Below are 56,984 nucleotides of genomic sequence, written 5' to 3' on the forward strand. Positions count from 1 at the left end.
ATCATCTTCAACGACAAGACCCTGATCGAGATGGCCGAGACAAGGCCCGCGAGCCTCGACGAGATGGCCCGCGTCGGCGGCGTCGGCGCCAAGAAGCTCGAGAGCTACGGCCGCGCCTTTCTCGAGGTGATCTCCGGCGAGGCCGAGACCCTCCATCCCTCGCGGCGCAAGCTGGCCGGGCGGCAGGAGGGCGCGATCTACGACCGGCTGCTCCAGGTGCAGGCCGATCTCGCGCGCGGCGAGGACGGCACCGAGAAGCCGCTCACCTGCTCGGCCGCCGTGCTGGCCCGGGTGGCGCAGGCACATCCGCGCGACGAGGCCGACCTCGCCCGGCTGATGGGCGAGCGCCATGCCGAGCGGTTCGGCCGGGCGTTCCTCGAGGTGCTGAGCGAGCGCGCCTGAGTTGACGCCCGCCGCCCGCGCCGTAGGTAGGGCGCGATCAACGCCCGAGGTCCGCCCATGCTCACCGTCATCTCGCCCGCGAAGTCGCTCGACGAGTCGCCCGTCGCCGTCACCCCGACCGAGCCCGCCTTCGCCGCCGACGCGCTGCGGCTGGCCAAGAGCGCGCGCAACCTCACCCTCGGCGAGCTGAAGCGGCTGATGTCGATCTCCGACGACCTCGCCCGCCTCAACCGCGACCGCTTCCGCGCCTTCAAGGCCGAGCCCGGCGACGGCGACGTGAAGCCCGCCGCGCTGCTGTTCGACGGCGACGTCTACCAGGGGCTGCACTTCGCCTCCCTCGACGCCGCCGCCCGTGACTGGGCACAGGCGCGGCTGCGCATCCTGTCGGGTCTCTACGGCCTGCTGCGCCCGCTCGATGGCATCCAGCCCTACCGCCTCGAGATGGGCACCCGCCTCAAGACCCGGCGCGGCACGTCGCTCTACGCGTACTGGGGCGACCAGGTGGCGAAGGCGCTCAACGCCGAGGCCGAGGCGGCGGGCACCGACGTGCTGCTCAACTGCGCCAGCCAGGAATATTTCGGTGTCGCCGAGCGCAAGGCGCTGAAGCTGCGGGTCGTCACGCCGCGCTTCCTCGAGGCGCGCGACGGGGAGCGCAAGATGATCAGCTTCTACGCCAAGCACGCGCGGGGGGCGCTGGCGCGGTGGGTCATCGAGCACCGCGTGAGCGACCCCGGCGAGCTGGATCGCTTCGACAGCGGCGGGTACGCCTACGACGCCGAGGCGTCCGCGCCCGACGCGCCGGTATTCGTCCGGCAGCAGCCGGGCTGAAGCCCGGCTTACGGGTCCCGGGCGTAGGCCGGGCTTCAGCCCGGCCCCCCTCACCCCCGCCGCCGCACCAACGACACGCCAAGCCCGCCCAGCACCAGCACCGTCGCGAGCGCGAACCGAACGCCGACGCTCTCGCCGACGAGCACGACACCCCCCGCCGTGGCGATCAGCGGCACGGTGAGCTGCGCGATGGCGGCCAGGGCGGCGGGGAGGCGCGGCAGCAGGCTGTACCACAGCGCGTAGCCCAGTCCCGACGCGATCGCCCCCGACAGCACCGCCAGGACCGCCCCCGCCACCGGCACGCCGCCGCCGAGCACCAGCCATGCCAGCAATGCCACCGGCGCGGCGCAGGCGAAGTTGGCGGCCGTCTCGGCCAGCGGATCGGCGGCGCGGCGGCCGGCGAGCGAGTAGAGCCCCCAGCCCAGCCCGGCGGCGGCCATGAGGGCCGCGTGCCACGGGCTCGGCGCCGCCGCGCCCGACGGCCAGAGCAGCAGCACCAGCCCCGCGAAGGCGATGCCCGCCCCCGCCCAGCGGCGCGGCGGGATCGGCTCGCCGCCGAGCCACGCGCCCGCGAACATGGTGATCTGCACACAGCCGAACAGGATCAGCGCCCCGAGCCCGGTATCGAGCGCCGCGTAGGCCGCCGAGAAGCCGAAGATGTAGAGCAACAGCGCCCCCGTCCCCGCCGCGCGCCCCCGGCCGCCGAGCCGCACCCGCCCGCGCCGCGCCGCCAGCGCCAGCAGCAACAGCGCCCCCGAGGCGAGGCGGATCGCGCCGAAGGCGACCGGGTCGGTGCCGCCCGCGACGGCGAGGCGGTTGAGCACCGAGTTGGCCGCGAAGGCGAGCATCGTCAGCGCGATCAGCGCGGCGAGCGTCGGGCCACGCGGCGGGGTCGGGGAGGGCATCGGCGGCTCGCTTGGCAGGGGCACGGGGCGGAGAGCGGCCACTCTTGCACGGGGGAATCGTTGCCAGCAAGCGGGCGGCCGTGGCACCCTCGGCGTATTGTACCAAAAGGAGATTGCCCGATGATCCGCCTGCTGCTGTCGGCCTGCCTCGCCCTGTCCGCCGGTCTCGCCAGCGCGCAGGAGGCAGTGCCCGACCGCCGCGTCGCAATCTCGCGCAACCTCGACTTCCACGGCGGCGACGTCGCCAGCATCTTCGACACCACCCTCGACGCCTGCCAGGCCGCCTGCCTCGCCAACGGCGCCTGCACCGCCTTCACCTACAACCAGCGCAGCAGCGCCTGCTTCCACAAGGACGGCGTCACCACGGTGACCCCCTACGACGGCGCCATCTCCGGCCGCCTGCTCGCCACCGATCCCGCCGTGCTGCAGCAGGCCGACGCCCGGGCGGCCGCGCTCGACTTCCTGCGCGGCAGCGATTTCGACGCGGCGCGCGAGCTCGGCCAGACCATCGGCCGGCTGCACTCGTCCGACGAGAACACCGCCGCCGAACTGCTCGCCACCGCGCGGGCGATGCGGCTCGGAGGCGATCTGTACAACGCGATGCTCTACACCGGCGCGGCGCTGGCCCTGACCGACGCGCCCGACCTCTGGACCGACTACGCCAACCTCGTGCGCACCGTGCCCGTCGCCGACGGCCGCGAACGCGACCGGGTCCGCCGCCGCGCCGTTCCCGCCGCGGTCAACGGCGTGTTGCGCGCCGCGGGCCCGGCGCAGGAGCACAGCGCGCTGGTGGCCCTCGCCGAGGCGCTGGAGGACGACAACCGGGGCCGGCAGACCATCGACGCGCTGCGCCGCGCCCAGCAGGCCGAGCACCGGCGCGACACCGAGCTGCTGCTCGAGGACGCCATCGGCAAGTACGGCTTCCGCGTCACCGGCACCGAGGTCGAGAGCGACAGCGCCAGCCCGCGGCTCTGCGCGATGTTCAACGAGCCGCTCGTCGGGGCCGGGGTCGACTACGCCCCCTTCGTCCAGCTCCCCGAGCCGGGCCTGACCGTCGAGGCGCAAGACCGGCAGCTCTGCGTCGACGGCGTGCGCCACGGCAGCCGCTACCGGCTGGTGCTGCGCGAGGGCCTGCCCGCCGGGAGCGGCGAGCGGCTGGTGCGGCCCGTCGAGCTGTCGCTCTACGTGCGCGACCGCACGCCGAGCGTCCACTTCCCCGGCCGGGGCTACGTGCTGCCGCGCACCGGCGAGGCGGCGCTGCCGCTCGAGAGCGTCAATGTCGAGGAGGTGGCGCTGAGCCTGCACGCGGTCTCCGACCGCAACCTCGTGCGCGCGATGCAGGAGGACCTCTTCGCCCGCCCGCTCTACGCCTACAGCCAGGACTATTTCGACGAGCAGATCGGCAGCGCCGTCTGGGAGGGCAGCGCGCAGGTGGCGATGGAGCTGAACCGCGACATGACCGCCCGCCTGCCGCTCGCCGAGGCGCTGGCCGACCGGCCCGCCGGCATCTACGTGCTGCGCGCCGCCGTGCCGGGCCAGGACCCTTACGACCACGCCGCCGCGACCCAGTGGTTCGTGCTCACCGACCTCGGCCTCGCGACGCTGCAGGGGGTGGACGGGCTGACCGTCGTGGTGCGCTCGCTCACCGACGCCTCCGCCGCCGAGGGCGTGACGGTGACGCTGGTGAGCCGGGCCAACCAGGTGCTCGGCACCGCCGTGACGGGGGCCGACGGCGTCGCCCGCTTCGGCGCCGGGCTGACGCGCGGCACCGGCGCGGCGGCGCCGGCGCTGGTGACGGTGGCGCGCGGCGACGACATGGCGTTCCTGTCGCTGACCGACCCGGCCTTCGACCTCTCCGACCGCGGCGTCGAGGGGCGCGAACCGGCGCCGCCCGTCGACGTCTTCCTCGCCACCGACCGCGGCGCCTACCGCGCCGGCGAGACGATCCACCTCACCGCCCTGGCGCGCGACGCGGCGGGACGCGCCGAGGAGGGCCTGCCGCTGACCGCGATCCTGACCCGCCCCGACGGCGTCGAGTACGCCCGCCGGTTCTCCGGCACCGACGCCGCGGGGGGCCACGTCTTCGCCCTGCCCGTCGCCGCCAACGCGCCGCGCGGGGTGTGGCAGGTCGCGCTCCACGCCGACGTCGACGCGCCGCCGCTGGCGAGCGAGACGGTGCTCGTCGAGGACTTCCTGCCCGAGCGGCTCGACGTGGCGCTGGAGCTGCCCGAGGCGATGCGGCAGGGCGACCGCCCGCCGCTCCGGGTCCAGGCCGACTACCTGTTCGGCGCGCCCGCCGCCGGGCTGACCGTCGAGGGTGAGGCGCTGCTGCGCGCCGCCGACGGGCTGGCGGACTTCCCCGGCTACGTCTTCGGCCGCCACGACGAGCCGCTCGACCCGCGCCTGAGCAGCCTCGGCGACAGCGCCCTGACCGGCGTCGACGGCGCGGCGGTGCTCGACGTGACGCTGCCCGACGTCGCCGCCGGCGGCCGGCCGATGGAGCTGGTCGTCACCGCGCGGGTCAACGAGCTCTCCGGCCGCCCCGTCGAGCGGCAGGCGCAGGCCTCGGTGTTGCCCGACGGCGCGCTGATCGGCATCCGCCCCGCCTTCGACGGCACCCTTCCCGAGAACGGCGAGGCGACGTTCCGCCTGATCGGCCTCGGCCCCGACCTCGCGCCCGCGCCGATGACGGCGCGCTGGACGATCAACCGCGTCACCACCCGCTACCAGTGGTACCAGCTCGACGGCCGCTGGGACTGGGACCCGGCCACCACCCGCGAGCGCGTCGCCACCGGCGAGGTGACGCTCGGCGGTGTGCCCGTCGAGGTGTCTGCGCCGGTGACGTGGGGAGCCTACGAGATCGTCGTCGAGCGCACCGACGGCCCCTACCTCGCCAGCTCGACCGACTTCTCCGCCGGCTGGTACGCCGCCGCCGACGCCACCACGACGCCCGACCTGCTCGAAGCCTCGCTCGACGCCGAGGCCTACCGCCCCGGCGACACCGCCCGGCTGCGCATCGTGCCGCGCTACGCCGGCACCGCGCTGGTCACGGTGATGTCCAACCGGGTCGTGTCGCTGGAGGCGGTGGCGGTGCGCGAGGGCGAGAACGTCATCGAGCTGCCCGTCACCGAGGAATGGGGCGCGGGGGTCTACGTCGGCGCCAGCGTGCTGCGGCCAATGGATGTGGCCGCCGGGCAGAACCCGGCCCGCGCCCTCGGCCTCGCCTACGCGGCGGTCGATCCCGGCGACAAGGCGCTCGCCGTGAGCATCGACGCGCCCGAGACGGCGATGCCGCGCGGCCCGCTCGACGTGGCGGTGACGGTCGAGGGCACGGCCGGCGAGACCGCCTACGTCACCCTCGCCGCGGTCGATGTCGGCATCCTCAACCTCACCGGTCACGACAGCCCCGATCCGCTCGGCCACTATTTCGGCCAGCGCAAGCTCGGCGTGGAGATGCGCGACGTCTACGGCCGCCTGCTCGACGGCATGAACGGCGCGCTCGGGCAGGTCCGCTCGGGCGGCGACGCGGGCGGCATGATGACGCTGCAATCGCCACCGCCGACGGAGGAGCTCGTCGCCTATTTCACCGGCCCCGTCACCGTCGGCGACGACGGCCGCGCCGAGGCGAGCTTCCCGCTGCCGGCCTTCAACGGCACGGTACGGCTCATGGCCGTGGCCTGGAGCGCCACCGGCGTCGGGCAGGCCGAGGCGGAGGTGCTGGTGCGCGACCCGGTCGTGGTCAACGTCACCGTCCCGCGTTTCCTCGCGCCGGGCGACACCAGCCGGATGCTGATCGAGGTGACCCACGCCTACGGCCCCACCGGCATCGTCGGCCTCGCCGTCGACAGCGACGGGCTCGACATCGCCGCCCCCGCCGGCTTCGGCGGCCCGGTGGGTGCGCAGACCGGCTTCGTGCGCAGCCTGCCGCTGTCGGCCGACAGCGCCGGCCTGCACGAGATCACCCTGACCGCGACGACGCCGGACGGGCGCGAGCTCGTCCAGACGGTCGCGGTGCCGGTCGAGGTCAACGATCCCGAGATCGCCGCGACGCACCGCTTCACGCTGGCGGCGGGCCAGACCTTCACCTTCGACGACCAGGTCTTCGCCGGCTTCGTCCCCGGCACCGGCAGCGCGACGCTGTCGGTCGGCCCGCTGGGCCGTTTCGACGCGCCGGGCCTGCTGGCGATGCTCGACCGCTACCCCTACGGCTGCACCGAGCAGATCGCCTCCGCCGCGATGCCGCTGCTCTACTTCGACCAGGTGGCGGCGGCGATGGGGCTGGCCGAGGGCAAGGAGATCGGCGCGCGCATCGAGCAGGCCGTCACCGCGATCCTCGCCAACCAGGCCCGCAACGGCGCCTTCGGCCTCTGGGGCGCCTATTCGGGCGACCTGTGGCTCGACGCCTACGTCACCGACTTCCTCGGCCGCGCCCGGGCACGGGGGCACGACGTGCCGGAGATCGCCTTCACCATGGCGATCGACAACCTGCGCAACCGGGTGAACTACTACCCCGACTTCGACGGCGACGCGGGCGACCTCGCCTACGCGCTGCTCGTTCTGGCTCGCGAGGGCGCGGCGGCGATCGGCGATCTGCGCTACTACGCCGATGAGAAGGCCGCGGCCTTCGACACCCCCCTCGGTGCGGCGCAGCTCGGCGCGGCGCTGGCGCAGTACGGTGAGCAGGTGCGCGCCGACGCGATGTTCGCGCAGGCCGCCGCCCAGCTCGGCGCGCGGCTCGGGCGGGGCGACGAGCCCGCGCTCTGGCGCGCCGACTACGGCACCGACCAGCGCGACGCGGCGGCCCTGCTGACCCTCGCCGTCGAGGCGGGCAGCGACGCCGTCGACCGCGCGCGGCTGTCGGAAGTGGTCGCCCGCCCGGGCCGCGCCTCCACGCAGGAGGCGGCGTGGACCCTGCTCGCGGCGAACGCCCTGATCGACGACCTGCGCGACACCGGCATCCGCGTCGACGGCGCCGCGCCCGAGGGGCCGGTCGTGCACATGCGCGCCGACGCGCTCGACGCCGCGCCGGTGCGCTTCGAGAACACCGGCGGCACGAGCGAGCTGACCCTCACCACCTTCGGCGTCCCCGAGATCTCGCCGCCGGCGGGGGGCAACGGCTACCGGATCGCGCGGGAGTACTTCACCCTCGACGGCGCGCCCGCCGACCCGTCCGCGCAGGCGGTGGGCGACCGGCTCGTCACGGTGCTGACGGTGACGCCGTTCGGCCGGCAGGAGGCGCGGCTGATGGTCGACGACCCGCTGCCGGCGGGCTTCGAGATCGACAACCCGAACCTGCTGCGCAGCGGCGACCTCGCCGCGCTCGACTGGCTCGACCCGGTGCAGGTCGAGCACGCCGAGTTCCGCGCCGAGCGCTTCCTCGCGGCGGTCGACTGGCGCTCCGACGCGCCGTTCCGGCTGGCCTACATCGTCCGCGCGGTGAGCCCGGGGACCTTCCACCACCCGGCGGCGAGCGTGACCGACATGTACCGCCCCGAGATGCGCGCCAAAACCGACACCGGCCGCGTGGCCGTCGTCGAATGAGAGACCGGCGCGGCCTCTGGGTCGTCCTGCTGGTCCTGCTGCTCGGCGGCCTCGCCCACGGCCGCGACCGGGTGGATGCGTGGATCGACGCGACGGTGCTGCCGCCGCTGGTCGCCGGCACCTCCGTCGAGGTGCTCGACCGGCACGGCACGCTGCTGCGCCCGTTCCTCGTCGCCGACGGGCGCTGGCGGCTCGCGGTGGGGCTCGACGGGGTGGACGCGACCTATATCGACATGCTCGTGCGCTACGAGGACAAGCGCTTCTGGCGGCATCCGGGGATCGATCCGGTGGCGATGAGCCGGGCCGTCTGGCAGGCGCTGCGGCACGGGCGGATCATCTCGGGCGGCTCGACCCTGACGATGCAGGTGGCGCGGATCCTCGAGGACGGGCCGACCGGGCAGATGGGCGGCAAGCTGCGGCAGATGCGGGTGGCGCTGGCGCTCGAGCGGCGGCTGAGCAAGGCGCAGATCCTGACGCTCTACCTCAACCGCGCGCCCTTCGGCGGCAACCTCGAGGGCGTGCGCGCGGCCTCCATCGCCTACTTCGCCAAGCCGCCCGCGCGGCTGACCCCGGCGCAGGCGGCGCTGCTCGTGGCGCTGCCGCAATCGCCCGAGGCCCGCCGCCCGGACCGCGACCCGGCGGCGGCGCGCGCGGCGCGCGACCGGGTGCTGGCGCGGATGGCGCGCGACGGCATCCTCGCGCCGGCCGAGGCCGGGGCCGCGCTGACCGAGCCCGCCCCCGCCGGGCGGCACGACTTCCCCGCCCTCGCCGCGCACCTCGCCGAGCGCGCCGCCGCCGAGGATGCCGCCGCCGGCATCCACCAGCTCACCCTCGACGCCGGCCTGCAGGCGGGGCTCGAGGCGCTCGCGGCGGAGGCAGTGCGCGACGCGGGCGCGCGGCTGCAGGTGGCGATCCTCGTCGCCGACCATGCCAGCGGCGAGATCCTCGCCTCCGTCGGCTCCGCCGCCTACGCCGCCGACGCCCGGCAGGGCTTCGTCGACATGACCCGCGCGCCGCGCTCGCCGGGCTCGACCCTCAAGCCGCTGGTCTACGGCCTCGCCTTCGACCGCGGCCTCGCCCACCCCGAGACGCTGATCGCCGACCGTCCCGTCAGCTTCGGCGGCTACGCGCCGCAGAACTTCGACGGCCTGTTCCGCGGCGAGGTCCGGGTGCGGCGCGCGCTGCAGCTGTCGCTCAACGTGCCGGTCGTCGCGCTGCTCGAGGCGATGGGCCCGCAGCACCTGCTCACCGGCCTGCGCCGCGCCGGGGCGCGCCCGGTCCTGCCGGGCAGCGGTGCGCCGGGGCTGGCGGTGGCGCTGGGCGGGGTCGGGCTGAGCCTCGAGGACCTCGTGCGGCTCTACGGCGCGCTCGGCAACGGCGGCACCGCCATCGACCTGCGCGCCCGCCCCGACCCGAGCGACGCCTTCCTGCCGCACCGCCTGATCGACCGCGCCGCCGCGTGGCAGGTGGCCGACATCCTGCGCGACACGCCCCGCCCCGCCGGCATCCGCGGCGCGGGTATCGCCTACAAGACCGGCACCTCCTACGGCTACCGCGACGCCTGGGCGATCGGGTTCGACGGGCGGCACGTGGTCGGGGTCTGGATGGGCCGCGCCGACGGCACGCCGGTGCCGGGCCTCTTCGGCGCCGGCCTCGCCGCGCCGGTGATGTTCCGCGCCTTCGAACGGCTCAAGCCCGCGCCCGACGCCCTGCCGCCGCCGCCGCCGGAGACGCTGATCGTCGGCCATGCCGGCCTGCCCGGCCAGCTGCGCCGCTTCGGCACCTTCGAGACGCAGGCCGCGCCGGGGCCCGAGATCGCCTTCCCGCCCGAGGGCGCGGTGGTCTCGGGCGAGCGCCTCGTCGCCCGCGTGCGCGACGGCGCGGCGCCGTTCACCTGGCTCGCCAACGGCACGCCCGTCGGCGGCGGCCACCGGCGCGAGATCGAGATCGGCGGCCTCGGCCCCGGCTTCTCGGCGCTGACGGTGATCGACGCCGAGGGCCGCGCCGCGCGGGTCGCCTTCGAGATGCGCTGACCCCGCAAGCCCTTGCCCCTGCGGCAGGATTGGCTTCTTCTCGCCGGGCAGGGGACGGGAGCCGGGCATGGACCGCAAGCGCATCTGGGGCTGGATGGCCTTCGACTGGGCCACGCAGCCGTTCTACACGCTCGGCCTGACCTTCATCTTCGGCCCCTACTTCGCCTCCGTCGCCACCGAACATTTCGCCAGCCTCGGCGCCACCCCCGAGGCCGCCGACGCGCGGGCGCAATCCACCTGGGCCTTCGCGCAGACCCTGGCGGGGCTGTTCATCGCCTTCACCGGCCCGGTCCTCGGCGCCTACGCCGACAGCACCGGGCGGCGGATGCCGTGGATCGTGCTGTTCTCCGCCGTCTACGTCGTCGCCACGGCCACGCTCTGGTGGATGACCCCCGACGGCGCGGCGCTGTGGTTCTGCCTCTACGCCTTCGCGCTGGCCTTCGTCGCGGCCGAGTTCGCGCTGATCTTCGTCAATGCCCAGCTCCCCTCGCTCGGCGGGCAGGAGGCCATCGGCAAGATCAGCGGCACCGGCGCGTCGGTGGGCTACTGGGGCGGGGTGCTGTCTCTGGCGATCATGCTGCTGGTGTTCTTCTAGGCCGACGCCGAGACCGGCACCACCCTGCTCGGCACGCCGCCCGCCTTCGGTCTCGATCCGGCAGCGCGCGAGGGGACGCGGATCGTCGGACCGTTCATCGCCGGCTGGTTCGTGCTGTTCATGATCCCCTACTTCGCCTGGGTCCGCGAGCCACGCCCGGCGGTCCGCAAGGGCGGAATGCGGGTCGCGCTGGCCGATCTCGCCACCTCGCTCAGGGGCCTGCGCGGGCGCGACAGCCTCAAGGGCTTCCTGCTCAGCTCGATGTTCTACCGCGACGCGCTCAACGCGCTCTACGGGTTCGGCGGCGTCTACGCGGTGCTGGTGCTCGACTGGTCGCTGACCCAGATCGCCATCTTCGGCATCGTCGGGGCGGTGACGGCCGGCGTGGCGACATGGATCGGCGGGCGGCTCGATGCCCGCTTCGGGCCGCGCCCGGTGATCGTCGGCTGCATCCTGATCCTGACCGGCGTGTGCGTGGTGATCGTCGCGATGACCCGCGAGCAGCTGTTCGGCGTCGCGCTGCCGCCCGGCTCGGGCCTGCCCGACGTGCTGTTCTACATATGCGGCGCGGCCATCGGCGGGGCCGGCGGCGCGATCTACGCCGCCTCCCGCTCGATGATGGTGCGCCACGCCCACCCGGACCGGCCCACCGAGGCATTCGGCCTGTTCGCGCTCTCGGGCAAGGCGACGTCGTTCCTCGCCCCGGCGATGATCGGCGCCTTCACCGCGCTCACCGAAAGCCCCCGGCTCGGCATCGCGCCGGTCATCCTGCTTTTCCTGATGGGCCTCATTCTGCTAGTCTTCGTCAACAAAGACGGAGATCGAGCAGAATGGTCCGTACCCTCGCAATCCTTGGCCTGACGGCGCTTCTGGCGGCCTGCCAGGGCGGCGACGCCGGGGTGACTCGCGCCGCCGCTTCGCTCAACGCGAACCCCGGCGCGCCCCGCGCCTCGACGCAGAACGTCAACCCGGCGGATTCCCGCGTAGCGAAGGAGGTGTTCGGCTACATCGACGCCGCCTCCCGGCAGGCCTCCGAGAGCTTCGGCGGCTACGCCCGCGGCTGCCAGGCCGGCGCGGTGCAACTCCCCGAGACCGGCCCGACGTGGCAGGCCATGCGCCTCAGCCGCAACCGCAACTGGGCCCAGCCCGTCACCATCGACTTCATCGAGGACCTCTCCGCCTTCGCCGCCACCCTGCCCGGGTGGGAAGGCATCTATGTCGGCGATATGAGCCAGCCGCGCGGCGGACCGATGCTGTCGGGCCACCGCAGCCACCAGACCGGCCTCGACGCCGACATCTGGATGCTGCCGCCTCAGAGCCTCGACCTCTCCGTCCAGCGCCGGGAGACGATCTCGTCGATCTCCATGCAGCGCGCCGGCGGCGCCTACGTCAACGATCGCTGGACCCCCGAGCACATGGCGCTGCTGCGCCGTGCCGCCTCCGACCCGCGCGTGGCACGGATCTTCGTCTTCCCCGGCGCCAAGGTCGCCATGTGCGCCGCCGAGACGGGCGACCGGAGCTGGCTGTCCAAGATCCGGCCCTGGTACGGGCACCATTACCACTTCCACGTCCGCCTGAACTGCCCGCCCGGCAGCCCCGGCTGCGAGGCCCAGGACCCGCCGCCCGCCGGCGACGGCTGCGCCGACGCGCAGACATGGGTGGACGACATCCTGCAGCCGCGCGCACCCGACCCGGAGCCGCCCGGCCCCGTCGTGCCGCGCCGCGAGCTGACGATGGCGCAGCTTCCGGGCCGGTGCCAGAGCGTGGCCGCGTCGGACTGAGAGACTCATGAAAATTCTGTTGCTTCTCGCGGCCTCGTTGCTCGCCGCCCCGTTCTCCGCCGACGCCAACGCCACCTTCGCCGGCCGCATCGTCTGGCGCGGGCTCAGCCCCATCGTCGGCGGCGTCTCGGCCATCGAACTCGCCGACGACGGCCGCTCCTTCATCGCCCTCAGCGACCGGGGCAGCTTCTGGACTGGCGAGCTGCAGCGCGAGGGCGGCACGCTGACCGGCATCAGCGCCACCGGCCGCAACCTCTACAAGGAGGACGGCCGGGTGATGAACGGCGACAGCGAGGGCCTCGCGCTCGCGCCCGACGGCAGCATGTATCTCAGCTTCGAGCGGCGTGCGCGGGTGCTGCGCTACGCTTCGCCCGACGCCGTGCCGGAAGGCACCGGCCGCGCGCCGCAATGGCGCGAGCTGCGCTCCAACGGCGCGCTCGAGGCGCTCGCCATCGCCCCCGACGGCGCGCTCTACACCGTCGCCGAGGAGCCCGACGCCGACGGCCTCTTCACCGTCTACCGCCGTGGCGGCGAGGGTGGGCCCTGGCGCGCCGCGCTGCGGCTCGACCGGGTCGGCGACTTCAAGATGACCGGCGCCGATTTCGGCCCCGACGGCGCGCTTTACCTGCTCGAGCGGCAGTTCTCCGGCTTCAGCTTCACCAGCCAGGTGCGCCGGATCGACCTGTCGCGGATGCGCCAGGAGATCGTGCTGCGCACCGGCGCGGGCACCCACGGCAACCTCGAGGGACTCGCCGTCTGGCGCGACCCGCAGGGGAAGATCCGGCTGACGATGGTGGCGGACAACAACTTCCACCCGCTCCAGCAGACCGAGATCGTCGAGTACCGGCTCGACTGACGGGCCTGCGGGCTTGACGGGCGCGGGCGGGCCGCTTAAGGCCCCGCCCGTTCCCCGCGCGGGGAGCCAAGTGCCGCACCCTTGCCAAAACGGACCCTCACATGACCCGCCTCCTGCCCGGCATCCTCGCCATGGCCGCCATCGTCGTGGCCTCCAATATCCTCGTCCAGTTCCTGCTCCTCGACGGCCTGCTCACCTGGGGCGCCTTCACCTACCCGTTCGCGTTCCTCGTCACCGACGTGATGAACCGCGTCTACGGGCCCGGCCCGGCGCGCAGGGTGGTGCTGGCGGGCTTCGTCGTCGGCATCGCCTGCTCGCTCGTCGGCTCGCAGATCATGCTCGAGTTCGGCCCCGCCGTGCCGCTGCGGGTCGCCGTCGCGTCGGCCACGGCGTTCCTCGTCGCGCAGCTCCTCGACGTCGCCATCTTCGCCCGCCTGCGCGGCGGGGCGTGGTGGCGGGCGCCGCTGGTGTCAACGTTTGTTGGCTCGAGCGTGGATACGGCGCTGTTCTTCGCGGTCGCGTTCTCGGCGGCGGTGAGCTTCGGGGCGGTGGCGGACGGCCACGTGGCGTGGGCGCAGGAGGCGGTGCCGTTCCTGCTGTCGGGGCCGATGGCGCCGCTGTGGGTGACGCTGGCGGTGGCGGACTGGGGGGTGAAGCTGGCGGTGGCGCTGGTGGCACTGGTGCCGTTCCGCCTCATCGTCACGCGGATGTTGACCCGTCCCGTCTAGGTCTAGCGGAAATGGAGTTGACTTATACCATTTATGTGCAACCTTCCTCCTTAGGCGAAACAATGAAAGGAGGTGATCCAGTGTCTAGAAAGATGGTGGAGAGAGGTGTCGGGACAGCTCGGAGGGAGATTTCCTGAGGCAGCCCTTGGGATGTCGAACTTTGGGTTGGGGATCCTAACCGACCCCACCTCCTGAACTTTCGAAGGGTCGTCTCGTTCGCCGGGGCGACCCTTTTCGCTGCCCCCGCAAGCCCGGCACGAGGCGTGCACCCGACGTGCACCGGGCGTGCACAGCCCCCAGCGACCACGAGGCCCCCCATGCCCCTGCGTATCGACGACCGGATCGAGATCGCCGACTGGGAGATCACCGAGCAGTTCGTGCGCGCCGGCGGCCCCGGCGGGCAGAACGTCAACAAGGTGTCCTCCGCCGTCGAGCTGCGCTTCGAGGCGGAGCGCTCGCCGGCCCTGCCCGGCCCGGTCAAGGCGCGGCTGCGGCGGCTGGCGGGGCGGCGCTGGACGAAGGACGGGGCGCTGGTGATCCAGGTCTCCGAGGAGCGCAGCCAGGCGCGCAACCGCGACCTCGCCCGCGAGCGCCTCGCCGCGCTGATCCGCAGCGCGCTGACGGCGCCCAAGAAGCGGGTCCGCACCCGGGTCTCGCTCAACCAGAAGCGCAAGCGGGTGGACGCCAAGAAGAAGCGCGGCGAGGTGAAGGCGCTGCGCGGCAAGGTCGACGAATGAGCGGCGGTTGAACCAACCCGCCCCGGCGGCGTTGGCCGGCTGAACCCTTCAGAAAGGACCAGCCATGGCCACCCCGCCCGAGAAATCCCCCAAGCGCCCCCGCCTCTTCGTCCTCATCCCCCTCGGCTTCGTCCTGCTGATCCTCGCGATGTTCGTGCTCGGCGAGTGGCGCCAGGAGACGACGGATTCGGGGCTGAACGACGAGGTGGAGGAGGCGATTGAGTGAGGCCTCATTGCCAGTCTGATCGAAAAAGGTCATAACGAACAGCAAGCGATGCTAGTTGGTGTGTTCTGTGGTAGCAACAGTCGATGTTCGCGCTAGGCGTTTCGCGGAAGACGATTCCGCTTGGAGAATATTTCCCGGCAGCGGCTATAGGCACTATGATACCTTTCGAGAGCACGGGGTGGTGTTCCTCGAGTTTCCAAACCTCCCATTTGTGACGAGTGACAGTCGGCTTGAGAAGAGCCCGAGGACCGCCTCAACCCTTGCCCGGTCAATCCACCTCGCCAGTTTCGTCTATCGCACCGGATCAGACGCAGAACTTCGGCTTGCTGAGGAGGAAGAACGCGACTTCAGCAATGCTCGCTGGTCGAAGAAGCGTTCCCTCGCTCGCGGATGGGTCAACGCTCTATATGCCGAGGCTCGAGTTGGAGACGTCGTTGTCGTACCCGGTCCGGGTCACCGCAAGATGGCGGATGGCTCCTGGAAGCTCTTCCCTACATTGATCGGCGAAATCGTCGGAGAGACGGAACGTTGGGCAGGCGCGCCCTATCCGTACTCTCAAGGTAGGTTGCTGACGAGGCGTGTGCGTTGGATCCCGGATGCGCATGAAGGCCAACTAAGCCCTCGTTTAGCCCTCGCACTCCGCACGCAGAACGCTCTAGTCCGGCTTCCTGCAGGAGAACTTGAGCAGGTGCTCGGTGCAGCATTTAAGAACGTTGTTCTGAAGAATGAAACGCTTGCGCGGTTCTTGACCTCCAATCCCGAATTCCACAGCTACGAAAACTACCACTTCCTCAGCTTCATCCAAGCGACCTGCGCAGCTTTCCGTTCCGCAGAACAGCGCAGCGAACTTGTTGGGAACAGCATATTCGAAATTGCCGGCAGTATGGAGCGAGATTCTGAATATGTTGTGGAGCAAGATGCCAACATCCACTCTCCGGGATACTCGACACTCAAGGTCTTGTTCCCCGATACTGGGTCTCGTCGAGCAAAGAACCTGCCTCTGATAATCGCTTGCCTCTTCGCGTTGGCAGCTAGTCCAGAAGCGAGCCCCTTCGATGCGGACGGTTCACCTAATGTTAATGTTTCTAACTCAGAGTCACCTGAGCTTGACCCGTGCGATCCGGAGTTTGGCCTAGAGAAAGACGTGCGTGACACATTGGACGCTATCGGGTATGATCGGTGGGTTAACGAATGGTGTCCGACAGCTAGGTCGGCACAGGAGAACGACGGTTTCGAAGCTCTTCCGACCGTGGAATGAGAGCTGACATGATGAAAATTGTTCGATCTGTTGGGCGGTTTCTCACCTCGACTCAGACCCCTCTATGGTTGCTCGGGGCAGCCTTTACTACAACTGTTCTTATCAATTACTTCGTTGATAGGCATGTGAGTTACGGTGATGATGTTCAAGATTCTCTGATCGAAATTAGCTCGTTTGCGAACGATATCACTGTTATGTCGGCCGTCTTCGCCAATGCGCTCATGGAACGTGACGATAGCTATGCTGCAGCTCAGCGACAGCTGGTTGTAAGCATCATGGAACTCTACGCTGAGCTGGAGAACCCTTCCGTGCAATTCTCCGATGAGACTGCTCAAGCTGCTGACGAAACTAGATCCTCTCTGGTACGGTTGAAGTCTGTAGTCGATGAGCTCAACGATCCTTCCCAACTCGGGAAATTCTGGGTTGAGCTTGCGAACGTTCTCGAAGCAAGGAACGAGTTCCTCGACCACCTTGAGGCTCAAAAGCGGCTCTTCTAAACCTCCACCGCCCTTTCCACCTGCTCCCCCACCCCGAACACCCGCTTGTAGCGGGCGATCTCGTCGGCCGGGCCCATCGCCTTGCGGGGATTGTCGGAGAGCTTGACCGTCGGGCGGCCCTCGGCGGCGACGGCCTTGCAGACGAGGGAGAACGGCGCCAGCGCGTCGCCCGGGGCCAGGCCGCGGAAGTCGTTGGTGAGCATGGTACCCCAGCCGAAGCCGACGCGGACGCGGCCCGAGAAGCGGGTGTGGAGCTCGACGATCTTCTCGGCGTCGAGGCCGTCGGAGAAGATCACCAGCTTGTCGCGCGGGTCTTCGCCGCGGCTCTGCCACCAGGCGATGGCGGTCTCGGCGCCCTCGACGGGATCGCCGGAATCGATGCGGATGCCGGTCCAGCCGACGAGCCAGTCGGGGGCGCGGGAGAGGAAGCCCCGGGTGCCGTAGGTGTCGGGCAGGATGATGCGCAGGTTGCCCTCGTGCTCCTCGTGCCAGTCGGACAGCACCTCGTAGGGGGCCTGGGCGAGCTCGGCGTCGGTCTCGGCGAGGGCGGCGTAGACCATGGGCAGCTCGTGGGCGTTGGTGCCGATGGCCTCGAGGTCGCGGTTCTTGGCGATCAGGCAGTTGGAGGTGCCGGTGAAGCTCGGGCCGAGGCCCTCGAGCATCGCCTGCACGGCCCAGTCCTGCCAGAGGAAGGAATGCCGCCGGCGGGTGCCGAAATCGGCGACGCGCAGGTCTTCGAGCGGGCGCAGGCGTTCGACCTTCTCCCAGAGCTTCGTCATCGCGCGGGCGTAGAGCACCTGCAGCTCGAAGCGGCCCATGTCGCGCAGCACGGCGCGGCCGCGCAGCTCCATGAGCACGGCGAGCGCGGGGATCTCCCAGAGCATGACCTCGGGCCAGTTGCCCTCGAAGGTGAGCTCGTACTGCCCGTCGCGCTTCTCGAGGTGGTAGGGCGGCAGGCGGACGTTCTCGAACCAGTCCATGAAGGCCGGGGTGAACATCTGGCGCTTGCCGTAGAAGGTGTTGCCGCGCAGCCAGGTCCCCTCGCCGCGGGAGAGGGACAGGGTGCGGATGTGGTCGAGCTGTTCGCGCAGCTCGCCCTCGTCGATCAGGTCGGCGAGGCGGACGTCGCGGGTGCGGTTGATGAGGGAGAAGGTGACCTGCGTCGTGGGGTGCCGGGCGTGGACGGTCTGGCACATCAGCAGCTTGTAGAAGTCGGTGTCGATCAGCGAGCGGACGATCGGGTCGATCTTCCACTTGTGGTTCCAGACCCGTGACGCGATGTCGACCATTCGGCGTTCCCCCTGAGGGGCTTATCGCAAGGCCGGGCGGGGGCGTCCAGCCGGGCGGGCGGTGGCTCTTGTTTCGGTGGCGGCGATCGGGTTCAAGCGGGGGCGGACCTTTCTTGAGCGGAGCCTCGATGACGACCTGGATCACCATCTGCGACACCTGCAAGCGCGAGGACTGGGATTCCGCCAGCGGGCGCACCGACGGCGAGGCGCTGGCGGCGCTGGTCGAGGCGGCGCCGCGGGGCGAGAGCGTGCGGGTGCGGCGGACGTCGTGCCTGATGGGGTGCGACCACGGCTGCAACGTCGCGGTGCAGGCGGCGGGCAAGCTGGCCTACACGCTGGGCCGGTTCGAGCCGACGGAGGACGCGGCGGCGGCGATCGTGGGCTACGCGACGCTGCACGCGGCGACGGAGACGGGGCGGGTGCCCTACCGGGAGTGGCCGGCCGGGGTGAAGGGGCACTTCGTGACGCGCCACCCGCCGTTGCCCGAGTGAGCGGGCCGCGCGATCACGGCGGCGGGCTCGACGCGGCGGTGGCGCGGTACGGGGGCCGGCGCGGGGAGTGGCTCGACCTGTCGACGGGGATCAACCCGGAGCCCTACCCGGTGGGAGCGGTGCCCGGCGCGGCGTGGACGGCGCTGCCCGACGCGGGCGCGGCGGCGGCGCTGGAGGCGGCGGCGCGGGGCTTCTGGGGTGTGCCGGAGGGGGCCGGCGTGCTGGCCGCGCCGGGGGCGTCGGCGCTGATCGCGCGGCTGCCGGAGATCGCGCCGGGGCGGTGGGCCTGCATTCAAGGGCCGACCTACAACGAGCACGCGGCCGCGTTCCGGGCCTTCGGGGGAGCCGTCGGCGCGGACGCGCGGGCGCCGGTGCATGTCCACGTCCATCCCAACAATCCCGACGGGCGGCTGCTGGAGCGGCTGCCGGAGGGGGTGGCGCTGGTGGTGGTCGACGAGAGCTTCTGCGACGTCTGCCCCGAGCGCAGCCACGTGGCGGCGACGGCGCGGCCGGGGGTGATCGTGCTGAAGAGCTTCGGCAAGTTCTGGGGCCTGGCGGGGCTGCGGCTGGGCTTCGCGATCGGGCATCCGCAGACGCTGGGGCGGCTGGCGGAGCTGCTGGGGCCGTGGCCCGTCTCCGGGCCGGCGCTGGCGGTGGGCGCGCGGGCGCTGGCCGACCGGGAGTGGGCGGCGGCGACGCGGGCGCGGCTGAGGGCCGACGCGGCGCGGCTGGACGGGATGATGGCGGCGGCGCGGCTGGTGGGCGGGACGGACCTGTTCCGGCTCTACGAGGTGGACGACGCTGCGCGCTGGCAGGCGCGGCTGGCGGAGGGCCGGGTCTGGAGCCGGATCTTCCCGTGGTCGGCGCGGCTGATCCGGCTCGGGCTGCCGCCGCGGACGGGCTGGGCGCAGCTGGCGCGGGCGCTGGAGCGATGAGCCTCGCGCTGCTGCTGGCGCTGCTGCTCGACGCGCTGCTCGGGGAGCCGCGCTGGCTGTGGTCGCGGCTGCCGCATCCGGCGGTGCTGATGGGGCGCGCGGTCGCCCTGCTGGACCGGCGGCTGAACCGGGGGCGGCGCTGGCAGGGGATCGTCGCGGTGACACTGCTGGTGGCGGGCGCGGCGGTGCTGGGGCTGGCGCTGGCGGCGCTGCCGGGGCGGGTGGCGGAAGTGGTCGTGGGCGCGGTCCTGCTCGCCCAGCGCTCGCTGGCCGAGCACGTGGCCGCCGTCGGCGCGGCGCTGCGGCGGGGGCTGGCGGAGGGGCGGCGCAGCGTGGCGCTGATCGTGGGGCGCGATACCGCCGGGATGGGCGAAGCGGACGTGGCGCGCGGGGCCATCGAGAGCGCGGCGGAGAACCTCTCGGACGGGGTGATCGCGCCGGCGCTGTGGTTCCTGGTGGCGGGACTGCCGGGGATACTGGTCTACAAGGCGGTGAACACCGCCGACAGCATGATCGGCTACCGCACGCCGCGCCACGCGGCCTTCGGCTGGGCGGCGGCGCGGCTCGACGACCTGCTCAACCTCGTGCCCGCGCGGCTGACCTTCGCGCTGCTGTGGCTCGCCGCCGGCGCGCCCGGCGGCTGGCGGGGCGCGGCGCAGGACGCGCGGCGGCACCGCTCGCCCAACGCCGGCTGGCCGGAGGCGGCGATGGCGCGGGCGCTCGGCGTGGCGCTGTCGGGGCCGCGCAGCTACGGCGGGACACGCACCGAAACGCCGTTCGTCAACGCGGCGGGCCGCCGCCATCCCGGCCCGCCGGAGATCGACACGGCGGTGCGGCTGCTGTGGCGGGCGTGGGGCTGGCTGCTGGCGGGCGTCGGCATCACCTTGCTGCTTTTCTAGGCGGCGCTGGACTCGCCGCCGCCGCCCGCTAGGGTCGCGCACCAAATCGACCTCATCACGCATCACGGGAGCTCCCATGCGCGCCGCCCTCACCGCCCTCTTCACCCTCGCCGCCGGCACGGCCGCCGCCCAACCCTGCGGCGGCGACTTCAACGCCTTCGTCGACGCGCTCAAGACGGAAGCCGTCGCCCGGGGCCACGACGCCTCGGCCACCGAGCGCTTCTTCGCCAGCGTGCGCCAGGATCCGGACGTCATCGCCGCCGACCGCCGCCAGGGCGTCTTCCAGCGCGACTTCATCGACTTCTCGCGCCGGCTGATCTCGCAGAACCGGATCGACAACGGCCAGATCATGAGCGAGCGCTACGACGCGACCTTCGACCGGATCGAGGCGGAGTACGGCGTGCCGCGCGGGGTGCTGCTGGCGTTCTGGGCGTTCGAGACCGATTACGGGCAGGTGCAGGGCGACTTCAACACCGCCAACGCGCTCGTCACCCTCGCCCACGATTGCCGCCGGCCCGAGCTGTTCCTGCCGCAGGTCTACGCGGCGCTCGAGCTCTACGAGCGCGGCGACCTCGACCCGGCGACCACCACCGGCGCCTGGGCCGGGGAGATCGGGCAGGTGCAGATGCTGCCCGAGGACATCCTCACCAACGGCCGCGACGGCGACGGCGACGGGCGGGTCGACCTGAAGGGGTCGGCCGAGGACGCGCTGATGTCGGGCGGCGCGATGCTGGCCGATCTCGGCTGGCGCGCGGGCGAGCCGTGGCTGCAGGAGATCGTCGTCCCCGAGGGGATCGACCTGACGCTGACCGGGCTCGACCACGAGATGACCGTGGCCGAGTGGGAGGCGCTCGGGGTGCGGGCGCGCGAGGGGCAGCTCGGCGACGGCAGCCTCGTCGCCTCGGTGCTGCTGCCGATGGGCGAAGGCGGCCCGGCGTTCCTCGCCTACCCGAACTTCGACGTCTACTTCGAGTGGAACCAGAGCCTGGTCTACGTCACCACCGCCGCCTACTTCGCCACCCGCCTCGAGGGCGCGCCGGTCTACGACGCCGGCAACCCGCGGCCGGGCCTGTCGGGCGAGCAGATGGTGGAGCTGCAGGAGAAGCTGGTCGCGCGCGGGCATGACGTGGGCGACGTCGACGGCATCCTCGGCGAGAAGACCCGCGCGGCGGTGCAGGCCGAGCAGATCCGGCTCGGGATGCCGCCGGATGCCTGGCCGACGGCGGAGCTGCTGGCGCGGTTGTAACGCCTATGTAGGCCGGGCTGAAGCCCGGCCTACGGCCTTACGCGACCATCGCCTCGGCGCGCTTGAGGTCGACGGAGACGAGCTGGCTCACGCCCTGCTCGCCCATCGTGACGCCGAACAGGCGGTCCATCCGGCTCATCGTCATCGCGTGGTGCGTGATGATGAGGAAGCGGGTGTCGGTGCGGCGGGTCATCTCGTCGAGCAGGTCGCAGAATCGGGTGACGTTGGCGTCGTCGAGCGGCGCGTCGACCTCGTCGAGCACGCAGATCGGCGCGGGGTTGGCGAGGAACACCGCGAAGATCAGCGCCAGCGCGGTCAGGGTCTGCTCGCCGCCCGAGAGCAGCGACAGGGTGGAGAGCTTCTTGCCGGGCGGCTGGCACAGGATCTCGAGGCCGGCCTCGAGCGGGTCGTCGCTCTCGACCAGCTCCAGCGTCGCCTCGCCGCCGCCGAACAGGTGGGTGAAGAGGGTGGTGAAGCTGCGGTTCACCTCCTCGAAGGCGGTGAGCAGCCGCTCGCGGCCCTCGCGGTTGAGGCTGGCGATGCCGGCGCGCAGGGTGCGGATCGCCTCCTCGAGGTCGAGCTTGTCGGCGGCGAGCTTGTCGTGCTCGGCGCGGACCTCCTCGGCATCCTCCTCGGCGCGCAGGTTGACGGCGCCGAGGGCATCGCGCTGGCGCTTGAGGCGATTGACGTCGGCCTCGGCGGCCTCGGCGGTGGCGAGGCGGTCGGGATCGAGGTCGAGGGCGTCGACGAGGCGCTGCGGGGGCATCTCGAGGGCTTCCTCGGTGCGGGCCGCGGCGGCGGCGACGGCCTCGCGGGCGGCCTCGACGCGGGCCTCGGCGCGGGCGCGGGCCTCGCGGGCCTCGGAGGCGGTGCGCTCCGCCTCGCGCTCGGCGAGGGTGGCGTCGCGCAGGGCGGTTTCGGCGGTGGCGAGGGCCGCGTCGGCGGCGGTGCGGCGGGCCTCGGCGGCGTCGTGGGCGGCGGTGAGCTCGGCGCGGCGGGCGGCGAGCTTGGCGGGCCTGCCGGACGCGTGGGCGAGCTCGGCCTCGGCGGTGGCGCGGCGTTCGGCGAGCTCTGCGGCGCGGCCGGCGGCGGTCTCGAGGCGGGCGCGCCAGGTCGCGGATTCGCGCTCGACCTCCTGGGCGCGCCGGGCGCGGGCCTCGCCCTCGCGGCGCAGCTCGTCGTGGGCGGAGCGGCGCGACATCATGGAGATGCGGGCGGCCTCGACGGTGGTCTTGACCGCCTCGACGCCGGCGCGGGCGGCGTCGAGGTCGCCGAGATCGGCGGCGGCCGCCTCGGCCTCGGCGAGGGCGGCGCGGGCGGCGGCGGCTTCGTCCTCGTGGCGGCGGCGGGCGAGGCCGAGGGTCTCGAGACGGCCCTGGGCGAGGTTGCGGTCGGCCTCGGCGCGGCTCTGGGCGCGGGCGGCGTCGGCGACGAGGCGGTCGGCCTCGCGGCGGGCGTCGCGGGCGCGCTTGTCGGCTTCGGTCAGCTCGGCGAGGCGGGCGGTGAGCGCCTCGTGGGCCTGCGCCGCGCCCTGGGCGCGGGCGGTGATCTCGGCGAGGTCGCGCTTCAGCTCGCTCAGGCGATTGAGCTGCTGCAGGCGCAGGGCGGCGGCCGAGGGGGCGTCGGCGGCGCCGGCGCGGAAGCCGTCCCAGCGCCAGAGATCGCCCTCGCGCGAGACGAGCCGCTGGCCGGGCCGCAGGAGCGGCTGGAGGCGGGCGCCGTCGGACTGGGCGACGAGGCCGATCTGGCCGATGCGCCGGGCGAGCACGTCGGGCACGGCGACCACGTCGGAGAGCGGCACCGCGCCGTCGGGCAGGGCGGCGGGCGTGTCGTAGGCCGGCAGGGCGACCCAGCCGGAGACCGCGTCGGCGGCGACGACGGGGGCGCGCAGGTCGTCGGCGAGGGCGGCGCCGAGGGCCTGCTCGTAGCCGGGGCGGACCTCGACGCGGTCGGCGAGCTGGCTGCCTTCGGGGGCGTCGCGGTCGAGCAGCCTGGTCAGGCCGGCGACCTCGGCGCGCAGGGCGTTGGCCTCGCCCTCGGCCTGGGAGCGCTGGACGCGGGCCTCGGCCTCGCGCGCCTGGGTCTCGCCGCGCGCCCGGTCGGCCTCGGCGAGGGTGGCCTCGGCGTTGGTGGCGGTGCGCTGGGCCTCGGCCTCGCGCGCGCCGGCCTCGCCCATCGCGGCCTCGGCCGCGGCCAGCGCGGAGGCCGCGCCGTCCATGGCGGCCTGCGCCCGGGCGGCCTCGGCCTCGGAGCGGGTGAGGGTCTTGCGGCTGTCCTCGACGAGCCGGTGCGCCGCCTGGTGGCGGGCGGCGAGGCGGGCCATGTCCTCGGTGAGGCGGGTCAGATCGCCCTCGCGGGCCTGGAGCATCGACGCGGCCTCGGCGGCCTCGGCGGCGGCCACTGCGACGCGCTCGTCGTGCCCCGCGCCCGCCTCGGCCAGCGCCTCGGCCTCCGCCTCGAGCCGCTCGATGGTCTCGCCGGCGTCGCGGTTGAGGCCGGACTCGCGCTCCATGTCGCGGCCGAGCTGGGCGATGCGGCCCTCGAGCATCTCGATGGCGCGGGCGGCGCGGCGCTCCTCGTCGGCGAGGCCGTCGCGCTCGACCACGAGGCGCTGGAGCACGGCCGCGGCGATGGTCGCCTCCTCGCGCAGCGGCGGCAGCGCCTCCTCGGCCGCCTCGCGGACCCGCGCCGCCTCGCGCGCGGCGGTCTCGGCGCGGGCGGCGCCGGCGGTGGCGTCCTTCAGGGCCGACTGCGCCACGGCGAGCGCGGCGTCGGCGTCCTTCCAGCGGCGGTAGAACAGCGCCCCCTCGGCCTTGCGCAGCGCCTCGCCGATCTCGCGGTAGCGCGCCGCCTGCCTGGCCTGCCGGGCAAGCTGGCCGAGCTGCTGGGCGAGCTGGTCGAGCACGTCGTCGACCCGCTCGAGGTTGCTCTCGGCGCTCTTCAGGCGCAGCTCGGCCTCGTGGCGGCGCTGGTAGAGCCCGGCGATCCCGGCGGCGTCCTCGAGGATGCGGCGGCGGGCCTTGGGCTTGGCGTTGATCAGCTCGCTGATCTGGCCCTGCCGGACGAGGGCGGGCGAATGGGCGCCGGTGGCGGCGTCGGCGAACAGCATCTGTACGTCGCGGGCGCGCACGTCCTTGGAGCCGACCTTGTAGGCCGAGCCGACGTCGCGGGTGATCCGGCGGGTGATCTCGAGCTGGTCGGCGTCGTTGAAGCCGGCGGGCGCGGTGCGCTCGGCGTTGTCGATGACGAGACTGACCTCCGCGTGGTTGCGCGCGGGCCGCGTCGCCGCGCCGGCGAAGATGACGTCTTCCATGCCGCCGCCGCGCATCGCGGTGGGGCGGTTCTCGCCCATCACCCAGCGCAGCGCCTCGAGCAGGTTGGACTTGCCACAGCCGTTCGGCCCGACGACGCCGGTGAGCCCCTGCGAGATCACCAGGTCGGTCGGGTCGACGAAACTCTTGAAGCCGTTGAGCCTCAGCCGGGTGAAACGCACGGGGCCGGTCCCTCGATTCTGCGATTGGTCGGATGGTGCCTGTCAGGGCGGGGCGGAGTCAACGTTGGCTACCGCATGTGGCGGGGTTTGGCTCGGGCTGCGCTAGATGTGGGGCGGGCACCGGGCGCGGCGGGCGGCTGCGGTACGCCGGTTCGCGGGGCGAGGGAAGCGGTGACGTGGCGGCGGCAGGACGGGCAGCGCCGTCCCGCCGGGGCGGCGGTCGAGCTTCGCGGGAGGGCGGCTGTAAGCATCCTTGTCGGACATGCCGAAAGACCTTCGCCAGAAGCGCCGCCCCGGGGGGGCGGGACGGCGCTGCCCGGCCGGGGGCCGGGCGGGAGGGGGGCGGTCGGGCGTTTCGAGGCAGCGCCGCCCTCGCCCGACTGGGGCGTGGGCTCGGGATCCGCTTGACGCCTCGCACCCGGGCGGCGCACAAAGATCCCCGCATGGTTCCAGCCGGACGCGTCACGCGGCCGAGGATCAAAAGGGAATGCGGTGCGGGCGGATCCAAACAGGACGCCCAATGCCGCAGCCGCCCCCGCGACTGTCAGCGGAGAGCGTCTCGCCATCGCCACTGGGCAACCGGGAAGGCGGCGCGACGCAGTGACCCGCAAGCCAGGAGACCTGCCATGCACCGGCTTTTGCCGGGACTGAAACACGGACGGGGTGTTCCGTAGGGTCTGCCGCAAGCGATCGGCGCCCGCGAAAGCCCCCCTTGAGATCGAAGGGGTATACCATGAAACGACTTCTCGCCGCCGCAGCCGCGACGCTCGCCGCCACGCCGGCCCTCGCCCACCATCCGCTCGGCGGAATGCCGATGGAGACGTTCGCGCACGGCGCGCTGTCGGGCGTCGGCCACCCGGTGCTGGGCTTCGACCACCTGTTCTTCATCGCCGCGATGGGCGTGGCCGCGCTGTTCACCTCCGCCCGCGCCACGGCGCCGCTGGCCTATGTCGCCGCGATGCTGCTCGGCTGCGTCGCCGCCATCGGCGGGCTGGCGCTGCCGCTGGTCGAGACGGTGATCGTGGTGTCGCTGCTGGTGATCGGCGGGGTGATCCTGTCGGGCCGGGCGCTGGCGCTGACGCCCGCGCTGGCGCTGTTCGCCGGGTTCGGGCTGTTCCACGGCGCGGCCTTCGCCGGGGCGATCACCGGGCAGGAAGCCGGGGTCGGCGGCGCGGTGCTCGCAGGCTACCTGCTGTTCCTCGGCGTGACGCAGTACGCCATCGCCATGGGCGCGCAGCTCGCCGCGCGGACCCTGCTCGGGGCGCGCGAGGCCGGCTCGGTCAACGTCCGCCTCGTCGGCGCGGCGGTCGCGGGCGTCGGGGTGTTCCTCGCGCTCGAGATCCTCGAGGCCCCGCTGGTCGCCGCGCTCGGCGCGTGACCGCCTGACATCCCGCGCCACCCGTTGACGGCCCCCCGGCGGGGCCGTCATGCCTTTGCCGGCCCCAACAGCAGAGACATCCATGTCCAAGATCCCCGCCACCATCGTCACCGGCTTCCTCGGCGCCGGCAAGACGACCCTGATCCGCCACATGCTGCAGAACGCCGCCGGCAAGCGCATCGCGCTGATCATCAACGAGTTCGGCGACCTCGGCGTCGACGGCGACCTCCTCAAGGGCTGCGGCGACGCGACCTGCACCGACGACGACGTGATGGAGCTGTCGAACGGCTGCATCTGCTGCACCGTGGCCGAGGACTTCGTGCCGACGATGGAGAAGCTGCTCGCGCGCGACGAGCCGCCCGAGCACATCGTCATCGAGACGTCGGGCCTCGCGCTGCCGCAGCCGCTGGTGCGGGCGTTCAACTGGCCGGGGCTGTCGACGAGGGTGACGGTCGACGGCGTGGTGACGGTGGTCGACGGCAAGGCGGTGTCGGAGGGGCGGTTCGCGCACGACGTGGCGGCGGTCGACCGGCAGCGGGCGGCGGACGACAACCTCGACCACGAGACGCCGCTGTCGGAGCTGTTCGACGACCAGATCGCGTGCGCCGACATGATCGTGGTGAACAAGTCGGACCTGATGGAGCTGTCCGAGGCAGACCATCTCGCCGCCGTGCTCAAGGCGGAGGCCCGCAGGGGGGTGCAGGTGGTGCGCACCTCGATGGGCGAGCTGCCGGTGCAGGTGCTGCTCGGGCAGGGTATCGGGGCGGAAACCGATCTCGAGGCGCGGCGCGAGGTGCATCACCATCATCACGACGACGATGACGACGGCGACCACCACCACGACCACGATCACGACGAGTTCGAGAGCTTCACCGTGACGCTGGGCGAGGTGGACGACGCGACGGCCTACGCGGAGAAGGTCGCCGAGGTGATCCGGGCGCACGACATCCTGCGGCTCAAGGGCTTCGCGGCGGTGACGGGCAAGCCGCTGCGGCTGACGATCCAGGCGGTGGGGCCGCGGATCGAGACCTATTTCGACAAGCCGCTGGCGGGCCCGCGCGAGACGCGGCTGGTGGTGATCGGCGAGGCCGGGCTCGACCGGGCCGCCATCGAAGCGGCGCTCGTGCCATGATCCGCGTCGCCCGCGCCGATCCGCGCGATCCGGGGCCGCGCGCGCTGCTCGAGGCGAGCCACGCGCTGATGCGGGAGCTGTTCGAGCCGGAGGAGAACCACTTCCTGTCGGTCGACGAACTCGCCGCGAAGGACATCCGCTTCTTCGCCGCCACCGAGGACGGCGAGGTGCTCGGCACCGGCGCGCTCGCGGTGCGGGAGGGGTATGGCGAGGTGAAGGCGATGTTCACCGCCGAGGCGGCGCGGGGGCGCGGCATCGGGGCGCTGATCCTGGTGAAGCTCGAGGAGGAGGCCCGGGCGCTCGGCCTGCCGCTGATGCGGCTGGAGACGGGCGACAAGCTCGAGGCGGCGCGCAGGCTCTACGGGCGCGCCGGTTTCGTCGTGCGGGGGCCGTTCGCGGACTACGTCGACCATGACAGCAGCATCTTCATGGAGAAGGTGCTCTGAGCCCGGCGGCGTCAGGCCTCGGGCGGCGGCCCCTTCGGGTGGTGCTTCTCGCGCTCGGTCTTGCCGCCGTCGATGTTCTCGGGGCCGCGCACCGGCTTGTTGCCAGTCTCGTCGGCGGCGAAGTCTTCCTGCGGCTCCTGCGGCCGGTCCAGCCGCTTGTCGCCCGCGCTCTTGTCATGTTTGTCGCTCATGCCGGCACAAGCGCCGGCGCTGCCGTTCGGTTCCGCTGATGCACCTGCTCGCCGCCACTCCCGGCGCCGTCGACGACGGCACCGAGCCCGTCGACCTCGGCCAGACCCCGGCGGAGGTGCTCGTCGTCTCGGCCGCCGACACCGAGCTCGCGCTGCTCTCGGAGGCGCGCGCCGCGATGGACGCACCGCCCGGCCTGCGGCTCGCCAACCTCACCCACCTGCGCCACCCGATGAGCGTGGACCTGCACCTCGACGCCTGCGCGACGCGGTGCAAGCTGGTGATCTGCCGCCTGCTCGGCGGCGCGGGCTACTGGCGCTACGGGCTGACGCAATACTCGGCCCGGCTGCATGAGGCAGGGGTGCCCGTGGCGTTCCTGCCCGGCGACGACAAGCCCGACCCGGAGCTGCGCGCGCTCTCAACGGTCGCGCCGGAGGCCTACGACGCGCTCTGGTCGTACCTCGTCGAGGGCGGGCCGGAGAACGCGACCCGTTTCCTCGCCCATGCCCGCGATCTCGCGCGGGGCGACGCCGCCGATCCCGAACCGGCCGCGCCGCTGCTGCGGGCGGGGCTGTTCTGGCCGGGCGAGGCCAAGCCGGGGCTCGATACGCTGCGGGCGCAGTGGCACGAGGGCGCGCCGGTGGTGCCGGTCGTGTTCTACCGCGCGCTGGTGCAGGGCGCCGGGACGGCGCCGATCGCGCGGCTGACGCGGGCGCTGCTGCGGGCGGGGCTGAACCCGATGCCGGTCTTCGTCGCGTCGCTGAAGGACGCGGTGAGCCAGGGCACCCTCGCCTCCCTCTTCGCCGCCGCGCCGCCGTCGGTGATCCTCAACACCACCGCCTTCGCCACCGGCACCCCGCAGGGCGACGGCGGCGCGGAGAACCCGCTGGCGTCGGCGGAGGCGAATGCCGCGCCGGTGCTGCAGGTGGTGCTGGCGGGGAGCACCGAGGAGGCCTGGGCCGAGGGCCTGTCCGGGCTCAGCGCGCGCGACATCGCGATGAACGTGGCGCTGCCGGAGGTCGACGGGCGGGTGCTGTCGCGGGCGATCAGCTTCAAGGACGCGGCCTATTTCGACGAGGCCACCGAGTGCGCCATCGCCGCCTACCGCCCGCACGGCGACCGGATCGACTTCGTGACGCAACTGGCGGCGAACTGGTGCCGCCTGCGCCATGCCGCGCCGGCCGAGCGGCGGGTGGCGCTGATTCTGGCGAACTATCCCAACAAGGACGGCCGGCTGGCCAACGGCGTGGGGCTCGACACCCCGGAGGCGACGGCGCGGGCGCTGTCGTCGTTGGCGGAGGCGGGGTACGCGGTGGGGGCGGAGGGCGGCGCCCTCCCCGACGGCGCGGCGCTCATGGAGCGGCTGCTCGCCGGGCCGACCAACTGGTTGACCGACCGCGCCGAGCGCGAGGGCGGGGAGCGGCTCGAGTTAACCGTCTACCGGCAGCATTTCGACGCCCTGCCCTGGGCCGCGAAGCGCGCCATCCTCGACCGCTGGGGGCCGCCGGAAGACGATCCGTTCCTCGACGGCGACGCCTTCGCCCTGTCGATCCACCGCTACGGCAACGCCGCCATCGTCCTGCAGCCCGCGCGCGGCTACAACATCGACCCCGAGGCGACCTACCACGCCCCCGATCTCGTGCCGCCCCACAACTACCTCGCCGCCTATGTCTGGCTGCGCGCGCATTGGGGGGCGCACGCGCTCGTCCACATGGGCAAGCACGGCAATCTCGAATGGCTGCCGGGCAAGGCGCTCGCCCTGTCGGAGACCTGCTGGCCCGAGATCGTCCTCGGGCCGATGCCGCACGTTTACCCGTTCATCGTCAACGATCCCGGCGAAGGCACCCAGGCCAAGCGGCGCGCGCAGGCGGTGATTGTCGATCACCTGACGCCGCCGCTCACCCGCGCCGAGAGCTACGGACCGCTGCGCGACCTCGAGGCGCTGGTCGATGAATATTACGAAGCGGCGGGGCTCGATCCGCGCCGCAGCGAGCACTTGCGGCGCGAGATCCTGTCGCTCTCGGAGACGACGGGGCTGGCCGAGGATGCGGGGATCGGCGCGGACGGCGACCTCGCCAAGCTCGACGCGTGGCTGTGCGAGCTGAAGGAGGCGCAGATCCGCGACGGGCTGCACATCTTCGGCGTCTCGCCCGAGGGCGTGCAGGCCCGCGACCTCGCCATCGCGCTGGCGCGCGTGCCGCGCGGCGACGGCAAGGGGGGCGACGCTTCGCTGCTGCGCGCGCTGGCCGACGACCTCGCGCTCGGGATCGACCCGCTCGATTGCGACCTCGCCGCGCCGGCGGCGGCGCGGCCCGAGGCGCTCGCTGTGAGCGATGATCCCTGGCGCAGCAACGGCGACACGGTGGAGCGGCTGGAGCTGCTCGCCCAGCGGCTGCTCGAGGGGCGCGCGCCTGCGCCGGGGCCGGCGAGCACGGCCGTGCTGGAGGAGATCGAGGCCCGCATCCGCCCCGCCATCGCCGCCTGCGGCCCGGCCGAGGCGCGCGGCCTGCTCACCGCCCTCGACGGGCACGCGCTCGCCGCCGGCCCCTCCGGCGCGCCGACGCGCGGGCGGCTCGACACGCTGCCGACGGGGCGCAACTTCTACTCCGTCGACACCCGCGCCGTGCCGACCCCGACCGCCTGGGCGCTGGGGTGGAAATCGGCCAACCTGCTGATCGAGACGCACCTGCAGCGCGAGGGCGACTGGCCGCGCAGCCTGCTGCTCACCGCCTGGGGCACGGCCAACATGCGCACCGGCGGCGACGACATCGCGCAGGCGCTCGCGCTGATGGGGGTCAAGCCGACGTGGGACGCCGCGAACCGCCGCGTCACCGGCTTCGAGGTGCTGCCGCTCGGGGTGCTCGACCGGCCGCGCGTCGACGTGACGCTGCGGATCTCGGGCTTTTTCCGCGACGCCTTCCCCCAGCTGATCGACCTCGTCGACAGCGCCGCCCGCGCGGTGCAGGCGCTCGACGAGCCCGCCGAGCTGAACCCCGCCGCCGCCCGCGCCCGCGCCGGCGAGCCGGCGCCGCGCATCTACGGCGCCAAGCCCGGCGCCTACGGTGCGGGCCTGCAGGCGCTGATCGACGAGCGGTTGTGGAACGAGCGCGCCGACCTCGCGGAGGCCTACCTCGAGTGGGGCGGCTACGCCTACAGCGCCGGCCAGGAGGGCGCGCGCGACCGCGAAGGGTTCGAGCAGCGGCTGGGGCAGGCCGAGGCGATCGTCCAGAACCAGGACAACCGCGAGCACGACTTGCTGGATTCCGACGATTACTACCAGTTCGAGGGCGGCGCGGCGGCGGCGGTGGCCCACCTGCAGGGCCGCGACCGGCCGATTTACCATAACGACCATTCTCGCCCCGAGCGCCCGGTGATCCGCACGCTCGACGAGGAGATCGGCCGCGTGGTGCGCTCGCGGGTGGTGAATCCGAAGTGGATAGAGGGGGTGAAGCGGCACGGCTACAAGGGCGCCTTCGAGATCGCGGCAACGGTGGATTACCTCTTCGCCTTCGCCGCCAGCACCGGGGCGGTGAAGAACCACCATTTCGATCTGGTCGAGGCGGCATTCGTCGAGGATGCCGAAACCCGCGCCTTTATCGAGAAGGTGAACCCGGCAGCGCTGCGCGAGATCGCCGAACGCCTGTCCGAATCAATAGACCGCGGCCTGTGGCGGCCGCGGTCCAATTCTGCCCGCGCGCGTCTGGCGGGGCTGCTCGGGAGCGACGATCAGCCGACGGCGAGCGCAGCGATTCCGAGGTAGCAGAGCAGCAGGCTGAGCGAGAAATAGTGCATTTTGCGGTCTCCGAAGGCTTTTACCCGTGGGGTCTGCCGTACAAAGACGCAAGCCTGCTGTTTGGTTTCACCCAACCTTCAAGTAGCTGTTGACATTTTTGTCTCGTTGCCGGGCGACAACACCGGCGTCTCGCGCTCGTGCCCACGGCAAGATGCCGTTCCGGCGGGAAAGTTCGCGCCTTCGCGTCATGTTGGCGCGTACGGTTCGCCGTAGGCCGCGTAAGCCCCCGTCGCGCTCGAGTAACCATATCGGCGCATGCCGCGCGGGCTGATCTGGCTGAGGACGAACCCCGTCACGCGCTGCTGGCTCATCTGGAAGAGCCGCATCGCCTCCTCCACCTGCGCCCGCGAGGTACTGTCCCAGCGTACGGTGAACAGCACCGCGTCGGCCACCTGCGCGAGGATGCGTCCGTCGGGGACCACGAGGACGGGCGGCGTGTCGATGATGATGAAATCGTAGCGCTCCCGCAGGTCGGCCGTCAGCGTGCGGAAGCGGTCGGACGAGAAGAGGTCGGCGGCGTTGGTGTCGCTCTGCTCGCCGAGGAGGATGTCGACGCCCAATTCGGGCACTGCCTGAACCGCCTCGCGCAGCGTCACCGTGCCCGACAGCACCGAGACCAGGCCGATCGGCTCGAGCCCGTCGAGGTAGTGGCTGAAGGTGCGGCGGCGGATATCGCCCTCGAGCACCAGCACCCGGCGGCCCATGCCGGCGAGGTTCTGGGCGAGGGCGAGGGAGTTCGTTGTCTTGCCCTCTCCCGGCATGGCCGACGTCGACACGATGACCTTCGGCGGGTCGTCGACGTTGGTGAGCAGCACCGATGTGCGCAGGTTGCGCACCGCTTCGGCGGCGGCGGAGGCCGGATTCCTGGCCAGGTAGCGCAAGGTTCGTCGTCGGCCGCGCTCGGGGATCAGGGGGACCTGCCCGAGCACGCCGAGCCCTGTCGCCGCCTCGAGCTCCCGCGCGGATCGGAAGCCGGAGCTGCGCGCTTCCTGCCACAGCACCAGCACCGTGCCGACGAGCAGCCCGAGCACTCCGGCCCCCGCAAGTACCAGGAACTCGCGCGGCGCGGCCGGCGCGGTGGGAACGACGGCGTGCGACAGGATTCGGCTGTCGGGCCGTTGGGTGCCTCGCTGCGCGTCGGTCTCGTTGAGCCGGGTGAGGAAGTGCTCGTAGAGCAGCCGGATCGCCTCTGCTTCACGGGACAATTGCTGCAGGCGGATCAGGTCGTCCGCCTGTGCGGAGACCCGGCGCTGCAGGTCCGCCTCCGTTGCCTTCAGCGCCTCGAGCTGCTGCATCGCTCGGTCGGCAGCAAGCTCGGCCCGCTGCACGACCGCCTCGAAGCGGGCGTCGAACGCCCGCGCCGCCGCCGCGCTCCCGTCGATTCGGTCGAGCAGTCGGGTCAGCTCTCCATCGCCGGCAAGGCTGACGCGCGCGGGGCGGTCGGGCGCGGCGAGCAGCGTGGCGACGCGGGCGGCGGCCTCGGTGGCAGCAGCGTCAGCTTCCACGATGAGGTTGCGCAGGTCCTTGATCTGCCGCTCCAGCTGCTGCAGCGCTTCGGCGGAGACGAGGCTTGTCGAGGCGCTGAAGCGGGCGCGGGCCGCCTCCGCCGCCTCGAGCTGCCGCTGCAGCTCGTCCACCCGCTGGGAGAGCCAGCCCGTCGCCTCCTCCATGGCCCGCGCCTTCATGCGCAACTGATCGGCGATGTAGAGCTCGGCGATCGTATCGGCGACGAGCGCGGCCTTCTGCGCCGCCTCGCTCTCCACCGTGATCTGGAACACGAGGCTCTGCGGCACGTTGCGCACGCTGACCCGTGCCAGCAGCGCCGATATCACCGAATCGCGAACGCCTGCCGGATCATCCGGCGGGGGCCCGGGCCCGCTGCCGATCCCGGCGAGAAGCCTCGCCGGAAGCCCTGGCTGGCGCAGCGCGGCGTTGAATTCGGGATCGGCGCGAAGATCGAGCGCATCGACAACCTGGCCCATAAGGGTGCGCGCCCGCAGAACCTCGACTTCGGTATTCACCTCGGACGCGTTGCCGCTCATCCCCGTGAAGAGACTGTCGAGCGCGACGATGTTTTCCTGCTGAGTCTCGAGTTTCACCACGGCCGTGGCGCGATAGACAGGCTTGGCGACGAGCCGGACGTAGGCCACGCCGAGCAGCAGGGCGAGCAGCGCCGCCGCGAGGACGACGATCTTGCCACGCCAGATCGTGGCGAGGTGAGCGCCGACATCGATATAGTCGTCGGCCGGCGCGGGGCGCGGGACCGGCTGGATCTGGGCCAGATGCCGAACGCTGGAGATCGTCTGCGTCATGTCACTCCGAATCCTTTTCTGGGCCCTGTCATAACCGCCGCGGCTTAACGCGCTGTTAATGCGGCAGCGCTATCGATGGGGAAGATCGACTGGAGGTGATTCATGAGGAGCTTGATCGCAGGAGGCCTGGCGGTGTGCGCGGCGACGGGCGCGGCGGCAGATGTCGATTGCCATGATCCGATGCAGGCCGAGCGGCTCGATTGCCTCGGTTTTGCAGAGCTGGATATCGCGCCGGAGGCGGTGGTCTTGGGCGTGTTCGGCGCAATGGCCGTGATGGGCGCCACGGTGGGCGGGGCCGACAAGGCCTTCTCCGCCAGTGCCGCACTGGCGCAAAGCGCGAGCGGCTCGCGTGGAGGCGGCGGTGGATCGGGTGGCGCAGGGATCGGCAGCGGGGGCGCAGCGGTCAGCACGACGGATTAGGTGCGAGAGCCGCCAAGGAGCATGCAGGGAATGATTTCGCAGCCTCACCCGATCGGGCGTTTGCCGAACCATCCGCTTCTTTCGTTGCGAAGGGCCCCGCAGCGCGCGCGCCGGGGCCCTCCAGGGTCTGGCCGGGACGCGTTACTGCGTCAGCGCCATGTCGGTGATTTCGTGGGTGAAGGCACCTTCGGGCTCGGCGGTGATGACAGGGTCGGAGCCGCCGGCGAGAAGCGTGTCCACCGTCCGCTGATAATCGGCCTCGTCGAGCCTCCCGTCGGAGCCGCTGGTCAGCTTGGCGATCTCGCCCATCATCCGGATCTGATGCGCCTCGGTCTGGGCTCCCGTCTCGTCGTAATCGAGCACGATCATCGCCGCTTCCTCCGGGTTCTCCTCGGCCCACTTCCAGCCTTGCATCGAGGCCCGCACGAAGCGCGCCATCTTATCAACGAAGGCCGGGTCCTCGAGGTTTTCCTCGAGCACGTAGAGACCGTCCTCGAGCGTGGCGACGCCCTGGTCCTCGTACTTGAAGTTGACGAGCTCATCCTCGGACACGCCTGCATCGAGCACCTGACCGAATTCATTGTAGGTCATCGTCGAGATGCAATCCGCCTGCCGCTGCAGAAGCGGGTCGACGTTGAAGCCCTGCTTGAGCACCTCGACGGAGCCCTCGGCAGCGCCGTCGGTGGCGTAGCCGAGGTGGCTCATCCACGACAGGAACGGGTATTCGTTGCCGAAGAACCAGACCCCGAGCGTGCGGTTGTCGAGGTCCTCCGGCGTCTCGATGCCGACGTCCTTCCAGCAGGTCAGCATCATCCCGGAGCTCTTGAACGGCTGGGCGATATTGACGAGCGGCAGGCCCTTCTCGCGCGCCGCGAGCGCGGCGGGCATCCACTCCACGATAACGTCAGCGCCGCCCCCGGCGATGACCTGCGTCGGGGCGATGTCGGGGCCGCCGGGCAGGATCGTCACGTCGAGCCCCTCGTCCTCGTAGAAGCCTTGCTCCAGCGCGACATAGTAGCCGGCGAATTGAGCCTGGGTGACCCACTTGAGCTGGAGCGTCACCTCGTCCTGGGCGAGCGCGGGGCCGGCGAGGCCGAATGCGGCGAGTGCCGCGAGTACCGTCTTCTTCATTCCGTTTCTCCCTGTTTGCTGTTGGTCTTGCTCGGTCCTCAATCACTTGCGGCGGTGCGACGGGTGCCAGAAGGTCACCCGCGCTTCGATGAAGGCGACGACGCCGTAGAAGACCGTCCCGGCGACCGCCGCCACGGCAATCTCGGCCCAGACGAGGTCGATCGACAAGCGCCCCACGCCGGTGGAGATGCGAAAACCCATTCCGCGGGTCGGAGAGCCGAAATATTCGGCAACGATAGCACCGATCAGCGCAAGCGTACTCGCGATCTTGAGACCGTTGAACAGAAACGGCATCGCCGCGGGGAGGCGCAGCTTGAGCAGCGTCTGCCAGTAGGAGGCGCCGTAGGTGCGCATCAGGTCGCGCTGCATGGTGTCCGACTCGCGCAGGCCCTGCACGGCGTTAATGAGCACCGGGAAGAACACCATCACGACCACGACCGCAGCCTTGGAGTGCCAGTCGAAGCCGTACCAGCTGACGAGAATCGGCGCGATGCCGACGATGGGCAGCGCGGCGACGAAATTGCCAATCGGCAGAAGGCCCTTGGTCAGGAAGGGCGAGCGGTCGATGAGGATCGCCGTCAGGAAGGCGGCGCCGCAGCCGATCAGGTAGCCCGAGAGCGCGCCCTTGAGGACGGTCTGGCGGAAGTCCTCCCAGAGGAGGTCGGGCGAGCGCTGGATTGCCGCCCAGACCTCGGAGGGCGGCGGCAGGATCACGCCCGGCACCTCGAAGAAGCGCACCAGGCCTTCCCACAGCACCAGCAGCGCCAGGCCGAACAGGACCGGCACCGCGACCCGCGCCGGCAGCGAGCGCCGCCAGCGGGAATTGGCGATGGCGATATTGGCGCCCCATGCGCCGAGCCAGAAGCCGAGGGCGAGCAGCAGGCTCATGGCTGTCCCTCCGTTGGCCGCGGCGGCGCGGGCCGGACGAGGCCGCACCAAGGCCGGCAGGATCGGCCGGAAGGAGCGTTGCGAGTCGGAACGGTTTTCGAGGCACGAGAGAGGAGGAAAGCGGATGCGGGAGCGAAGGCGAGGACCGGGCTCATGGGTGCACTCCCATGCGTCGCAGGGTGATCCGCTGGATCACGTCGAGCAGGGTGACGAGCGCCCCGGCCAGCAGGGCCGCGGCGAACAGGGCGGCCCAGATCGCGAGGGGCGTGCCGAACTGGTCGCCGATCAGGATGCGTGCGCCGAGGCCGGAGATCGCGCCGGTGGGCAGCTCGCCGACGATGGTGCCAACGAGCGCGGCCGCGATGCCGACCTTGAGCGAGGCGAACAGGTAGGGGACGGAGGCCGGGAGGCGCAGCTTGAAGAAGCTTTGGCGGGCGGAGGCGTTGTAGGTCTTGAGCAGGTCGAGCTGGGAGGGCGCGGGCGAGCGGAGGCCCTTCACCATGCCCACGAGCACCGGGAAGTAGCAGAGGTAGGCGGAGATGATCGCCTTCGGCACGCCGCGCCCCTCGACGCCGACCTGGCTCGACAGCACGATGATCATCGGCGCGAGCGCGACGATGGGGATGGTCTGGCTGATGATCGCCCACGGCATCAGGCTCATGTCGGCGACCCGGCTGTAGACGATGGCGATGGCGCCGAGGATGCCGAGCGTCGTGCCGAGCGCGAAGCCCCAGAGCGTCGCCTGCAGGGTGATCCAGCCGTGATAGAGGAGCGAGCGCTTGGAGAAGGCGCGGCCGCGCAGGGCCATTTCGCCCGTCGTCTTCCACAGCTCACCGGCCACTTGCCCCGGCGTGGGCAGGCGCGGCCGATCGAGGCTGTAGGCGGCGGGAATGTGCTCGGAATTGGCGGCGAGCAGGCGCCAGACCGAGACCTCGTGGCGGACCCGCGCGCCCTCGGGCGTCACCACCGCGCCGGCGCGCTTGGCCTGGTCGAGGGCGGTGCGGATGTTCATCGGGGCGACGGCGGCGTACCAGGCCGCCGCCAGCGCCACGAGCACGGCGAGGATCGGGAACATCCGCCTCATGCGCCGGCTCCCGCGGGCACCTGGCCCCCGCGCTCAGTCATCGACATGCCCCGCCCGCAGCCCGTCGCGCACCCGGTGGGCGATCTCGATGAATTCGCGGCTGTCGCGGATGTCGAGCGGCCGCTCGGACGGCAGCGGGCTGTCGATGACGTCTGTGATGCGCCCGGGGCGCGGGCTCATCACGACGATCCGGGTCGACAGGAACACCGCCTCGGGGATCGAGTGGGTGACGAAGCCGACGGTCTTGCCGGTGCGCCGCCAGAGCGCGAGAAGCTCCTCGTTGAGGTGGTCGCGCACGATCTCGTCGAGCGCGCCGAATGGCTCGTCCATCAGCAGGATATCGGCGTCGAAGGCGAGGGCGCGGGCGATGGAGGCGCGCTGCTGCATGCCGCCCGAGAGCTGCCAGGGGAACTTGTTCTCGAACCCGGCGAGATCGACGAGCTCGAGGGTCCGGCGGACCCGCTCGGCCTGCTCGGCGCGGGGAAAGCCCATGATCTCGAGCGGCAGCCGGACGTTGCCGCCGATGGTGCGCCAGGGGTAGAGGCCGGCGGCCTGGAAGACGTAGCCGTAGGCGCGGGCGCGGCGGGCGGCGTCGGGGCTCATGCCGTTGACGGTGAGCGACCCGCCGGTGGGCTCTTCCAGGCCGGCGATGCAGCGCAGGAAGGTGGTCTTGCCGCAGCCCGACGGGCCGATGAACGAGACGAACTCGCCCGCGCCGATATCCAGCGACACGTCCGACAGCGCCCGCACGGGACCGTCGTTCGTCTGGAAGGTGAGGTCCAGCCCCCGCGCCTCGATCACGCTAGTCACGCCGTCTCCTTCCTGGTTGCCGGATCATTCGCCCCTGCCCGGCTGCGCGGGCGCAAGGATGTCGCGGGGTCAGCCGGCCGGTTCGGGCGCCGGTTGCCCGCTTTCGCGGCAGCCGCGCCGGCCGCCCGGGCGCTGGCCAGGCCGCTCATGCCGCGCTCCAGAGCGACGGCTCGGCGAACTCGACCGAGTTGCCGGCCGGATCCCGCACGTAGACCGAACGCGGGCCGTGCGGCCAGTGGAAGTCGGACTCGATGCCGAGGCCCGCCGCCACGAGCCGGTCGCGCAGTGCGCTGAGCGCCGGCTCGGGCACGGAGAAGCAGAGGTGGCCGGGGCCCTCGGCGCCGTGCGGCGGCACCGGGAGCGCGTCGGGAGCGGGCGGCTGCCGGGTGGCGGCGGCGACGAAGGCCAGCACGACGCTCGCGCCGCAGCAAAAGAAGACGTGCCGGCCCTCGACCCGGGTGATGATCTCGAGCCCGAGCGTGCCGTTGTAGAAGGCCTCGGCGGCGTCGAGGTCGTCGACGTAGATCGCCGCCTCGAGCACGCCGTCGATCCCGGTCATCAGACGCCCGTCGCCGGGATGCCGCTGCGCTCGACCGGGCGCGGCGCGGTGAGCTCCTTCCAGGTGGAGAGCGCCGTGTTGACCGCCCCCGCCGGCTCGCGCTTGACGAACTCGCCGTGGCCCTCCTCGGTCCGGATCTCGCCGTCGTGCACCGCGACCTTGCCGCGGGTGAGGGTGAAGCGGGGCAGGCCCTTGACGTGCTTGCCCTCGAAGACGTTGTAGTCGATCGCCGATTGCTGGCTGTCGGCGCTGATCGTCTTCTCCTTCGCCGGATCCCAGACGACGAGGTCGGCGTCGGCGCCGACGAGGACCGCGCCCTTCCGGGGATAGCAGTTGAGGATCTTGGCGATGTTGGTGGAGGTGACGGCGACGAACTCGTTGGGGGTCAGCCGGCCGGTGTTGACGCCGTAGGTCCAGAGCATCGGCATCCGGTCCTCGAGTCCGCCGGTGCCGTTGGGGATCTTGGTGAAGTCGCCGACGCCGAAACGCTTCTGCTCGGTGGTGAAGGCGCAGTGGTCGGTCGCCACGACGGAGAGGGTGCCCGATTGCAGGCCGGCCCAGAGCGAATCCTGGTGCCGCTTGTCGCGGAACGGCGGGCTCATGACGCGGCGGGCGGCGTGGTCCCAATCCTCGTGGAAGTACTCGCTCTCGTCGAGCGTCAGGTGCTGGATCAGCGGCTCGCCCCAGACCCGCTTGCCCTGCATCTTGGCGCGCCGGATCGCCTCGTGGGCCTCCTCGCAGGAGGTGTGGACCACGTAGAGCGGCACCCCGGCCATGTCGGCGATCATGATCGCCCGGTTGGTCGCCTCGCCCTCGACCTGGGCCGGGCGGGAATAGGCGTGGGCCTCGGGGCCGGTGTTGCCGGCGGCCATCAGCTTGGCCTGAAGCTCGGCCACCACGTCGCCGTTCTCGGCGTGGACGAGGGCGATGCCGCCGAGCTCGGAGAGCCGCTGGAACGAGGCGTAGAGCTCGTCGTCGTTTACCATCAAGGCGCCCTTGTAGGCCATGAAGTGCTTGAAGGTGTTGATCCCCCGCTCCTTCACCACGGTCTCCATCTCGTTGAAGACCTGCTCGCTCCACCAGGTCACCGCCATGTGGAACGAGTAGTCGCAATTGGCGCGGGTCGACTTGTTGTCCCACATCTGCAGCGCGTCGAGCAGGCCCTGCCCCGGCGAGGGCAGCGCGAAGTCGACGACCATCGTGGTGCCCCCGGCGAGCGCGGCGCGGGTGCCGCTCTCGAAGTCGTCGGAGGAGTAGGTGCCCATGAAGGGCATCTCGAGGTGGGTGTGCGGGTCGATGCCGCCGGGCATGACGTAGCAGCCCGTCGCGTCGAGCGTTTCGTCGCCCTTCAGGTCGGGTCCGATCTCGGTGATCTTGCCGCCCTCGATGCGGACGTCCGCCTCGTAGGTGAGGTCGGCGGTGACGATGGTCCCGTTCTTGATGACGGTGCTCATGTGTCGTGTCTCCCTGTTGTCGCCGCCGGTGTCAGCCGGCGAACTGTCGTTCGCACTCCTCGATCAGCGCTTCGTGCGAGAGCCCGGCGGCGGCGAGGCCGTCGGCGCCTTCGACGAGGCTGCAGGTCTCGGTCTCGTAGTCGGCCAGCAGCACGAAGACGGGCGTCAGCGCGCCGTCGCGGATCGCGTGGCCGGTCTCGTAGTAGCGGGCGGCGCCGTCGCGCTCGTAAGACACGATGATGCCGTCGTCGCGGAGGGTGTGGGTCTCGGCGCCGAAGCCGTGGATCTCGCCGATGCGCTGCCAGCCTTCGCCGGCGCGGGCGAAGACGTGCTCGGAGACGTTCACCATCCCGGCCGCGTAGGGCAGGAACATCTCGCCGAGGCCGTCGCCGTCGATGTCGCGCAGGGCGGGGGCGCTCATCGTCTGCTCGATCCCAACGGGATCGGAGGTGAAGACGGTGCCGCCCTGCCCGTCCGTCTCGGTGAAGGTCGCGGTGCCGTCGGCGAAGCGGAAGGTCAGGGTGCCGCCCTCGGGAGCGGGCAGGGTGCAATCGACGCCGCCGGCCTCGCCGGGGGGCAGCGCGGTGCAGTCGGGCAGGTCCTGGGCGGCGGCGAGGCCGGGGGACAGGAGGAGAGCCAGGGCGGCGGCGCGGAGATGGGTCACGGTCGGAACTCCCGGGAAGGCATGGCTGATCCGGCCACGATAGCCGGGCCGGGGGCCCCTGGGGAGATTTTCGAGCGTCACGGGATCACGCATACGGGCTCGCGCGCGGCGTTCAGGACGGGCTGCGGCCCGCCGCTGCCGTCGATGTAGAACCAGCAGTTCTCGTCGTCCGCGAAGGCCTGCCCCGCCGGCACGTTCGCCGGCAGCCCGGCGAGCACCACCTCGGGCACCACCGGATCACTCACGGCGACGCCGCAGGCGGCGAGCAGCGGCAGGAGCGCGGCGGCTGGCTTCATTCCACGATGCCCGCCGTCTCGACCACCGCGTGGAACAGCACGTCGGCACCGGCCTTGGCCCAGTCCTTGCTGATCTCCTCGGCCTCGTTGTGACTGAGCCCGTCGACGCAGGGGCACATGACCATCGCGGTCGGCGCCACGCGGTTGATCCAGCAGGCGTCGTGGCCGGCGCCGGAGATCAGGTTCATGTGGCTGTAGCCGAGCCGCTCGGCGGCGTCGCGGACGGCCTGCACGCAGTCCTTGTCGAACTCGACCGGATCGAAGCCGCCGACCTTCTCGAAGGCGATCTCGAGGCCCATCTGCTCGCAGATCTCGGTGGCCTCCTCGCGCAGCCGCTCCTCCATCGCCTCGATCACCGCGAGGTCGGGCGAGCGGAAGTCGACAGTGAAAACGGCCTTGCCGGGTATCACGTTGCGCGAATTGGGGTAGACGTCGATGTGGCCCGCCGCGCCGACGGCGTGGGGCTTGTGCTCCCAGGCGATGGCGTCGACCCGGTCGAGCATCCGGGCCATGCCGAGCCCGGCGTTCTTGCGCATCGGCATCGGGGTCGAGCCGGTGTGGCTCTCCTTGCCGGTGATCGTCACCTGGGTCCAGCTCAGCCCCTGGCCGTGGGTCACGACGCCGATGTCCTTGCCCTCGGCCTCGAGGATCGGGCCCTGCTCGATGTGCAGCTCGAAGAAGGCGTGCATCTTGCGCTGCCCCACCGGCTCCTCGCCCTTCCAGCCGATCCGCTCGAGCTCGGCGCCGAAGGTCTTGCCCCTGGCGTCCTCGCGCTCGTAGGCCCAGCCCTGCTCGTGGATGCCGGCGAAGACGCCCGACGACAGCATCGCGGGGGCGAAGCGGGTGCCCTCCTCGTTGGTCCAGTTGGTGACGACGATGGGGTGGCGGGTCTTGATGTTGAGGTCGTTGAGGGTGCGGATCACCTCGAGGCCGCCGAGCACGCCGAGCACGCCGTCGTACTTGCCGCCGGTCGGCTGGGTGTCGAGGTGGGAGCCGACATAGACCGGCAGGGCGTCGGGATCGGTGCCCTCGCGGCGGGCGAACATGTTGCCCATCTGGTCGAGCCCCATCTCGCAGCCGGCGGCCTCGCACCATTGCCGGAACAGGGCGCGGCCCTCGGCGTCCTCATCGGTCAGGGTCTGGCGGTTGTTGCCGCCGGCGACGCCAGGGCCGATCTTCGCCATCTCCATGAGGCTGTCCCACAGCCTGTCACCATTGATCGTGAGGTTCGCGGCGGGCGCGGCCATGGTGTCTCCTGTCCCTGTCTCGGGCCGCCTCTCGAGGGGCGGCCTCCTGATTTGACCAATCGGTTAAAGACACGCTACCAGAGCAAGAAGGTCAGTCAAGAAGGCCGCGCGTCCGCGCCGCCGCATGTCACGAGGCGCGCCATGTCCAGCGGCAGAACACGGATCCAGCAGAAGAACCGCGAGGTGATCCTCGAAGCGGGGCTGGAGGCGTTCTCCGAGGCCGGATTCCGCGGCACGACGCTCGACCGCATCGCCAAGGGCGCCGGGCTGTCGAAGCCGAACCTGCTCTATTATTTCCCGTCCAAGGAGGCGATCCACCGCGAGCTGCTGTCGCGCCAGCTCGACCTGTGGCTGGCGCCGCTGCGCACGCTCGATCCGGACGGCGATCCGCTGGAGGAGCTGCTCGGCTACGTCCACCGCAAGCTCGCCCTGTCGCGCGACCACCCGCGCGAGAGCCGGCTGTTCGCCAACGAGGTGCTGCAGGGCGCGCCGCACATCCTCGACACGCTGCAGCAGGACCTGCGCGCGCTGGTGGAGGACGCCGCCGGGGTGATCCGCGGCTGGATCGCCGCCGGCCGCCTCGCGCCGATCGATCCGGTGCACCTGATCTTCTCGGTCTGGTCGCTGACGCAGCACTACGCCGACTTCGACGTGCAGGTCCGGGCCGTGCTCGGCGACGCCGATCCGTTCCCGGGGGCGGAACGGCATCTGGACGCCGTTTTCCGGCGTCTTTTGATGCCCGATCCCGAAAAAGCTTGCGCCGAGGCGGCTGTCGGGTAGGGAGAAAAGCGTCGGATTACGACAGATCTCCCAAATACCTAAGAGTCCATGCTCGCACCGCCCCACCCCGACGACGCCCAGCGCCTGCAAGAACTCGCCTCGTACGATATCCTCGATACGGGACGCGAGGCCGATTTCGACGCCATCGTCAGTCTCGCCGCGCGGATTTGCGACGTGCCGGTGGCGCTGATCAGCTTCGTCGACAGCGACCGGCAGTGGTTCAAGGCGAGGGTGGGGTTCGACCGGCCCGAGACGGGGCTCGAGGAATCGATCTGCTCGCACGCGCTGCACCAGCCCGACATCCTCGAGATCACCGACACCAGGGACGACCCGCGCACCGTCGACAACCCGCTCTGCGTGGCCGACGACAGCATGCGCTTCTACGCCGGTGCGCCGATGATCACCGCCGCGGGCGTGACGCTCGGCACGCTCTGCGTGCTCGACCGCCGCCCGCGCGAGCTGACCGAGCTGCAGCGCGACACGCTGACGGTGCTGTCGCGGCAGGTCGTCCACCTGCTCGAGGGGCGGCGCAACCTGCGCTACGCCGAGATGCAGCGCAAGGAGATCGACCACCGGGTGAAGAACTCGCTGCAGTCGATCGCCTCCTACGCCCGCCTGCTGTCGTCCGACACCGACAGCGAGGAGGCGCGCTACGTCCTCTCCGTCCTGCGCGGCCGGATCGAGACGGTCGCGGCGCTGCACGAGGCGCTCTACAAGACGTCGGCGAGCTCCGAGATCGATCTCGGCGCCTACCTGCGCACCGTCGCCGACCTGCTCGGCGAGAGCTGCCCGGAGAACGTCGCGATCCACATCGAGGCGCCCGAGGCCTACGTGCAGTCGCCCACCGCCACCGCCTGCGCCGTCATCATGAACGAGGTCGTGGCCAACGCGATCAAGCACGCTTTCCCCGACGGGCGCGACGGCGAGATCCGCATCGAGGCCAGCCGCACCGACACCTGCTATCGACTGAACCTCGCCGACAACGGCGTCGGAATCGACGGCAAGAGCAGCGCCGGCCTCGGGCTGCGCATCATCGACGCCGCCGTCGCGCAGATCGGCGGCAAGGTCGAGGTGCTGCCGCAGGACGGCCCCGGCCACGCGATCCGGGTGTCGCTGCCGCTCGACTGATCCGCCGCTGGCCGTCCACACGCCCGCACCCGCTGGACAAGCGGGCCCGTCGGCTATGTCTTGCGCGAGACAGTTTCGGACGAGGAGAGCAAGATGCAGACCGACCTACCGACCCGCCCCTTCGGCAAGACCGGCATGGAGATCACCCGCACCGGCTTCGGTGCCTGGGCGATCGGCGGCAACATGTGGGGCCCGCAGGACGACGCCGACTCCGTCGCCGCGATCCGCCACGCGGTGAGCAAGGGGATCAACTGGATCGACACCGCCGCCGTCTACGGCAACGGCCATTCCGAGGAGGTGATCGCCGAGGCGCTGGCCGACCTGGCCCCGGCCGAGCGGCCCTACGTGTTCACCAAGGGCGGCATCGTGCGCGACGCCGCGGGCAAGAACCCCCGCCGCCGCGCTGCCGACCTGCGCCAGCAATGCGAGGATTCGCTCAAGCGGCTGAAGGTCGAGGTGATCGACCTCTACCAGCTGCACTGGCCGTCCGACGACGTCAGCCTCGAGGAGAGCTGGGGCACGATGCTCAGGCTCAAGGAAGACGGGCTTGTGCGCCATGTGGGGCTGTCGAACCACTGGGGCGAGCAGCTCGAGGAGGCCGAGGCGATGGGCCACGTGGAGACGCTGCAGCCGCCATTCTCGATGATCAAGCGCCAGGCCGCCGAGAGCCTGTTGCCCTGGTGCGCCGCGCACGGCACCGGGGTGATCTGCTACAGCCCGATGCAGGCCGGCCTGCTCACCGGCGCCTTCACCGCCGAGCGCGCCGCGAACCTGCCCGAGAACGACTGGCGTCGCGACGCGCCCGACTTCCAGGGCGAGGCACTGACCCGCAACCTCGCGCTCGCCGACGCGCTGCGCCCGGTGGCCGAGAAGCACGGGGTGGAGATGGGCGCCGTGGCGCTGGCCTGGGCGCTGGCCTGGCCGGGGCTGACGGGCGCCATCGTCGGCTCCCGCTCGCCGGGGCAGATCAACGGCTGGTTCCCGGCGGCGACGCTGGAGCTCGATGCCGACGACATGGAGACGCTGGCGCGGGCCATCGACTCGACCGGCGCGGGCGAAGGTCCGGCGCGGCCGGGCTGAGGCGGAGCGCCCGGCCCCCGGCCGGGCGCTGTCCCTCCTACTCGGCGGCCTTGGCCATCGGGTTGTTCGGGTGCGTCGTCCAGTTGGCGTACTCCTTCTGCACCACCTTGCCGGTGCGCGGATCGACCGTGCCGTCGTCGAGCTCGACCATGGTGATGCAGTCCTCCACCGGGCAGACGTCGACGCAGAGGTTGCAGGCCACGCACTCCTCGTCGATCACCTCGAAGGTCCGCCCCGGGTTGAAGGCGATGGCCTGGTGGCTGGTGTCCTCGCAGGCGGCGTAGCAGCGGCCGCACTTGATGCAGAGGTCCTGGTCGATGCGCGCCTTGGTGACGTAGTTGAGGTTGAGGTACTGCCAGTCGGTGACGTTGGGCACCGCCTTGCCGACGAAATCGGCCGTCGAGCGGTAGCCCTTCTCGTCCATCCACGCCGACAGGTCGCGCGTCATCTCCTCGACGATCTTGAACCCGTAGGTCATCGCCGCGGTGCAGACCTGCACGTTGCCGCAGCCCAGCGCCATGAACTCGGCGGCGTCGCGCCAGGTGGTGATGCCGCCGATGCCGCTGATCGGCAGGCCCCGGGTTTCGGGGTTGCGGGCGATCTCGCTGACCATCGACATCGCGATCGGCTTGACCGCCGGGCCGCAATAGCCGCCGTGGCTGCCCTTGCCGTCGATGGTCGGCATCGGCGCGAAGTTGTCGAGGTCGACCCCGGTGATCGAGTTGATCGTGTTGATCAGGCTCACCGCGTCGGCGCCGCCGTTCTTCGCGGCCGTCGCGGGCTTGCGGATATCGGTGATGTTGGGCGTCAGCTTCACGATGACGGGGCGGTCGTAGTACTGCTTGCACCAGCGCACGACCATCTCGATGTATTCCGGCACCTGCCCCACCGCCGAGCCCATGCCGCGCTCGCTCATCCCGTGCGGGCAGCCGAAATTGAGCTCGATCCCGTCGGCGCCGGTCTCCGCCACCCGCGGCAGGATCGCCTTCCAGGCCGCCTCCTCGCAGGGCACCATGATCGAGGCGATCAGCGCCCGGTCGGGGTAGTCCGCCTTGACCCGGGCCATCTCCTCGAGGTTCACCTCCAGCGGCCGGTCGGTGATCAGCTCGATGTTGTTGAGCCCGAGCAGCCGCCGGTCGGCGCCGTAGATCGCGCCGTAGCGGGGGCCGTTGACGTTGACGACGGGCGGCCCCTCGGCCCCCAGCGTCTTCCACACCACCCCGCCCCAGCCGGCCTCGAAGGCGCGGCGGACGTTGTATTCCTTGTCCGTCGGCGGCGCCGAGGCGAGCCAGAACGGGTTCGGGCTCTTGATGCCCACGAAGTCGGTCGTCAGGTCAGCCATCTCAGCCTCCCACAGATGGAGCGGCCAGCGCCGCGTGGATGTCCTCGGCCGCGTCGCGACCCTGCCGCACCGCCCAGACGGTGAGGTTCTTGCCCGGCGCGACGCAATCGCCGCCGGCCCAGACCCCGGCGAGCGAGGTGCGGCCGGTGTCGTCGTCGGCGCCGAGCACCTTGCCTTCGAGCGCCACCTCGGCGGGGGCGGAGGGGAGCCACTGGCCGATGGCGAGCAGCACCTGGTCGGCGGGGATGCGGAAGGTGTCGCCCAGCGCCACGAGCCGGCCGTCCTCGACAACCGTGCGCTCGCACTCCAGCTCGCGCGCCGCGCCCTTGCCATGCGTTTTCACCGGCGCGGCGTTGTAGACGATGCGCACGCCGCGCGCCGCGGCGAGATCCTGCTCCCAGTCCGAGGCCGGCATCGCGGCGCGGTCGCGGCGGTAGAGGATGGTGGCGCTGTCGGCGCCCAGCGCCTTGGCCTGCACCGCGGCGTCGATGGCCGTCATGCCGCCGCCGATGACCACCACGTGCCGCCCGACGGGCAACGCGGAGAGGTCGTCGCTCTGGCGCAGCGCGGCGATGAAGTCGATCGCCGCCGTCACGCCCTCGTCGCCCAGCTCCGGCAGCCCGAAGGCGCCGGGCAGGCCGATCCCGAGGAACACCACGTCGTGGCTGGCGCGCAGCTCGGCGAGCTTGCTGTCGTTGACGGTCACGCCCGTGTGGATCTCTATGCCGCCGACGCCGAGCAGCCAGTCGACCTCGGCCTGCGCGAACTCGTCGACGGTCTTGTAGGCGGCGATGCCGTACTCGTTGAGCCCGCCGGGCTTGTCGCGCATCTCGTAGACGTCGACCTTGTGGCCCTGCATCGCCAGCCGGTGCGCGCAAGCGAGCCCCGCCGGCCCGGCGCCGACCACCGCGACGCGCTTGCCGGTGTCGGCGGCGCGCACGAACGGGTGGCCCTGCCGGGTCATCACGCTGTCGGTGGCGTAGCGCTGCAGCCGGCCGATCTCGACCGGCTTGCCCTCGGCGACCTCGCGCACGCACACTTCCTCGCACAGCTCCTCCGTCGGGCAGACGCGGGCGCACATGCCGCCGAAGATGTTCTGCTCGAAGATCGTCACCCCGGCCGCCTCGGGCTGGCCGGTGGCGATCTGGCGGATGAACAGCGGGATGTCGATCGAGGTCGGACAGGCCGTGACGCAGGGCGCGTCGTGGCAGAAGTAGCAGCGGTCTGCGGCGACGTGCGCCTCGTGCTTGTCGAACGGCGCGTGCAGGTCGGAGAAGTTGCGCCCGATCTCCTCGGGCGGCAGGCGTCCGGCGGCAATGCCGGGGGTGAACGGACTGGTCATGGCGCTCCCTGTTCTTTTTCAGAAAGCCTGCCACAGGTCGGAATTTTATCAAACGGTAAAATTCGTGGCGCCCGATCTTCCCGCTTCCGAGGCTTCATCTGGCCAAAAATATGCAGATTCCACCGCCGAACGCCCCCGAGAACGGCAAGGGCCGCCGGGTGCGCCCCGACGGCCCTTCCGGTCACGCGGTCCGCTCGGCGTCAGCTCATGACCTTCGTGCCGAGCCCGTGACCGCTGTCCTTCGTGGCCTCCTGGGCCTTCTTGTTCTCGCGCAGCTCCTCCACCGAGCGGACGCCCAGCCGGGCGGCGCCGGCCCAGTCGCGGGTCTGGACCTTGGGGGTCTTCAGCCGCTCGCGGGCCGCGGGGATGGCGTCGGCGTATTGCGGCAGCCATTGTTCCTGCGCGACCAGCATCTCGTCGACCATCTGCCAGACCTCGTCGGGGGTGCAGATAGCGCCGACCAGCGGGTCGTGCAGCACCGCCTGCTTGAGCAGCTCGACGTCGCCGGTGAGCGCCGCCTCGACGGCCATGCGCTGGACGTTGACGCTGGCGTTGCACGTCGCCTGGCAGGCCGGCGGCAGGGTGATCCCCTCGACCATGTTGATGCCGAAGCGGTCGACGAAGCCGGGGCTCTCGACGATGCAATCCTCGGGCAGGTTGGGGATGATCCCGCCGTTCCTCACGTTGAAGTGGCCGCGGTAGACCCGGCCGGTCTCCAGCGCCTCGAGGATCCAGGAGGCGTGCTCGTCGGTGCGCTCGTGCGCGTCGAGCGACTTGCCGGCCTCGTCGAGGAACTTGGGGAAGTCCTCCTCGAACCAGTTCCGGTTCTCGGTGCAGTAGCGCAGGTAGCCGCCGGTCTCGCCGTTGATCCAGACGTCGAGGTTGATCCAGTTGGTGATCTCCTCGGGCCGCTTGCGGTACCAGGGCAGGTATTCCGACAGGTGGCCGTTGCTCTCGGTCGAATAGAAGCCGAAGCGCTTGAGCACGTCGATGCGCACCTTCTCCTGCTCGGAGTAGACGGGGTGCCGCTCGAACGCCTCGGTGAGCTCCTCGCGGCCGATCTTGCGGCCGTTGTGGCGGATGTCGAGGTACCAGGTCTGGTGGTTGATCCCCGAGCAGACGATGTCGACCTCCTCGAACGGCACGCCGAGGGCGCGGGCGATCTGGCGGTGGCCGTTGGGCACGCCGTGGCAGAGGCCGACGGTGTTGACCCCGGCGCCGAGCGCCGCCCAGGTCATCATCACCATCGGGTTTGCGTAGTTCAGCAGCAGCGCGCCGGGCTCGGCCACCTCGTTGATGTCGCGGCAGAACTCGAGCATCGCCGAGATGCCGCGCTGGCCGTACATGATGCCGCCGGCGCAGATGGTGTCGCCGACGCACTGGTCGACGCCGTACTTGAGCGGGATCGAGATGTCTGTCTCGAAGGCCTCGAGCCCGCCAATGCGCACGCAGTTCATGATGTAGCGCGCACCCGTGAGCGCCGCGCGGCGGTCGGTGGTGGCGGTGACGCGGGTCTTGAGGCCGTTCACCGAGACGATGCGCTCGATGATCTGGCGGATCATGTCGAGGTTGTGCTCGTTGATGTCGGTGAGCGCGATCTCGATCTCCTCGAACTCGCGCACCTTCAGCAGGTCGGAACACAGTTTCTTGGTAAAGCCGACGCTGCCGGCGCCGATGATGCAGATCTTGAAGCTCATGCGGGGATCTCTTCTCTCAGGGACGACAGCCAGGCGCGGTGCGGGCGGCATCGGCCGGCGGCACGGCGGTGGTCCTTCGTCAGTTGCTCGTGGGTCTTGCGCAGTCGCGCGCGACGGTGGGGATGGTCGGCCAGCGCAGCTCGGGCGCTGGCGCGGTCGAGGAGTCCGAGGCCGTCGAGGACGGGGGTGTAGAGCTGTTCCTGCACGTGCGGCAGGTCCAGCGGCACCGGCGCGAAGTCGCGCCGCTCGGGCAGGCGGTGCCGCCAGAGGTCGAGCCGGGCGCGGACCTCGGGCGGATGGCTGGCGGCGACGTCGCGCCAGAAGGCGGTGTCGCGCCGCTCGCTGACGTAATGCAGGCGGATGAAGTCGCGGAAATCGTCCACCTGCCGGGCGACGGCGGCGTTGTAGCGAGCTGCGCCGTCGGGCGCGGCGAGCAGCGAGTCGAGCCACATCAGCTGCACGATGGTGCCGTGGATCGACGTCGCCTCGAGCGGTTCGAGGAACGACGAGGCGAGGCCGATGGCGACGCAATTGCCGATCCACGCCTCGCGCAGCCGGCCGGCGTCGATGCGGATGTCGTTCCGTGGCTCGATCGCCCGGCCCAGCGCCGCCTCGATCTCGGCCTGGGCAGCGTCGGGCGTGGTGTGGGCGTCGGAATAGACGTAGCCGCAGCCGTAGCGCTCGGTGGTCGGGATCTTCCACATCCACCCCGCCCCTTGCGCGTGGGCGAGGGTGAAGGGGTCGATCTCCTCGCCCTCCTGGAGGTCGATCCAGAACGGCATCGCCCGGTTCACCGGCAGCACGTCGCCGTAACTCACCCACTCCGCCCCCATCGGCCCGATCAGGGCGCGGCGAAAGCCGGTGCAGTCGATGAACAGGTCGCCCTCGAGCCGCGCGCCCGACTCGAGCCGCAGGGCGGTGATGTCGCCGCCCTCGCCGTCGCGCTCGAGCCCGGCGACCACGTCGTCGACCACCGTGACCCCGGTGGCCTGGCGCTTGAGCCAGGCGCCGGCGCGGGCCTGGTCGAAATGGTAGGCCCAGTGGAACGGCCCCGCCGGCACCTCGCGGCCGCCGACCTCGGCCACCGGCGCGCGGCGGCGGTCCATCAACGTGCCGAACAGGTGCACCTCCGCGACCGGCCGGCCGCTGGCGACGGCGTAGAGGTCGAGCCCCGGCCCCGCCACCTGGGCGGTGTCGTCGATCGGCCCGTCGTAGCTGTGCCCGACCCGCCGCCAGTCGCGGTGGCGGATGCCGTACTTGATGGTGGCGCCGGTGGCGGCGAGGAAGGCGCGCTCGTCGAGGCCGAGATGCTGGAGCATCTGGCGGAACACCGCGGTCGTCCCCTCGCCCACCCCGATCGTCGGAATGCGCGATGATTCGACCACGGTCACCCGCAGGTCGTCGCGCCGCGCCAGGATCAGCGCGGCGAGCCAGCCGGCGGTGCCGCCGCCGACGATGACGATATGGCGCGCCGGCCCGGTCATGCCGACTTGCGCTGCTCCGGCCGGGCCCAGGCGGGCAGCCACTCGCCGTGGGCACTGAGCAGCTCGGTGGTGAGGTCCCAGATCTGCTGCAGGTCGAGCTCGGCCGCGGTGTGCGGGTCGAGCATCGCGGCGTGGTAGATGTGCTCGGGGTTCTCGGTGAGCAGCGCCTGCACCGTGAGGTCCTGGACGTTCACGTTGGTGCGCATCAGCGCGATCAGCTGCGGCGGGATGTCGGTGACCACCGAAGGCTGCAGGCCGTTGTGGTCGACCAGCGTCGGCACCTCCACCGCGCAGCCGGCGGGCAGCTGCGGGATGTAGCCCTTGTTGGGGATGTTGCCGTAGATCACCGACGGCGTGCCGGTGACCACCGAGTTGATGATCTCGGACGCGTATTCGTGGCTCGGCTTGACCTCGACGGTCTCGGCCTCCTGGTACTGCTTGGCCTGCTTGCCCCAGCGCTCGATCTGCTCGATGCAGCGGGTCGGGTACTCGTCGAGCGGGATGCCGAACTTCTCGATCAGGTCCGGGCGGTCGCGCTTGATGAAGTAGGGCACGTACTCGGCGAAGTGCTCGGAGCTCTCGGTGACGAAGTGGCCGAGCCGCATCAGCATCTCGTAGCGCACCTTGTTGGGGCAGCGGCCGGAGTGACCGTCGTGGGCCGGGAAGCGGCCCTCGAGGTAGCCCTGGCGCAGCGCCGGGTAGAGGTCCTTGAAGCTGCCGTCCGGCTGGCGGTGCTCGAAGCGGGTGTAGAACGCCATGTGGTTGATGCCGGCGCAGTGGTAGGCGATCTCGCCGACGGGGATGTCGAGGTCGCGCGCCAGCTCCTCGGCGGTGCCCTGGACTGAGTGGCACAGGCCGACCTGGCGGATCTCGGGGAACTTGGCGCCGATCGCCCAGGTGTTGATCGCCATCGGGTTGACGTATTGCAGGATCGTCGCCTTGGGCGCGACCTCCATCAGGTCCTCGCAGATCGACCACAGCACCGGCACCGTGCGCAACCCGCGCATGATGCCGCCGATGCCGAGCGTGTCGGCGATGGTCTGGCGCAGGCCGAACTTCTTGGGCACCTCGAAATCGGTGACCGTGCAGGGCTCGTAGCCGCCGACCTGGAAGCAGCAGACCACGAAGTCGGTGCCCTCGAGCGAGCGGCGCTGGTCGGTGTAGGTCTCGATCCGGGCGTGGCCGCCCAGCGACTTGGCCATCTTGCCGATGATCATCTCGCTCTCGTCGAGCCGCTTCTGGTCGATGTCCATCAGCCTGATGGTGGCGTCCTTGAGCGCGGGGCGGCTGAGGATGTCGCCGGCGAGGTTCTTGGCGAAGACGGCGCTGCCGGCGCCGATGAAGGTAATCGTGGTCATGTGGCAATCTCGAAGGCTGCGCGGACGAGCCGCTTGGTGTAGTCGGTTTGAGGGTTCACGAGCACGTCTCCGACCGGCCCCTGTTCCACGATCTGGCCGTGCTGCATCACCATCACCCGGTGGCACAGGGCCCGCACGACCTTGAGGTCGTGCGAGATGAACAGGTAGCTGAGGCCCTTCTCGCGCTGCAGCTTGCGCAGCAGCTCGATGATCTGGGCCTGCACGGAGAGGTCGAGCGCCGAGGTCGGCTCATCCAGAAGGATGAACTCGGGCTCGAGCGCGATCGCCCGTGCGATGGCGATGCGCTGCCGCTGCCCGCCCGAGAACTCGTGCGGGAAGCGGTGGGAGATGGTGTCGGGCAGGCCGGCGTCGCGGAGCGCCTGCTTCATCCGGGCGTAGCGGTCGCGGCGGGTGCCGATGCCGTTGACGACGAGGCCCTCCTCGATGATCTGGCGCACCGACATGCGCGGGTTGAGCGAGGCGAACGGGTCCTGGAACACGATCTGCATCCGCGACCGGTAGGGCTGCATCTGCTTGCGCGTCTTGGTCTCGATCGGCTCGCCGAGGAAGCTGACCCGGCCGCCGTCCATGTGGATCAGCCGCATCAGGCTCTGGCCGAAGGTGGTCTTGCCCGAGCCGGACTCGCCGACGAGGCCGAGGGTCTCGCCGCGGCGCAGCTCGAGGTCCAGCCCGTCGACGGCGATCAGCGGCTCGTAGGTGCCGCGGAAGGCGCCGCCCTTGCGCAGCATGAACTCCACGCGCACGTCCCGGCCTTCGAGCACCGTCTCCGGCGTGCCCTCGAGCGGGTTGGCCACGCCCTGCGGGTCGGAGGCGAGCAGGCGCTTGGTGTAGGGGTGGCTGGCGTGTTCGAAGATCTGCCTGGTCGGGCCCTCCTCGCGGACCTCGCCGTGCTGCATCACGTAGACGTGGTCGGCGAACTGGCGGACCACGGTGAGGTCGTGGGTGATCAGCACCACGCCCATGCCGAACTTGTCCTTGAGGTCGTCGATCAGGTGCAGGATCTCGGCCTGCACGGTGACGTCGAGCGCGGTGGTCGGCTCGTCGGCGATCAGCACGTCGGGCCGGTTGGCGAGCGCCATGGCGATCATCACCCGCTGCCGCTGCCCGCCCGAGAGCTGGTGCGGATACTGGTTCATCCGCGCCTCGGGGTTGGGGATGCGCACCTCGGCGAGCAGCTCGGTGGCACGCGCCCAGGCGGCCTTCCTGCCGAGCTTCTGGTGGAGCACGATGATCTCCACCAGCTGCGTGCCGATCTTGTAGACCGGGTTCAGCGACGACATCGGCTCCTGGAAGATCATGCTGATCCGGTTGCCCCTGAGCCGGCGCATCTCGGCCAGCGACAGGTGCGCCATGTCCTTGCCGTCGTAGTAGATGCGGGTCTCGTCGGCGACGGTGGCGCGCTTGGAGAGCAGCCGCATCACCGCCCGCGCGGTGACCGACTTGCCCGAGCCGGACTCGCCGACGAGCGCCGTGGTCTTGCCGCGGAACAGCTTGAACGACACGTCGCGTACCGCCTCCACCTTGCCGCCGTCGACGGCGAAGCTCACGCCGACCTTCTGGGCGTCGATGATCGGGGTCATGTCGTTCATGGCTGTCTTCCGTGCGAGGAGGGCCGCGCCCGACCCTGGGTGGGCGCTTGCCCGGCGGATGCGGCGCGCGCGGTCGTGGCTCTGCCACGGCGTCGGGCGGCGCGGAGCGGTGAAGTGGCGCCCTCCCGGGGGGAGGGTCGGGCGCGGCCCGGCGTGCCGCCGGGCAGTGAGGCTCGAATGGCGTACATGCTCTCCACCCTCCTCAATACGGGTCGATCGCGTCGCGCAGGCCGTCGCCGAGCGCGTTGAAGGCGAACACGGTGATCAGCACGAAGCCGACCGGCGACAGGATCCACGGATACGACCCGATGACCGAGAAGGTGCCGGCGTCCTGCAGCATCAGGCCCCAGGAGATCAGCGGCGGCTTCACCGCGAAGCCGAGGAAGCCGAGGAAGCTCTCCAGCAGCACGATGGTCGGGATCCCGAGGGTGACGGCGACGATCACGTGGCTCATCACGTTGGGCAGGATGTGGCGGGTGATGATCCGCCCGTCCCGCGCCCCGACCGCCATCGCCGCGCGCACGTAGTCGACCTGGCGCAGCGCCATGGTCTTGCCGCGCACCTCGCGGGATAGCTGCGCCCAGCCGAGGCCGACGATCACCAGCACCACGAAGGTCAGGAACAGCGCCGAGGGCGCGGTCACCGGGATCAGCGTGGTCAGCGCCAGGTAGAAGGGCAGCTGCGGGAAGGCGAGGATGATCTCGACGAAGCGCTGGAACCAGAGATCGAAGCGGCCGCCGATGTAGCCCGAGGTAATCCCAACCAGCGTGCCGATGATGGTGATCAGCGTGATCGAGCTCAGCGCGATCGCGAGGCTGATCTGGCTGCCGACGATGCCGCGGCTGAGGATGTCGCGGCCGAGCTTGTCGGTGCCGAGGATGTGCAGCGGCGAGCCGTCGCCCGTCCCGATGAAGTGCCGCTCGAACTCCATGCCGAGCATCTCGTAGTTCCAGCCCTTCGCGAACAGCCGGAGCGGCTGCGGATTGGCGTAGTCGGGGCTGACGATCGGCTGGAAGGTGATCGGGTCGAACTCGTCGCTCTCGACGATGGGGTACACGACCGGCCAGAGCTTCCAGCCCGGCGCGGGCCGGCCCTCGGGCGGGTTCTCGATCTCGGGGACGTAGAACGAGATCCGGTCGGGCGGGGCGAAGGCGATGTCGGCCTCCTTGGGGTTCATCGGCGCGAAGAACTGGGCGAAGAGCGACACGACCAGCAGGATCGTCACCAGCGTCAGGCCCAGCATCCCCGGGATCGAGCGGCGCAGGCGCTGCCAGACGAGCGAGAGGTAGGACTGGCTCTCGGTGGAGACCGTCGAGATCCGCAGGTCCTCGCCCTCGTCGACGGGCGGCGCGAGCTGGTCGGACAGGCGGCGCTTGGGGTCGTCGCCGTCGATGTAGTCGGGCTCGAAGGTCATCAGTTGCCTCCCACGCGGATGCGCGGATCAAGGACGGCGAGCAGCAGGTCCGCGATGATGTTGCCGACCACCAGCGTCGCGCCGAGCACCAGCAGCAGCGTGCCGGTGACGTAGACGTCGCCGATCCCCATCGAGCCGACGATGGCCGGGCCGACGGTGGCGAGCGAGAACACGATGGCGACCTCGATCTCGCCGGTGAGCATGTAGGGCAGGATCACGCCCTGGTAGGCGACCAGCGGGTGCAGCGCGTTGGGCACCGCGTGGCGCATGATCACCTTGCGCTCGGGCAGGCCCTTGGCGCGGGCGGTCTCGACGTACTGCTGGTTGAGCGTGTCGAGCAGGTTCCCCCGCATCACCCGCATGTTGTAGGCGAGCCCGCCGAGGGTGGCGATGAAGACCACCGGCCAGACGTGCTCGATCAGGTTCCAGAGCTTGCCCCAGTTGAAGTCGAAGGGACCGAACCAGTAGGGCTGACCGCCGTAGCGCGTGGAGTAGAAGCTGCCGAGCTCCTGCACGTCGAGCTTGAAGGCGAGCACGTAGAGGATGATCAGCGCCAGCAGGAAGCGCGGCACGGTCATGCCGAGGAAGGACACGAAGCTCAGCACCGTGTCGGTCCAGGAATATTGCTTGGTCGCGGCGAGGATGCCGAAGGTGATGCCGAACAGCGAGGCGAAGAAGTGGCAGGTCAGCGCCAGCGCGATGGTGCGGGGCAGCCGTTCGCCGACGACCTCGGCAACGGGCTTGTTGTAGAAGAACGAGTGGCCGAAGTCGCCGGCGGTGACGATGCCGTAGATCCAGCGGAAGTACTGCACGACCAGCGGATCGTTGAGCCCGTGCGCCTCGCGGTACTGCTCGGCGGCGGCCTCGGCGGACGCGATCGACGCGTTGCCCTGGGTGATCATCATCGTGCGGATGTAGTCGCCGTAATCGCCGGGCGGCGCGTTGATGATGATGAAGGTGATGATCGACATCACGATCAGCACAGGGATCGCCTGCAACAGCCGGATGGTCAGGAAACGCAGCATGTGGGGTGTGTCCGTTCTGGTCAGGGCCCGGGGGCGGAGGCGTGCCGCCGCCCCCGGGCAGGGAGGAGCCGTGGTCAGCCCGCGGTCACGGGGCCGTCGCTGCCCGGCGCGCCCGGCAGGGCCTCCGGGTACAGCTCATGGTCGGCCTGCTGGTCCTCGGGGACGTACACCCGCTCGCGGA

The 56,984-nt window shown here is 71.2% G+C and carries 46 protein-coding genes, 1 pseudogene and 1 riboswitch (2 of these 48 cut by a window edge); of the genes and pseudogenes, 24 read left to right on the forward strand and 23 right to left on the reverse strand.

Going from position 1 to position 56,984, the window contains the following annotated elements:
- Positions 1 to 402 carry the final stretch of a DNA helicase RecQ gene (gene recQ, locus OG2516_RS10620; protein WP_007255666.1) on the forward strand. The gene continues 1,638 nt to the left of window position 1, outside the view, so 402 of the gene's 2,040 nt are visible here — the last part of the coding sequence; its start codon lies off the left edge, out of view; its stop codon occupies positions 400 to 402.
- 57 nt (positions 403 to 459) lie between these two features.
- Complete coding sequence (yaaA, locus tag OG2516_RS10625; RefSeq protein WP_007255667.1) at positions 460 to 1,230, forward strand: peroxide stress protein YaaA; 771 nt, start codon at positions 460 to 462, stop codon at positions 1,228 to 1,230.
- A 50-nt stretch (positions 1,231 to 1,280) separates the two neighbouring features.
- On the opposite strand, the gene OG2516_RS10630 is transcribed toward yaaA, so the two are convergent.
- Positions 1,281 to 2,135, reverse strand: coding sequence for a DMT family transporter (locus OG2516_RS10630; RefSeq protein WP_007255668.1), 855 nt, complete (start codon positions 2,133 to 2,135; stop codon positions 1,281 to 1,283).
- 120 nt (positions 2,136 to 2,255) lie between these two features.
- Here OG2516_RS10630 and OG2516_RS10635 point away from each other — a divergent pair, with 120 nt between their 5' ends.
- From OG2516_RS10635 to OG2516_RS19960, 10 genes and pseudogenes are all read left to right on the forward strand, one after another.
- Entirely contained in the window at positions 2,256 to 7,676 is a 5,421-nt protein-coding gene (locus OG2516_RS10635) for an alpha-2-macroglobulin family protein (protein WP_007255669.1), read from the forward strand.
- Positions 7,673 to 9,709, forward strand: a complete 2,037-nt coding sequence (pbpC, locus tag OG2516_RS10640) for a penicillin-binding protein 1C (RefSeq protein ID WP_007255670.1) — start codon at positions 7,673 to 7,675, stop codon at positions 9,707 to 9,709. Before OG2516_RS10635 ends, pbpC begins: the two co-directional genes overlap by 4 nt.
- 67 nt (positions 9,710 to 9,776) lie before the next feature.
- Positions 9,777 to 11,165, forward strand: a pseudogene (locus tag OG2516_RS10645) (MFS transporter).
- On the forward strand, positions 11,135 to 12,085 hold the full coding sequence (gene mepA, locus OG2516_RS10650) for a penicillin-insensitive murein endopeptidase (protein WP_007255673.1): 951 nt from the start codon (positions 11,135 to 11,137) through the stop codon (positions 12,083 to 12,085). Before OG2516_RS10645 ends, mepA begins: the two are co-directional and overlap by 31 nt.
- Before the next feature lie 7 nt (positions 12,086 to 12,092).
- Positions 12,093 to 12,941: an esterase-like activity of phytase family protein gene (locus OG2516_RS10655; RefSeq protein WP_040615121.1), complete on the forward strand. Its 849-nt coding sequence runs from the start codon at positions 12,093 to 12,095 to the stop codon at positions 12,939 to 12,941.
- Positions 12,942 to 13,042: 101 nt separating this feature from the next.
- Positions 13,043 to 13,669 carry a queuosine precursor transporter gene (locus OG2516_RS10660; RefSeq protein ID WP_007255675.1) on the forward strand — a complete coding sequence of 209 codons (627 nt, stop codon included), beginning with the start codon at positions 13,043 to 13,045 and terminating at the stop codon, positions 13,667 to 13,669.
- Positions 13,670 to 13,986: 317 nt separating this feature from the next.
- A complete protein-coding gene (gene arfB, locus OG2516_RS10665) occupies positions 13,987 to 14,406 on the forward strand; it encodes an alternative ribosome rescue aminoacyl-tRNA hydrolase ArfB (RefSeq protein ID WP_007255676.1) in 420 nt (139 codons plus the stop codon).
- A 64-nt stretch (positions 14,407 to 14,470) separates the two neighbouring features.
- Complete coding sequence (locus OG2516_RS10670) at positions 14,471 to 14,632, forward strand: hypothetical protein (protein ID WP_007255677.1); 162 nt, start codon at positions 14,471 to 14,473, stop codon at positions 14,630 to 14,632.
- Between the two features lie 178 nt (positions 14,633 to 14,810).
- Positions 14,811 to 15,890: a hypothetical protein gene (locus OG2516_RS19955; protein WP_156799314.1), complete on the forward strand. Its 1,080-nt coding sequence runs from the start codon at positions 14,811 to 14,813 to the stop codon at positions 15,888 to 15,890.
- An 8-nt stretch (positions 15,891 to 15,898) separates the two neighbouring features.
- The gene (locus OG2516_RS19960; protein ID WP_156799315.1) at positions 15,899 to 16,387 is read left to right on the forward strand and encodes a hypothetical protein; all 489 of its coding nucleotides are present in this window, start codon (positions 15,899 to 15,901) and stop codon (positions 16,385 to 16,387) included.
- Here OG2516_RS19960 and pncB read toward each other — a convergent pair.
- Positions 16,384 to 17,676 (reverse strand): nicotinate phosphoribosyltransferase, encoded by a 1,293-nt coding sequence (pncB, locus tag OG2516_RS10680; RefSeq protein ID WP_007255679.1) that lies wholly within the window; start codon positions 17,674 to 17,676, stop codon positions 16,384 to 16,386. The two genes, OG2516_RS19960 and pncB, sit on opposite strands and share 4 nt — an antisense overlap.
- Before the next feature lie 128 nt (positions 17,677 to 17,804).
- On the opposite strand from pncB, the gene OG2516_RS10685 reads away from it, so the two are divergent.
- The 4 genes from OG2516_RS10685 to OG2516_RS10700 all read left to right on the forward strand — a co-directional run bounded on the left by OG2516_RS10685 (position 17,805) and on the right by OG2516_RS10700 (position 21,247).
- Positions 17,805 to 18,167: a DUF1636 family protein gene (locus tag OG2516_RS10685; protein WP_007255680.1), complete on the forward strand. Its 363-nt coding sequence runs from the start codon at positions 17,805 to 17,807 to the stop codon at positions 18,165 to 18,167.
- Entirely contained in the window at positions 18,164 to 19,102 is a 939-nt protein-coding gene (locus OG2516_RS10690) for an aminotransferase class I/II-fold pyridoxal phosphate-dependent enzyme (protein WP_007255681.1), read from the forward strand. Before OG2516_RS10685 ends, OG2516_RS10690 begins: the two co-directional genes overlap by 4 nt.
- Entirely contained in the window at positions 19,099 to 20,001 is a 903-nt protein-coding gene (gene cbiB, locus OG2516_RS10695) for an adenosylcobinamide-phosphate synthase CbiB (RefSeq protein ID WP_007255682.1), read from the forward strand. The genes OG2516_RS10690 and cbiB overlap by 4 nt, the downstream gene beginning before the upstream one ends.
- A gap of 76 nt (positions 20,002 to 20,077) precedes the next feature.
- Entirely contained in the window at positions 20,078 to 21,247 is a 1,170-nt protein-coding gene (locus tag OG2516_RS10700) for a lytic murein transglycosylase (RefSeq protein WP_007255683.1), read from the forward strand.
- Positions 21,248 to 21,284: 37 nt separating this feature from the next.
- On the opposite strand, the gene smc is transcribed toward OG2516_RS10700, so the two are convergent.
- Positions 21,285 to 24,740 (reverse strand): chromosome segregation protein SMC, encoded by a 3,456-nt coding sequence (smc, locus tag OG2516_RS10705; protein WP_007255684.1) that lies wholly within the window; start codon positions 24,738 to 24,740, stop codon positions 21,285 to 21,287.
- A 427-nt stretch (positions 24,741 to 25,167) separates the two neighbouring features.
- Positions 25,168 to 25,383, forward strand: a riboswitch (cobalamin riboswitch).
- Positions 25,384 to 25,473: 90 nt separating this feature from the next.
- On the opposite strand from smc, the gene OG2516_RS10710 reads away from it, so the two are divergent.
- The 3 genes from OG2516_RS10710 to OG2516_RS10720 all read left to right on the forward strand — a co-directional run bounded on the left by OG2516_RS10710 (position 25,474) and on the right by OG2516_RS10720 (position 27,696).
- Positions 25,474 to 26,118, forward strand: a complete 645-nt coding sequence (locus OG2516_RS10710) for a HupE/UreJ family protein (RefSeq protein WP_007255685.1) — start codon at positions 25,474 to 25,476, stop codon at positions 26,116 to 26,118.
- Positions 26,119 to 26,200: 82 nt separating this feature from the next.
- Positions 26,201 to 27,250: a cobalamin biosynthesis protein CobW gene (cobW, locus tag OG2516_RS10715; protein ID WP_007255686.1), complete on the forward strand. Its 1,050-nt coding sequence runs from the start codon at positions 26,201 to 26,203 to the stop codon at positions 27,248 to 27,250.
- Positions 27,247 to 27,696, forward strand: a complete 450-nt coding sequence (locus OG2516_RS10720; RefSeq protein WP_007255687.1) for a GNAT family N-acetyltransferase — start codon at positions 27,247 to 27,249, stop codon at positions 27,694 to 27,696. Before cobW ends, OG2516_RS10720 begins: the two co-directional genes overlap by 4 nt.
- An 11-nt stretch (positions 27,697 to 27,707) precedes the next feature.
- Here OG2516_RS10720 and OG2516_RS10725 read toward each other — a convergent pair whose 3' ends face one another.
- On the reverse strand, positions 27,708 to 27,887 hold the full coding sequence (locus tag OG2516_RS10725; protein ID WP_007255688.1) for a hypothetical protein: 180 nt from the start codon (positions 27,885 to 27,887) through the stop codon (positions 27,708 to 27,710).
- Between the two features lie 38 nt (positions 27,888 to 27,925).
- Here OG2516_RS10725 and cobN point away from each other — a divergent pair, with 38 nt between their 5' ends.
- Positions 27,926 to 31,645, forward strand: a complete 3,720-nt coding sequence (gene cobN, locus OG2516_RS10730) for a cobaltochelatase subunit CobN (RefSeq protein ID WP_007255689.1) — start codon at positions 27,926 to 27,928, stop codon at positions 31,643 to 31,645.
- A gap of 218 nt (positions 31,646 to 31,863) precedes the next feature.
- Here cobN and OG2516_RS10735 read toward each other — a convergent pair whose 3' ends face one another.
- A complete protein-coding gene (locus OG2516_RS10735; protein ID WP_007255690.1) occupies positions 31,864 to 33,990 on the reverse strand; it encodes a polysaccharide biosynthesis tyrosine autokinase in 2,127 nt (708 codons plus the stop codon).
- Positions 33,991 to 34,092: 102 nt separating this feature from the next.
- Here OG2516_RS10735 and OG2516_RS10740 point away from each other — a divergent pair, with 102 nt between their 5' ends.
- Complete coding sequence (locus OG2516_RS10740; RefSeq protein WP_007255691.1) at positions 34,093 to 34,410, forward strand: hypothetical protein; 318 nt, start codon at positions 34,093 to 34,095, stop codon at positions 34,408 to 34,410.
- Positions 34,411 to 34,551: 141 nt separating this feature from the next.
- On the opposite strand, the gene OG2516_RS10745 is transcribed toward OG2516_RS10740, so the two are convergent.
- The 9 genes from OG2516_RS10745 to OG2516_RS10785 all read right to left on the reverse strand — a co-directional run bounded on the left by OG2516_RS10745 (position 34,552) and on the right by OG2516_RS10785 (position 42,543).
- Positions 34,552 to 35,541: an ABC transporter substrate-binding protein gene (locus tag OG2516_RS10745; RefSeq protein WP_007255692.1), complete on the reverse strand. Its 990-nt coding sequence runs from the start codon at positions 35,539 to 35,541 to the stop codon at positions 34,552 to 34,554.
- A gap of 42 nt (positions 35,542 to 35,583) precedes the next feature.
- On the reverse strand, positions 35,584 to 36,429 hold the full coding sequence (locus tag OG2516_RS10750; protein ID WP_007255693.1) for an ABC transporter permease: 846 nt from the start codon (positions 36,427 to 36,429) through the stop codon (positions 35,584 to 35,586).
- A gap of 151 nt (positions 36,430 to 36,580) precedes the next feature.
- Positions 36,581 to 37,513: an ABC transporter permease gene (locus tag OG2516_RS10755; RefSeq protein ID WP_040615126.1), complete on the reverse strand. Its 933-nt coding sequence runs from the start codon at positions 37,511 to 37,513 to the stop codon at positions 36,581 to 36,583.
- Between the two features lie 33 nt (positions 37,514 to 37,546).
- A complete protein-coding gene (locus OG2516_RS10760) occupies positions 37,547 to 38,314 on the reverse strand; it encodes an ABC transporter ATP-binding protein (protein ID WP_007255695.1) in 768 nt (255 codons plus the stop codon).
- 154 nt (positions 38,315 to 38,468) lie between these two features.
- Positions 38,469 to 38,882 carry a VOC family protein gene (locus OG2516_RS10765; RefSeq protein WP_007255696.1) on the reverse strand — a complete coding sequence of 138 codons (414 nt, stop codon included), beginning with the start codon at positions 38,880 to 38,882 and terminating at the stop codon, positions 38,469 to 38,471.
- Positions 38,882 to 40,336, reverse strand: a complete 1,455-nt coding sequence (gene hydA, locus OG2516_RS10770; RefSeq protein WP_007255697.1) for a dihydropyrimidinase — start codon at positions 40,334 to 40,336, stop codon at positions 38,882 to 38,884. The genes OG2516_RS10765 and hydA overlap by 1 nt, the downstream gene beginning before the upstream one ends.
- Before the next feature lie 31 nt (positions 40,337 to 40,367).
- Entirely contained in the window at positions 40,368 to 41,000 is a 633-nt protein-coding gene (locus OG2516_RS10775) for a hypothetical protein (protein WP_007255698.1), read from the reverse strand.
- Positions 41,001 to 41,077: 77 nt separating this feature from the next.
- The gene (locus OG2516_RS10780) at positions 41,078 to 41,296 is read right to left on the reverse strand and encodes a hypothetical protein (protein ID WP_007255699.1); all 219 of its coding nucleotides are present in this window, start codon (positions 41,294 to 41,296) and stop codon (positions 41,078 to 41,080) included.
- Positions 41,293 to 42,543: a Zn-dependent hydrolase gene (locus tag OG2516_RS10785; protein ID WP_007255700.1), complete on the reverse strand. Its 1,251-nt coding sequence runs from the start codon at positions 42,541 to 42,543 to the stop codon at positions 41,293 to 41,295. The genes OG2516_RS10780 and OG2516_RS10785 overlap by 4 nt, the downstream gene beginning before the upstream one ends.
- 141 nt (positions 42,544 to 42,684) lie before the next feature.
- On the opposite strand from OG2516_RS10785, the gene OG2516_RS10790 reads away from it, so the two are divergent.
- The 3 genes from OG2516_RS10790 (at position 42,685) to OG2516_RS10800 (ending at position 45,531) form a co-directional block, all read left to right on the forward strand.
- Complete coding sequence (locus OG2516_RS10790; RefSeq protein WP_007255701.1) at positions 42,685 to 43,323, forward strand: TetR family transcriptional regulator C-terminal domain-containing protein; 639 nt, start codon at positions 42,685 to 42,687, stop codon at positions 43,321 to 43,323.
- Positions 43,324 to 43,371: 48 nt separating this feature from the next.
- Positions 43,372 to 44,451 carry a sensor histidine kinase gene (locus OG2516_RS10795; protein WP_007255702.1) on the forward strand — a complete coding sequence of 360 codons (1,080 nt, stop codon included), beginning with the start codon at positions 43,372 to 43,374 and terminating at the stop codon, positions 44,449 to 44,451.
- Between the two features lie 93 nt (positions 44,452 to 44,544).
- Positions 44,545 to 45,531, forward strand: coding sequence for an aldo/keto reductase (locus tag OG2516_RS10800; protein WP_007255703.1), 987 nt, complete (start codon positions 44,545 to 44,547; stop codon positions 45,529 to 45,531).
- Positions 45,532 to 45,568: 37 nt separating this feature from the next.
- On the opposite strand, the gene preA is transcribed toward OG2516_RS10800, so the two are convergent.
- The 9 genes from preA to OG2516_RS10845 form a co-directional block, all read right to left on the reverse strand.
- The gene (gene preA / locus OG2516_RS10805; protein ID WP_007255704.1) at positions 45,569 to 46,873 is read right to left on the reverse strand and encodes an NAD-dependent dihydropyrimidine dehydrogenase subunit PreA; all 1,305 of its coding nucleotides are present in this window, start codon (positions 46,871 to 46,873) and stop codon (positions 45,569 to 45,571) included.
- Between the two features lies 1 nt (position 46,874).
- Positions 46,875 to 48,215 carry an NAD(P)-dependent oxidoreductase gene (locus OG2516_RS10810; RefSeq protein ID WP_007255705.1) on the reverse strand — a complete coding sequence of 447 codons (1,341 nt, stop codon included), beginning with the start codon at positions 48,213 to 48,215 and terminating at the stop codon, positions 46,875 to 46,877.
- A gap of 200 nt (positions 48,216 to 48,415) precedes the next feature.
- Entirely contained in the window at positions 48,416 to 49,912 is a 1,497-nt protein-coding gene (melA, locus tag OG2516_RS10815; RefSeq protein ID WP_007255706.1) for an alpha-glucosidase/alpha-galactosidase, read from the reverse strand.
- Positions 49,909 to 51,396 (reverse strand): tryptophan halogenase family protein, encoded by a 1,488-nt coding sequence (locus OG2516_RS10820; RefSeq protein WP_007255707.1) that lies wholly within the window; start codon positions 51,394 to 51,396, stop codon positions 49,909 to 49,911. Before OG2516_RS10820 ends, melA (OG2516_RS10815) begins: the two co-directional genes overlap by 4 nt.
- A complete protein-coding gene (gene melA, locus OG2516_RS10825) occupies positions 51,393 to 52,754 on the reverse strand; it encodes an alpha-glucosidase/alpha-galactosidase (RefSeq protein WP_007255708.1) in 1,362 nt (453 codons plus the stop codon). Before melA (OG2516_RS10825) ends, OG2516_RS10820 begins: the two co-directional genes overlap by 4 nt.
- On the reverse strand, positions 52,751 to 54,364 hold the full coding sequence (locus tag OG2516_RS10830) for an ABC transporter ATP-binding protein (protein WP_007255709.1): 1,614 nt from the start codon (positions 54,362 to 54,364) through the stop codon (positions 52,751 to 52,753). The genes melA (OG2516_RS10825) and OG2516_RS10830 overlap by 4 nt, the downstream gene beginning before the upstream one ends.
- Positions 54,365 to 54,566: 202 nt before the next feature.
- The gene (locus tag OG2516_RS10835; RefSeq protein WP_007255710.1) at positions 54,567 to 55,778 is read right to left on the reverse strand and encodes an ABC transporter permease; all 1,212 of its coding nucleotides are present in this window, start codon (positions 55,776 to 55,778) and stop codon (positions 54,567 to 54,569) included.
- Positions 55,778 to 56,803: an ABC transporter permease gene (locus OG2516_RS10840; protein WP_007255711.1), complete on the reverse strand. Its 1,026-nt coding sequence runs from the start codon at positions 56,801 to 56,803 to the stop codon at positions 55,778 to 55,780. Before OG2516_RS10840 ends, OG2516_RS10835 begins: the two co-directional genes overlap by 1 nt.
- 74 nt (positions 56,804 to 56,877) lie before the next feature.
- Positions 56,878 to 56,984, reverse strand: partial view of an ABC transporter substrate-binding protein gene (locus OG2516_RS10845; RefSeq protein ID WP_040615132.1) — the final stretch only. The gene runs 1,981 nt beyond the window's last position; 107 of the gene's 2,088 nt are visible here — the last part of the coding sequence; its start codon lies off the right edge, out of view; its stop codon occupies positions 56,878 to 56,880.

The sequence above is a fragment of the Oceanicola granulosus HTCC2516 genome (genome assembly GCF_000153305.1).
Taxonomy (GTDB): domain Bacteria; phylum Pseudomonadota; class Alphaproteobacteria; order Rhodobacterales; family Rhodobacteraceae; genus Oceanicola; species Oceanicola granulosus.

Bases quoted from the DNA above. Each gene is read 5' to 3' on its own strand.
- OG2516_RS10780 (WP_007255699.1), bottom strand. From the start codon at position 41,296: ATGAAGCCAGCCGCCGCGCTCCTGCCGCTGCTCGCCGCCTGCGGCGTC.
- OG2516_RS10740 (WP_007255691.1), top strand. From the start codon at position 34,093: ATGAGGAGCTTGATCGCAGGAGGCCTGGCGGTGTGCGCGGCGACGGGC.
- OG2516_RS10685 (WP_007255680.1), top strand. From the start codon at position 17,805: ATGACGACCTGGATCACCATCTGCGACACCTGCAAGCGCGAGGACTGG.
- OG2516_RS10795 (WP_007255702.1), top strand. From the start codon at position 43,372: ATGCTCGCACCGCCCCACCCCGACGACGCCCAGCGCCTGCAAGAACTC.
- OG2516_RS10630 (WP_007255668.1), bottom strand. From the start codon at position 2,135: ATGCCCTCCCCGACCCCGCCGCGTGGCCCGACGCTCGCCGCGCTGATC.
- melA (WP_007255708.1), bottom strand. From the start codon at position 52,754: ATGACCACGATTACCTTCATCGGCGCCGGCAGCGCCGTCTTCGCCAAG.
- OG2516_RS10840 (WP_007255711.1), bottom strand. From the start codon at position 56,803: ATGCTGCGTTTCCTGACCATCCGGCTGTTGCAGGCGATCCCTGTGCTG.
- mepA (WP_007255673.1), top strand. From the start codon at position 11,135: ATGGTCCGTACCCTCGCAATCCTTGGCCTGACGGCGCTTCTGGCGGCC.
- OG2516_RS10710 (WP_007255685.1), top strand. From the start codon at position 25,474: ATGAAACGACTTCTCGCCGCCGCAGCCGCGACGCTCGCCGCCACGCCG.
- OG2516_RS10750 (WP_007255693.1), bottom strand. From the start codon at position 36,429: ATGAGCCTGCTGCTCGCCCTCGGCTTCTGGCTCGGCGCATGGGGCGCC.
- arfB (WP_007255676.1), top strand. From the start codon at position 13,987: ATGCCCCTGCGTATCGACGACCGGATCGAGATCGCCGACTGGGAGATC.
- OG2516_RS10765 (WP_007255696.1), bottom strand. From the start codon at position 38,882: ATGACCGGGATCGACGGCGTGCTCGAGGCGGCGATCTACGTCGACGAC.
- OG2516_RS10635 (WP_007255669.1), top strand. From the start codon at position 2,256: ATGATCCGCCTGCTGCTGTCGGCCTGCCTCGCCCTGTCCGCCGGTCTC.
- OG2516_RS10745 (WP_007255692.1), bottom strand. From the start codon at position 35,541: ATGAAGAAGACGGTACTCGCGGCACTCGCCGCATTCGGCCTCGCCGGC.
- yaaA (WP_007255667.1), top strand. From the start codon at position 460: ATGCTCACCGTCATCTCGCCCGCGAAGTCGCTCGACGAGTCGCCCGTC.
- OG2516_RS10660 (WP_007255675.1), top strand. From the start codon at position 13,043: ATGACCCGCCTCCTGCCCGGCATCCTCGCCATGGCCGCCATCGTCGTG.
- OG2516_RS10735 (WP_007255690.1), bottom strand. From the start codon at position 33,990: ATGACGCAGACGATCTCCAGCGTTCGGCATCTGGCCCAGATCCAGCCG.
- OG2516_RS10820 (WP_007255707.1), bottom strand. From the start codon at position 51,396: ATGACCGGGCCGGCGCGCCATATCGTCATCGTCGGCGGCGGCACCGCC.
- cbiB (WP_007255682.1), top strand. From the start codon at position 19,099: ATGAGCCTCGCGCTGCTGCTGGCGCTGCTGCTCGACGCGCTGCTCGGG.
- cobN (WP_007255689.1), top strand. From the start codon at position 27,926: ATGCACCTGCTCGCCGCCACTCCCGGCGCCGTCGACGACGGCACCGAG.
- OG2516_RS10785 (WP_007255700.1), bottom strand. From the start codon at position 42,543: ATGGCCGCGCCCGCCGCGAACCTCACGATCAATGGTGACAGGCTGTGG.
- OG2516_RS10810 (WP_007255705.1), bottom strand. From the start codon at position 48,215: ATGACCAGTCCGTTCACCCCCGGCATTGCCGCCGGACGCCTGCCGCCC.
- OG2516_RS10790 (WP_007255701.1), top strand. From the start codon at position 42,685: ATGTCCAGCGGCAGAACACGGATCCAGCAGAAGAACCGCGAGGTGATC.
- pbpC (WP_007255670.1), top strand. From the start codon at position 7,673: ATGAGAGACCGGCGCGGCCTCTGGGTCGTCCTGCTGGTCCTGCTGCTC.
- OG2516_RS19960 (WP_156799315.1), top strand. From the start codon at position 15,899: ATGATGAAAATTGTTCGATCTGTTGGGCGGTTTCTCACCTCGACTCAG.
- OG2516_RS10655 (WP_040615121.1), top strand. From the start codon at position 12,093: ATGAAAATTCTGTTGCTTCTCGCGGCCTCGTTGCTCGCCGCCCCGTTC.
- OG2516_RS10720 (WP_007255687.1), top strand. From the start codon at position 27,247: ATGATCCGCGTCGCCCGCGCCGATCCGCGCGATCCGGGGCCGCGCGCG.
- OG2516_RS10700 (WP_007255683.1), top strand. From the start codon at position 20,078: ATGCGCGCCGCCCTCACCGCCCTCTTCACCCTCGCCGCCGGCACGGCC.
- melA (WP_007255706.1), bottom strand. From the start codon at position 49,912: ATGAGCTTCAAGATCTGCATCATCGGCGCCGGCAGCGTCGGCTTTACC.
- OG2516_RS10670 (WP_007255677.1), top strand. From the start codon at position 14,471: ATGGCCACCCCGCCCGAGAAATCCCCCAAGCGCCCCCGCCTCTTCGTC.
- OG2516_RS10800 (WP_007255703.1), top strand. From the start codon at position 44,545: ATGCAGACCGACCTACCGACCCGCCCCTTCGGCAAGACCGGCATGGAG.
- OG2516_RS10835 (WP_007255710.1), bottom strand. From the start codon at position 55,778: ATGACCTTCGAGCCCGACTACATCGACGGCGACGACCCCAAGCGCCGC.
- OG2516_RS10830 (WP_007255709.1), bottom strand. From the start codon at position 54,364: ATGAACGACATGACCCCGATCATCGACGCCCAGAAGGTCGGCGTGAGC.
- OG2516_RS10755 (WP_040615126.1), bottom strand. From the start codon at position 37,513: ATGAGGCGGATGTTCCCGATCCTCGCCGTGCTCGTGGCGCTGGCGGCG.
- hydA (WP_007255697.1), bottom strand. From the start codon at position 40,336: ATGAGCACCGTCATCAAGAACGGGACCATCGTCACCGCCGACCTCACC.
- pncB (WP_007255679.1), bottom strand. From the start codon at position 17,676: ATGGTCGACATCGCGTCACGGGTCTGGAACCACAAGTGGAAGATCGAC.
- cobW (WP_007255686.1), top strand. From the start codon at position 26,201: ATGTCCAAGATCCCCGCCACCATCGTCACCGGCTTCCTCGGCGCCGGC.
- preA (WP_007255704.1), bottom strand. From the start codon at position 46,873: ATGGCTGACCTGACGACCGACTTCGTGGGCATCAAGAGCCCGAACCCG.
- OG2516_RS10725 (WP_007255688.1), bottom strand. From the start codon at position 27,887: ATGAGCGACAAACATGACAAGAGCGCGGGCGACAAGCGGCTGGACCGG.